The sequence below is a fragment of the Ligilactobacillus aviarius genome (genome assembly GCF_001654615.1).
In the GTDB taxonomy this organism is placed as follows: Bacteria; Bacillota; Bacilli; order Lactobacillales; family Lactobacillaceae; genus Ligilactobacillus; species Ligilactobacillus aviarius_B.
Window position 1 is genome coordinate 1 of record NZ_LWUD01000026.1, and the last position, 57,671, is coordinate 57,671.

Here is a 57,671-nt window from a genome sequence, read left to right on the forward strand (position 1 = left end):
AAAGAAAAAAATAGCGAAATGCAATTTAAAAAATTGGATTTCGCTATTTTTATAACTGAGGCTGTTTATTGAATACTTATGTCACAGTCTCTTTTATTTTTATAAATTGAAAAGACTACCGAATGCCCCAAAAATAACCGCACCGATCGTAAAAATCAACATTAACCATACAACGACCATGGTGACCTTTTGGAAAGTTGATTTTTTCTTTTTCTTTTTTGCCACAATAAATCATCCTTTAATATCAATTACACAAGTTACTATACCGTTGATAATTCGGAGTGTCAAACCACGATTCAATCTAAAATTGAAAATTGTAATCAGAGTTTATATAATTGAATGCAGAGTTCTTTTTAAATGAGGGTATGAAATGATTAAAGAATGGTACGTTCAATTATTGATTTTGATTTTGGTGTGGTTGATTCTCACACTTTTGAAAAAAAGGTTTTTCAGAAAACAGTTAAAAAACTTCAAACGGCTTGATGTGATGAGTTTGTTCTTATTGGTTGCAATTCACTTTCTTTCGCAAGATGTGATGGGGCTGTCAATTATTCCGTTTTTGATCTGCGGATTGTCAGCTTATGGGTTGATCATGACGATTTTGTATGCGTTAATGGAAGGTCAAATCCTATATAAGAAGTTTTTGATTAAATTTTGGCGGGTTGCTGATATTTTATTTCTAGGAACATACTGTGTGTTATTGATTTTTAAAGTAGTATCGTTTTTCAATTAAAGGAGAAAAAGAGGTTGTGACGTAAGTCGCAGCCTTTTTGTTATATCCGCATAATCGTGTTCCAAAACAAACGAGCTGCGACGCGAAGCAAGAGGAAGTTCGAAAACCTCCGAATCTATGCTGCGCGATTCGTTCACTTTGCTGCTTCCACCACGCTCGTTTTTACTGTTTTGTCACACCTTCTTTAGGCGATAAAAGCACTCGTTTTACAATGTTTCAATGTCAAAAAGCGTTGTAATAAAAACTTAATTTTTATTGGGTGGTTTTTGTTCAATACTAAGTGGTTGAAAGTGGGGGAATGTGGTAAGATGTTAAATGAAGGTAATTAGAAGGTGGTGAGGACACGTGTTCATGGGTGAATTTCAACATTCAATCGATTCAAAGGGTCGGTTGATCATTCCGGCAAAATTTCGTGATCAGCTTGGTTCGAAATTTGTAATCACTCGTGGATTGGATGGATGTCTTTTTGGATATCCAATGGATGAATGGCGTGTCCTTGAAGAAAAACTGAAAAAATTACCTCTTAATAAACGCGATGCACGTTCGTTCGTGCGTTTCTTTTATTCAGCAGCAACTGAAAGTGAACTTGATAAGCAAGGACGGATCAATGTTCCGAAGACTTTACGTTCACATGCTGGATTAGAAAAGAAATGTGTGATTGTTGGGGTATCAAACCGCTTTGAAATTTGGTCAGAAGAACGGTGGAACTCATTTACTGATGAAGCCGAAGAAAACTTTGATGAGATTGCGGAAAATATGATTGACTTTGAATTTTAGGAGAGACTATGGCTGAGTTTAAACATGTAACGGTTTTGCTAAATGAAGCAGTTGAAAATTTAAAAATCAAGCCAGACGGGGTTTATGTTGACTGTACTTTAGGCGGTGGCGGTCATACCCGGAAAATTTTATCTCAATTAAATGAAAACGGACGATTATTTTCCTTTGATCAGGATCAAACGGCGATTGGATATAATCAAAAAGCCCTTGACAATCAGCTTCAAAGTGGGAAACTAACATTAGTTAAGGATAATTTTCGGAATATTAAGAAACGTCTTAATGATTTTGGAGTTTCTAAAATTGATGGGGCGGTTTATGATCTTGGAGTTTCATCACCTCAGTTTGATGTTGCTCAACGCGGGTTTAGTTATAAACTTGAAGCTCCGCTGGATATGCGGATGGATCAAGGCCAAGCCTTAACTGCGAAGCAGATCGTCAACGAATGGTCGTTTAACGATCTTGTTCGGATTTTCTCACGTTACGGTGAGGAAAAGTTTGCAAAGTCGATTGCCCGCAAGATTGAAAAACAGCGTCAGCTTCAGCCAATTCAAACCACAACGGAATTGGTTGAAGTCATCAAAGCGGGAATTCCTGCCCGGGCACGCCGGACAGGTGGTCATCCCGCCAAAAGAGTTTTTCAAGCTTTACGAATTGCAGTTAACGATGAGCTTGGAGCCCTTGAAACTTCATTGGAACAAGTCCTTGAAATGTTAAATATTGATGGTCGAGTAAGTGTAATTACCTTCCAATCACTTGAGGATCGACTTGTGAAGAGCATGTTTAAAGAGAAGACCAGTTTACCAGATTTACCACAGGGATTACCGGTTATTCCGCAAGGCATGGAAGTTGATTATCGATTGGTTAATCGCAAGCCGATTTTACCAACTAAAAGCGAAATTGAAACAAATCACCGCGCACATTCTGCGAAGTTGCGCGTTATTGAACGAATAAAATAAGAGAATATGGGGTTGTGAATAGGATGGCTGAAACAGCACGCAAAATTGTAAATCATTCAAATATTAGGAAACAAACGACGGCACAAATTGATCCGCTCGATGTTCAAAAGAAAAAATTTAAACGACGGGAACGGTTAGCCGTATGTGTTTCATTAGGATGGGCAGCATTGCTCGGGTGCGTTACGATTTCATCGTCAATTCACGTTAATACGGCGCAAAGCGATTTACAAGCTGTTACAACGCAAGTAACAAAGCTCAACAGTAAGAATTCAAATATTCGCCAAGAAATTAGTGAACTTTCAAGTCGTTCGCGTTTAATGGGAATCGCTAAAAAAGATGGCCTTTCATTGAATGAACAAAATACAAGGAATGTAACTAAATAATGAATAATCAAAATAAGCGCAAGATAGAAGAAAATACAGAAGATAGCAAGCAATTTGGAAAACTGATCTTTTTCATAGTTCTCAGTGTTTTTGTATTGATTATCTTCCGCTTTTTTTATGTCGGCATTTTTCATCGTGCTGACGGCGTTAATTTGCGTCAAAAAGTGGAACAGTTGTATGCAAAACGAACTGAAATCAAGGCTAAACGTGGAACGATTTATGATGCGAATGATCAGGTAATTGCTGAAGATACAACCACATATTCCGTATACGTTGTCCTTTCAAAGGAAGCCCGGACATTTGACGGGAAGCCAGCTTACTTAAAAGCTTCAGAAAAGGATAAGGCAGCAAAAGTTTTAAGCGAAAATCTTGGAGCATCGTATTCAAAAATCAAGAAGATTTTGTCACCCAAAGATCCAGATGTTTATCAAGTTGAACTTGGATCAGCTGGGAAGAACATCTCGCTTGAAACTAAAAAACGGATCCAAGCAGCGCATATTACCGGGATCGACTTCACGCCATCCGAAGCCCGGTTATATCCGAATGGAACGTTTGCTTCGCATTTGATTGGATTAGCTGAAAATGAAAATGGCAAACTGCTCGGAATTATGGGAATTGAAAAGAACTATAATTCTGAATTAGCAGGACAAAACGGGGTCAAAAGTGAACAGACCGATATTGAGGGAACCAAATTACCGTGGACAAAGGCCGTTGCCCGACCGGTTAAAAACGGGGATAACGTTTATACGACCCTTGATGGACATTTGCAAAACTATTTGGAAACCTTGATGACCAAGGCTGAAGAAGCATATCATCCAAAGAATATGGATGCCGTTTTGATGAATGCTAAAACGGGTGAAATTATTGCGGCAACTCAGCGCCCAACGTTTAATGCTCAAACACGGGTGGGGTTAAACAATTCATGGACGAATACGTTGACTGAATCGGTATATGAACCGGGTTCATGTATGAAGATTTTCTCAATGGCAGCTGCAATTAACAGTGGAATCTATAATCCAAATGTAACCTTTATGTCGGGAAGATATGACATTGACGGAGCATATGTTTATGATTGGGACCGCAATGGTTGGGGACCAATTACATACCGGCAAGCATTCATTCGGTCATCAAACGTTGTAATGGCCCACTTGGAACAACAATTGGGTGCTAAACGCTGGTTGCGTTATTTGAAATCATTTGGTTTCTTAAAAGCCGTAAATGGTCCAGGATTAGGAACTGAAGCAAGCGGTGCAATTGGTTACAAGTATCCAATCGATCAAGCCAATACAGCCTATGGTCAAAGTATTGATGTAACGGTCATGCAAATGATGCAAGGCTTTTCAATGCTGGCCAATAATGGTGAAATGGTTCAACCACGATTAATTAAGAAGATCGTTAATCCGAATACTGGAAAGACCGTATACCGCTCAAAACGAAAAGTGGTTGGTCATCCGGTAACGGCATCAACCGTTAAACAGGTTTTAGGAATGATGCAAGATGTTATTACTGATCCAAATGGGACAGGTCAAGCATACAAAATCAACGGTTATAATGTCGGGGTTAAAACTGGGACAGCTCAAATTGCCAATCCAAAGGGTGGCGGATACCTTACAGGTGATATGAATTGCATCTTCTCCGTTGCTGGGGTTGCCCCGTTGAATGATCCGAAGTATGTATTGTATATTACAATGCAACAACCACAAACGTTTGGCAATGAAGGGGCTGCAACTAAGGCCCTTGCGACGGTCTTCAATCCAATGATGAAACAGGCATTGCAAGATGACAGTTCAAACGGTTCAAATCAAAACAATAAGGTTCCAAACGTTAAGGGATTAAGTATTGCAACTGCTAAACAAGAATTAGAAAAGACCGGCGCAAACGTAATTGTCTGTGGTAACGGGGTAAAAATCAACCAGCAATCCGTTGCTGCAGGTCAAACGATTATGAAGGGTTCAAAGGTCATTCTTGTTACAAATGGTGCAAAGACGATCCCAGATATGACGGGATGGTCACGGAATGATGTAAGCAACCTTGCAAACATGTTAGGAATCAAGGTTCATTTTGATGGAACTGGATTTGTAAAGTCTCAAAGTGTTTCACCAAATACGGTTGTAACGAAGAATCAGCAAGTTAACATTGCATTGCAATAAAACAAGGAGAAATAGAGATGACGTTCATTAAATTATTATTTCCATTTTGCATGAGTTTAATTTTAACGGCGGTCTTTTTACCGGCGTTTATCAATTATGCCCATCGAAAAAAGCAGGGCCAAATGATTCGTGAAGAAGGACCAAAGTGGCATGAGAAAAAGTCAGGGACCCCCACAATGGGGGGCTTCGTCTTTAACTTTGTAATTTTGATAACGGGCATTATTGTCCCACTTGTTTACAAATGCTTAAACCCAAGTGTTTTAGTCCTTGATTTTATCTTGATCCTGTATGGTTTTCTTGGGTTCTGGGACGATTCAATCAAGTTATGGAAGAAACAAAACGAAGGATTAAAGCCATGGCAAAAGCTTGCCGGCCAGATTCTCGGCGGAATTATTTTTCTGGCAGTTTACTATTTTGAAGGCTTTCCGTTTTCAATTAGTTTCTTTGGTCACGAAATTCATTTAGGATTTCTTTATGCCTTATTCGTCATGTTCTGGTTAGTCGGATTTTCAAATGCGGTTAACTTGACGGATGGCATTGACGGGTTAGTTGCCGGCCAATCAATTATTGCCTTTGGTGCATATGCAGTTATTGCGTGGGCCCAAGATCAATTTGGCGTTTTGATTTTCTGTGTTGCTGTAATGGGAGCATTAGTTGCATTCCTGTTCTTTAACCACAAACCAGCAAAAATCTTTATGGGTGATATGGGTTCACTTGCCCTTGGGGGTGCGCTTGCAGCCGTTTCAATTTTAGTTCACCATGAGCTGTCGTTGCTTGTCATCGGAATTATTTTTGTAATTGAAACTGCAAGTGTAATTCTTCAGGTAACGTCTTTCCGGTTGACTGGAAAACGAATTTTTAAAATGAGTCCAATTCACCATCACTTCGAAATGTGTGGCTGGAATGAATGGCAAATTGATATTGTTTTTTGGATCGTCGGCTTAATTGCCGCTGTGATTTCAGTGATGGTAATTTTATAAAGTATTAGGAAGAAGTTAGTTGTCATGAAAAACATTAGTTCTTATCAAAATAAACAAGTTCTTGTAATCGGAATGGGGAAAAGTGGCGTAAATTCAGCTAAACTTTTAGTTAAGCTGGGAGCGCAGGTAATTGTCAACGATAAGACGAATCAGCCCAATCAATCCCAAGTTGATGAACTTAAAAAAATTGGGGTGAAGGTTGTAACTGGGAGCCACCCGCTTGAATTACTGGATGGAATAGCGACGGTTGTTAAAAATCCCGTTGTTCCGTACGACAACCCGTTAGTTGCGAAGGCAATTGAAGAAAAAATCCCAGTCATTACTGAACCGGAACTTGCATATCAAGTTTTAGAGGCAACGATGATCGGGATTACCGGAACTAATGGAAAAACAACGACAACAACAATGATCACGGAAATGTTGAACCGAAACCGGTCAAAAGGCAAGGCTTACGCAGCTGGAAATATCGGAATTCCGACAACTCAAATTGCACAGCAAGCGACTGCCGATGACGTGATGGTAACTGAATTATCGAGTTTCCAATTGATGGGAATTAAAACGTTACATCCGCACATTGCAGTTTTGACTAATATTTATGAAGCTCATACAGATTGGCACGGATCACACGCAAATTATGTGAATGCCAAAATGCGGATCTTAATGAATCAGACGGCAGATGATTATTTTGTTGTTAATTGGGATAATGAAGAGGCACGGCAATTTAGTAAGCACACCCAAGCCACCGTTGTTCCGTTTTCACGCGAGGATCAAACCGAAGCGGGAGCATATGAAAAAGACGGCGTGCTTTACTTTAAGGGTGAAGAAATCATTGAAGCTGATCAAATCGGGGTTCCCGGATCACACAATGTTGAAAATGCCCTTGCTGCAATTGCTGCTGCCAAGTTGATGGGCCAATCAGCTGAAAACATCAAAGAAGTTCTACAACAATTCACAGGTGTACGCCACCGGATGCAATACGTTACAACCTTTAATGAACGCAAGTTTTATAACGATTCGAAAGCAACGGATATCGAAGCGACCCAAAAAGCATTGGATGGATTCGATCAACCGGTTGTCTTATTGGCAGGTGGACTTGATCGCGGCTTTAAGTTTGACCGTTTGGTTCCTTATTTTAAGAAGCATGTGCGGGCATTAGTTGTCTTTGGCGAAACCGCAGATCTAATGGCTGATGCCGGAAAGCAAGCGGGGATTAAGGAAATTGTCAAAACCGAAAATGCGGTTACGGCGGTTCCAGAGGCATACCGTTTAAGTCAACCAGGTGATGTGATTTTACTTTCACCAGCATGTGCAAGCTGGGATCAATGGCCAACGTTTGAAGTCCGCGGTGATCAGTACATTAAAGCAGTTGAAGATTTGATCAAGAAAATGGAGGAAGCAAAATGAGGATATTAGTTTCTGGCGGTGGAACTGGAGGACACATTTATCCAGCCCTTGCATTGATCGATGAGGCTAAGAAAAAAGATCCAACAACGAAGGTCTTATATGTTGGGACCAATCGCGGCCTTGAAAGCCGAATCGTTCCGGATGCGGGAATTGATTTTAAAACAATTGAGATTCAAGGGTTTAAACGCTCACTTTCACTTGAAAACTTTAAGACGGTTTATTTATTCTTGAAGAGTATTCATGAATCTAAAAAGATCATTAAAGAATTTAAACCGGATATTGTTGTTGGAACCGGTGGCTATGTTTGTGGATCAGTCGTTTTTGCGGCATCAAAGATGCATATTCCGACCGTTATTCATGAACAAAACAGCGTTGCCGGAGTAACCAACAAGTTTTTAAGTCATTTTGTTGATAAAGTTGCGATTTGTTTTGACGATGTTCGTTCAAATTTCCCTGAAAACAAAATTGTATTTACCGGGAATCCACGGGCACAACAAGTTGCGCATATGGAAAATAAAAATCGGTTAAAGGAATACGGATTAAAGGATAATTATCCAACCGTTTTGATTTTTGGTGGATCACGCGGAGCAGAAGGCATTAATCAGGCTGCTTTGGATGCGGCTTCAAAGTTTAAGGACCAGCCTTACCAAGTTCTTTTTGTAACGGGGCAGGTTCATTATGATGAAATCAAAAAGCAGGCCGCCCAAAAGGATATTCCATCAAATATGATAATTCAGCCATATATCAGTAATATGCCTGAAATTCTTCCGGAAATCGATTTGATCGTTGGCCGGGCAGGGGCAACGAGTTTAGCTGAAATTACGGCATTGGGAATTCCTTCAATTTTAATTCCAAGTCCGTATGTAACAGCTGATCATCAAACTAAAAATGCGATGAGTTTGGTAAACAAAAATGCTGCCAAAATGATTACCGAAAAGGAATTAACAGGAGCTAAGCTGGCTGATGCCGTTGACCAGTTAATGAATGATTCAGCTCAACGAAGTGAAATGGCAAAGAATGCTTCAGATGCAGGAGTGCGGGATGCAGCCGATCGGTTGTATAATGTATTAAAAGATTTGGTTAATCAAAAATAAGTCTGAGGGATAATGATATCAAGATGAAAAAGCTCAAAAAATCGAATGCCGAGTTAACTCCGTGGGAAAAGGCACAAAAGAAACGCAAACAAGCAAAGAAGCATCACCGCCCAACGACGGCTCGTTCTTTTGTAAAAAAGCTTCCGCGAACAAACAGTTTACGGAAACAACGGTTAGCCAAGGGAACGATTGCATTGATTGCGGTTTTTGGAATTACGTTTGCAGTATCGTTATTTTTCATTCTTCCGTTTAGCAGAATCCTTTCACTTCAAGTAAATACGAATGATGATGCAACCCGTACGGCGGTTGTTAAGGCTAGTAACTTGCATTACTACGAATCATTGTTTGGAGTGTGGCCTGAAACCGCGAAGATTGAAAACCAAATTCACGAAAAAGTTCCTTCTGTAAAAAAGGCAACGATTCAATATCAAGGAACGCATGTGAAAATCAACGTTGAGGAGTATCCAACGATTGGGTATGTCGTAAGAAACAATAAATACTACAAATTGACGTCTTCAGGAATGATCGATAAATATGGATCGAATAATCCGAAGGGAAATTACCCGATTTTTTATAATTTTAAAAATAAGGATCGCCTTCTTGAGATGACTAAGCAATTTGATAAGTTACCAGCCAAAGTCAAAAAGGGAATTGCGGAAGTTCACCTTGAACCGACAAAGGCGGATCCGGGAAAAATCAAATTATATATGAATGACGGTAATCAAGTAATTGCTTCAATTGATACGTTTGCAGAGAAAATGCAGTACTATCCAAGCATTGTTTCGAAGATGAATTATACAGGGGTTGTTGACCTTGAAGTCGGGGCGTACTCATATCCTTATGGTAAAAATTAATATTTTCGAAAAAAACACGGAAACCCTTGATTAAAGGTAGTAAATTGGTTTATTTGTATGGTAAAATTTAAATTAAGATACTTTTCTTGAAACTAATTAAAGAAAACTGGATTGGAGGATCAAAGGTGGAAAATTCCGGAATTTATGTAGGATTGGACATCGGAACAACTTCGATCAAAGTCGTAATTGCAGAATTTATGAAAGGCCAATTAAATATTATTGGCTATGGCAGTTCACATTCCGCTGGCTTGTCACGTGGTGTAATTGTAGACATTGACCAAGTTGTTGCTACAATTAAGGAAACAATTAAACAAGCAGAACAAAAAGCAAACATTGAAATTGAAAATGTAACGGTTGGCGTTCCGGCAAATATGTTACAAATTCAACGGTGCAAGGGCATGATCGCAGTTGGCGGTCAAGACGGCAATTCTGCTGAAATTACAGATGAGGATGTTCACGAAGTTACTCGGGCAGCGTTAGTTCAAAACTTGCCGCCAGAACGCGATGTGATCGATATCGTTCCAGACGAGTTCTTTGTTGATGATATTGATAATATCAAAGATCCGCGTGGAATGATGGGCGTTCGGTTGGAGATGCAAGGGGTAATGTATACGGGCCCAAAGACGATTTTACATAATATTCGTAAATGTGTTCAACGAGCAGGCTTAAAGATTCAAGATATCGTGGTTGCTCCGATTGCACTTTCTGAATATGCATTAAGTGATGCTGAACAGGATTTTGGGGCCGTTTTAATTGACCTTGGTGGAGGCCAAACGACAGCCGCTGTTGTTCATGATCACAAAGTAAAGTATACTTATGTTGATCAGGAAGGTGGCGACTACGTAACTCGCGATATTTCAATTGTTTTGAATACGTCATTTGAAAATGCCGAAACATTGAAGCGAAATTATGGGTATGCCCTTGCTGAAATGGCTTCATCCGAGGATTCGATTCCGGTTGAAGTTGTTGGTCAACAAGAGGATGAAATGGTTACCGAAGAATACCTTTCAGAAATTATTGAAGCCCGGATGCGGCAAATTTTTGAAAAAATCAAACAATCTCTTGGAAGTATCAATGCTTTTCAACTTCCAGGCGGAGTTGTGTTAACAGGTGGAATGGCTGCATTACAAGGGGTAACCGAATTAGCTCAAGAAATTTTTGAAGTTCCGGTAAAGATTTTCTATCCTCAAGAAATGAATTTACGTTCACCACAATTCTCACAAGTTATTGGTTTAATTGAAGATACAACACATCAAAATGAAATCAATATGGTTGTTAAGAGCACGTTGAATAATATTGATGCGGTTGTCAATCAAGGACCAGTGCAAACTCCATCAATGAAGGCCGTTAAGAAGGCTAACATGAAGAGTGTGAAGACAAAACCACGGAAAGCGGCTAAACCAGTTGAGAAACAAGCTAAACAAAATAAGTCAGCCGAAAAGAAACATCATTCAATTTCAGGTTTGAAAGATTGGTTTGGCAGTTTCTTTGATTAATTAGTTTAAGAAACAGATTGGATAACGGAGGAGAACTAAATGGACTACGAAGTAGATGAAAACAACAAGGCGAACATCAAAGTAATCGGTGTCGGCGGTGCTGGTGGTAACGCGGTTAACCGAATGATTGCCGAAGACGTTAAAGGTGTTGAATTTATTGCTGCAAACACAGATGTTCAAGCATTAAAGAACTCAAATGCGGAAACAAAAATTCAATTAGGACCGAAATTGACAAAGGGTCTTGGTGCAGGTGCTAACCCTGATATCGGTGAAAAAGCTGCTGAAGAAAGTGAAGAACAAATTTCTGAAGCTTTACAAGGCGCTAACATGATCTTTGTTACTGCCGGAATGGGTGGCGGTACTGGTACCGGTGCAGCTCCAGTGATTGCAAAGGTTGCAAAGGAAATGGGAGCATTGACTGTTGGGGTCGTAACCCGTCCATTCTCATTTGAAGGCCCAAAGCGTGCACGGTTTGCTGCTGAAGGTGTTCAAAAGATGAAGGAACACGTTGATACTTTGATTATCATTGCAAATAACCGTTTATTAGAAATCGTTGATAAAAAGACGCCAATGCTTCAAGCATTCCAAGAAGCAGATAACGTTTTACGTCAAGGTGTTCAAGGGATTACTGATTTGATCACATCACCAGGTTACGTTAACTTGGACTTCGCTGACGTTACAACTGTTATGAAAGACAAGGGTTCAGCTTTGATGGGAATTGGTTCTGCAAACGGCGAAAACCGAATTGAAGAAGCAACAAAGAAAGCTATTTCATCACCACTGTTGGAAGTTTCAATTGATGGGGCTGAACAAGTTCTGTTGAACATTACTGGTGGTCCAGATTTGAGCTTGTTTGAAGCCCAAACAGCTTCAGAAATTGTAACGGATGCCGCTTCAAGCGATGTCAATATTATCTTTGGGACATCAATCAACGAAAACCTCGAAGATGAAGTAGTCGTGACTGTAATCGCAACTGGAATTGACAAAAAGCGCAATGCGCGTAAAACAGTTAAGAAGCCAGCATCAAACGGAATTTTAAACAATAACCGGAATGCTGCTTCAAACCAACCAGCATCAAATTCACGGAGTAATGATCCGCTTGCTGATTGGGATATTACAACTGAGATGAACGGTAATTCACATGCAGCAAACCAACGGGATAATTTCCAAGACGTTGAAAAGAAAGACTTTAACGTATTTGGTTCAGATTCATCAAATAATAACTTTGATCAAGATGATGACGATAATATGCCACCATTCTTGCGTCATCGTCGGAAATAATGAAGGAGGCTTGAGGTCATGTCATTAACTGATCGGATTAGTCATTTTTTTAATGGATACGACGATGAAACGGAATATGATAATTATGATAATGGTTCATCACAGGTAAGAACAGAAAGTGAAGGACCTCAGGGCAATCAGAAAAATCGAATTATGTCAATTGTAGGTAAAAGTGATCATTCGCAAAAAAAGATCATGTTGTTTGAGCCCCGGGTGTTTTCAGATGCTAAGCAAATCGCATCACGCCTTTTAAACGGGCAAGCAGCAATTATCAATTTTGAACGGATGGACAACCAACAATCGCGCCGAATCGTTGATTTCTTATCAGGGGTGACGTATGCCATTGATGGAGATATCAAACGAATTGGTGAACAAATTTTTCTATGCACTCCGTCTGAATTTTCAGTTGAAGGAATGCTTAATGAAGCCGTTAAGCTTCAAGACTTTTAGTAAGGAGTCGGAAAGTGTTAGTAGGAATTATTAATGGCCTATTTCAACTTTATACGTTGGCAATTGTTGTGTACTGTTTGATGTCATGGTTCCCGGGTGCTTTACAGACGAAGTTCGGAATGTTTTTAGATCGGATCGTGAGTCCGTTCTTAAATCTTTTCCATTTTATTCCCCCGATTTTTAACATTGATTTTTCACCGATCATTGCGTTAATCGTATTGGAATTAGTTGAAAAAGGACTCTTCTTCCTTTTACGGATCCTAATTGGATAATTGAGGTTAATTTCAAATGAATGATGGAATTTACCAGCATTTTCGAAAGGAAGAGCGGCCAATAATCGATCAGGTTGCATCGTTTATTTCGGAAGCGGAGTTAAATTACGCACCGGTGTTGACTGATTTTTTAAATCCCCGGGAACGTTTTATTGCCCGGGCGTTGATTGGAAAAAATACGACGATTCAAATGGCAACGCAGGGCGGGTATCAGAAGGCTGATCGAAAACGGGTATTATTTTACCCACAGTATTTTGAACCCCAAACTGAGGATTTTGAAATTCAAGTTCTTGAAGTTGATTATCCGGTTAAGTTTGCGTCATTGCACCACGGACAGATTCTGGGTGCGCTTGTTCATTCTGGAATTACGCGGGATGTGCTCGGAGATATTATAACCGATGGAACACGGTGGCAATTGATTGTTGAAAAAAAGATTGCGCCATATCTGGTTAGTCAGCTTGATCGAATTGGTCGGACGAAGGTGAAGCTTAATCCGAAAGAATTATCGGAGTTGTTAACACCGGAAAGTGCATGGCAAGAAGCTCATTTGCTAATCAGTTCGCAGCGAATTGATAGGATCATCGCTAGCAGCTACCATTTGTCACGTGGAAAGGCCAAGGAACTGATTGAAAATGCCAAAGTTCAAGTAAATTGGATGGAAGTTGATCGTCCAGATTACGTGATTAACATTCGCGATATTATTTCAGTGCGCGGCTACGGACGCATTCGCTTCGATGCAATTTTAGGAACGACCCATAAGGGAAAGTTAAAAGTTGAAATGGCGATTATTCGGAAATAGTCCATTTAGACAATAGCGTGTCAATTGTTTTAATGATAAAATGACTTATAGTGGAGGTGATAGGGATGGCTTTGACCCCCTTGGATATTCATAATAAAGAATTTCACGTAAAATTACGTGGTTATGATCAAGATGAAGTTAACGAATTCTTAGACCAAATTATCAAAGATTATGAAGCTTTGTTAAAGGAAAATGATTCACTTCGTGACAGCTTAGATCAAAATAAAGAAAAATTAAAATACTTCAATGATTTGAAGGATTCTTTGAATCAGTCAATTATTGTTGCTCAAGAAGCAGCTGATAAGGTTAAGGCAAACTCACAACGTGAAGCTGAAATTATTAACCGTGAAGCTCAAAAGCAAGGTCAAGATATTATTGACCAAGCAAATGAAAAGGCACGGAATATCATTGATGAAGCTTCAAAGAAAGCTAAGAAACTTGCAATTGAAACTGATGATTTGCGGAAGCAAGCCCGGATTTTCCGGCAAAAACTTCAAGTAATGATGGAATCTCAATTAGAAGTTGTTAAGGGCAGCGAATGGGACGAAATCTTGAAGCAAGGTAAGACAAGCAGCTATGAAGAAATTCAAGATGCAATTCGTCAAGACGAAACGTTGGACAAAGAAACTGCACGTGAAATTAAGCCAGTCCAAGATGATGAAGAGTTTAACTTCCAACCAGTTGATCCAAATCCTCCTGAAATCAATCCTGCTGATGATGGTCAAGCAGAAACAGTTGTTGTTTTCCCTGATAACAATGATTCAACAACAGAGACTGAACCAACTCCACAAAGTGAACCTGAAGATTCAAACAATGGCCTTCAAGGACAACACTTTGCTGACACAGATGATTTAAACTAATTTGAAACACGACTTATTTTAAATACTTCAAAGCGAGTCAACGATGGTGAGAGGTTGATAGTCACTTTAAGGTAAGCCATCATTCAATGATTGAAATGCTGAATTCAAAGTAAGCATTTTCGGTTCACACCGTTATTTGTGATTAAAGTAGATTTAATAATCTAAAATTTGGGTGGTACCACGATAATCTCGTCCCTTGCGGATGGGATTATTTTTTTTGAAAGGAGAAAACGATGCGAATTAAGAAAACCTTGAATATGGGTAGAACTAAATTCCCAATGCGTGGAAATCTTCCAGTTAAAGAAGCTGAAAGACAAAAGGTATGGGAAGAAAACAAAGTTTATGAAAAACGGCAAAAATTAAATGAAGGCAAACCGTCATTTGTTTTGCACGATGGCCCTCCATATGCAAACGGAAACATTCACATGGGACATGCCATGAACAAGATTTCAAAGGACTTTATCGTTCGTTCAAAGTCAATGATGGGCTTCCGGGCACCATATGTTCCTGGATGGGACACTCATGGATTGCCAATTGAACAACAACTGAAGAAGCAAGGGGTTGATCGGAAGGCCCTTTCAATTGCTGATTTCCGTGAAAAGTGCCGGGAATATGCTTTACAACAAGTTGATAAGCAACGCCAAGACTTTAAGCGGTTAGGAATTTCTGCTGAATGGGATAACCCATATGTAACCCTTGATCCTAAATTTGAAGCTCAAGAAGTTCGCGTCTTTGGTAAGATGGCTGAAAAAGGCTTGATTTATAAGGGCCGGAAGCCAGTTTACTGGTCATGGTCATCTGAATCAGCCTTAGCCGAAGCCGAAGTTGAATATCATGACGTAACTTCACCATCAGCCTTTTACGGTGAAAAGGTTATTGATGGTAAGGGCGTCTTAGATGATGATACATACATGGTTGTCTGGACAACAACGCCATGGACAATTCCTGGCTCAGAAGGGATCACAATTTCTGCGAAGTACGAATATTCAGTTGTTCAACATGACGATGATCCGCGGAAATTTGTGATCGCAACTGAATTGCTCGCAAAGGACGCAGAATTATTTGGATGGAAAGATGTTAAGACATTGAAGACGGTCAAGGGTGCTGATATGGAAAACATCCTTGCACAACATCCATTTGATCCGGAACGGAAATTAGTTGTAATGCTTGGTGACTTCGTTACGCTTGATGCCGGAACTGGTTTAGTGCACACAGCTCCTGGATTTGGGGAAGACGACTACAATGTCGGAATGAAGTATGGCTTGGATGTTTTTGCTCCAGTTGATGCCAAAGGATACTTGACGGATGAAGCCGGCGAAGACTTTGCGGGCGTCTTTTATGAAGATGCTAACCAGATCTCATTGGATAAATTAAAAGCTTCAAATGCATTGATCAAGCAAATGGATTATGAACACAGTTATCCATTTGACTGGCGGACCAAGAAACCGATCATTTTCCGGGCAACGCCGCAATGGTTCGCATCGGTTGATAAGATTCGGGATGATATTCTTGATGCCATTGACAGCGTGAAGTTTATGCCAGAATGGGGTCAAAAACGGCTTCATAATATGATCCGCGACCGTGGCGATTGGGTAATCTCACGGCAACGGGTATGGGGAGTTCCATTGCCAATCTTCTATGCCGAAGACGGCGAAGCAATCATGACTCCGGAAACGATCGAACATGTTGCTCAATTGATTGAAAAGCGTGGTTCAAATATTTGGTTTGAAAAGGATGCTAAGGATCTTTTGCCTGAAGGATTCACCAGTGAACATTCGCCAAACGGCAAGTTTACGAAAGAAACCGACATCATGGATGTTTGGTTCGATTCCGGTTCATCTCACCAAGGCGTGCTTGCTTCACGGGATTACCTGACATATCCGGCTGATTTAGTTCTTGAAGGTTCAGATCAATACCGTGGATGGTTCAATTCAAGCATGATCACCAGTGTTGCCGTTTCAGGAAAAGCACCGTATAAACAGGTTATTTCACAAGGATTTACCCTTGACGGAAAGGGCCACAAGATGAGCAAATCACTTGGAAACACAATTGTTCCAAATGACGTGATCAAGCAAATGGGTGCTGAAATTATCCGGTTATGGGTATTGAGTGCTGACACATCAGCAGACGTTCGCGTTTCAATGGGAAGCTTCCAACAAATTGCGGAAAGTTACCGGAAGATTCGGAACACCTTCAGATTCTTGCTTTCAAACGTTGCAGACTTTGATCCGGAAAAGAATCAAGTGGCATTTGATGATCTTGAAGCCATTGATCGTTACATGCAAATTCAAGCAAATGAATTTACAAAGGAAATTTTAGATGACTATGCAACGTATGACTTTATGGATATCTACAAGAAGGTCATTAAGTTCATCACCACGGACTTATCAGCATTTTACCTTGATATTGCAAAGGATGTTATCTACATTGAAGAGGCTGACGGTCACAAGCGGCGTTCAATGCAAACTGTTTTGTATGACATCGTTGTTCGGTTAGCAAAACTGTTAACTCCAATTTTGCCACACACAACTGAAGAAGTTTGGGAATACTTGCATGAACCAGAAGAATTTGCTCAATTATCAGAAATGCCGGCAGTGAACTATTATGATGGCCAAAAGAAGCTTCTTGAAAACTGGAGCCGCTTCATGAAAGTCCGGTCAAATGTTTACAAGTCACTTGAAATTGCCCGGGATGATAAGATGATTGGAAAGTCATTTGAAGCGCATGTCAAGTTGTACGTCACTGATGGAATCAAACAGGAATTGGATAGTTTAGATGCTGATATTCGTCAAGCAATGATCGTTTCAGCATTAGATATCCTTCCAATTGATGAAGCTCCTGCCGATGCAGATGATTATGATGAAGTAAAGGTTAAGATTGAAAAGGCAACGGGTGAGGTTTGCCCACGGTGCCGGATGATCAAGACCGATGTGGGTGCAGATCAAGAATTACCACAAGTTTGTGCTCACTGTGCGGAAATTATTCGGCATGACTTCCCTGAAGCAGTTGAAGAAGGGTTAGAAGATTAACAATGAATAAAAAGAAGGTGTGACAAAACAGTAAAAACGAGCGTGGTGGAAGCAGAAAAGCGAACGAATCGCGGAGCATAGATTCGGAGGTTTTCGAACTTCCAAGTAGCTCGTTTGTTTTGGAACCCGATTATGCAAATATAGCAAAGAGACTGCGACTATTGTCACAGTCTTTTTTAGCGTTTAATGAACTATATTTTTTAGAATATCTCTGCTATCATTAGAGTTAAAGTGAGATAAAATGAGGAATGCAAAATGGATTTTAAAGAAAAGACCTTATCAACTGAAAATATCTATAATGGGAAAGTTGTTCATTTAGATAAAGAAGTCGTTAAACTTCCCAATGGTAAGGAAGCAGTTCGCGAAGTTATCCGGCATCAAGGAGCTGTTGGGGTGATTGCCATTACCGATTCGAATAAAATTGTAATGATTCGTCAATGGCGTGAGCCTTTAAAGAAGGTTACCCTTGAAATTCCAGCTGGAAAAATTGAACCCAGTGAACATGATGATCCGGAAAAAACGGCGCGGCGGGAATTAAATGAAGAAACCCGGTTTGCCGCTGACCAGTTTGAATTAGTTACGAAGTTTTACACTTCACCAGGATTTGCTGATGAATTGATGTATTTATACCATGCGGTCGGATTAAAGGCTGTTAAGGACGAATTACCGCAGGATGACGATGAATTTCTTGAATTGGTCGAATTATCGCCGAAAGAAGTTCAGGAGGCAATCAGTCGCGGTGAGATTTGTGATGCGAAAACAATGATGGCGGTTATGTTTTGGCAAATGATGGGGTAGGTCAATGAGTTGGGATAACGAAGGACGCCACTTTTATGATCAGGAAAATGATAATTCAAATGAACCGTTAAGAAGAAGCAAGACTCCAAGTTTTACGGATGAACCTGATGACAAAAGGCTTCGGCGGCATCAAGCAATCGATGAAAGTGAAAATTCTTTTCTGACCCGTTTTCGTAAGGCTGACCATTCTGAAAAGACTAACACGAATGATGATGGGATTCTCTCCCGGGCAGAACAAAAGAAACGGGATCAGGATGAGGAAAATGAACGGAAAGCCCGGTTATTAGGAAAAAAATTAAATAAAGTAATTTGGATTTTAATCGGATTGATCATTATTACGTATTTGATTATGCGATTTGTTAATTTTTAGGAGGAAACAATGAAATACGGTATTATTTGTGCAATGGAAGAAGAAATTAAAACGTTGGTTGAAAAGTTAGCAGATAAGCAAGAACAATCAATTGCTGACATGAAATACTATACCGGAACGATTAATGGGCATGAAGTTGTGCTTGTTCAATCAGGAATCGGTAAAGTCCAAGCAGCAGTCAACACTGCATTTTTGGCAAATAATTTCCACGTTGACTGCATTATTAACTCTGGTTCTGCTGGGGGAATTGGTGATGGAATGCACGTTGGCGATGTTGTTCTTTCAACCGGGACAGCATATCATGATGCGGATTCAACGGCGTTTGGGTATAAAATGGGTCAAATGCCGGGACAACCGCAAATTTTTGAAGCGGATGCTCACCTTCGTGAAGCAGTCAAGAAAGCGGCTGAAGAAAACGGATTACCAGTTCGGGAAGGCTTGATCGTTACGGGTGATCAATTTATCAATTCAACTGCCAAGATCAATCAAATCAAGAGCATTTTCCCGGATGCCCTTTGCAGCGAAATGGAAGGGGCTGCTGTTGGTCAAGTTGCCCATGAATTCAACATTCCATATTTAGTTATTCGGGCAATGTCAGATGTTGGTGATGAAGAAGCAAGCCAATCATTTGATGAATTTGTAATTGATGCAGGAAAACGGTCTGCAAAAATGATTTTAACTTTATTATCAGAAGAGGCATAAAAATGGAAAGGATTTATTTAGATAATGCGGCAACCACCCCGATGGATCCGGCGGTTGTCAAGGTTATTGCGGATGCAATGCAAAATAATTTCGGCAATGCGTCAGCGGTCAATTCATGGGGAAGAGAAGCCCGGTCAATTTTGGACCGGAGCCGCCATGTAATTGCTCAGTCGATCAACGCACGGCTTGATAATGAAATTATCTTTACAAGCGGCGGTACAGAAAGTGATAACACCGCAATTATTCAAACGGCGATGAAGCGGCAAAATGAAGGCCGGCATATTATTACGACTGCGGTTGAACATGAAGCAGTTTTGAAGCCGATGCAGTATCTTGAAACACAGGGATTTGAGGTTACGTATTTGCCAGTTGATCAAAATGGTGAGATCAGTCTGGATGATTTGAAGAAGGAATTACGCGATGATACGATTTTAGTTTCAGTGATGACTGGAAATAACGAAGTCGGGAGCAAAATGCCGATTCATGAGATCGGTGAAATTGTTGCGGATTCAAATGCATGGTTCCACACGGATGCCGTTCAAGCATACGGCCTGTTGGACATTGATGTCCAGGCTGATCACATTGATTTGCTGTCAACGTCCGCTCATAAACTGAATGGACCAAAGTTTCTTGGATTTTTGTATCAACGAGACGGAATCAAATTCGATTCGTATATCAAGGGCGGCGATCAGGAACTTACGCGGCGCGCTGGAACCGAAAATGTTCCGGCAATTGCCGGCTTTGCTAAAGCAGTCGAAATTGATAATTCCGAAGAAAAGCAACGGCGGCGTGACCGGTATTATGGCTTTAAAAAACAATTGACTGACGGATTGAAAGCCAACCACATTGATTTTGAAATTAATGGTAAAATGAATGCAGGCGAATTACCGCATGTTTTGAACATTTGGTTTAAGGGAATTCCGAATGATGCCTTCATTACAAATTTGGACCTGAATGGAATCGCGGTTGCCGCAGGATCAGCATGTACGGCTGGTTCGCTTGAACCATCCCATGTTTTAAAAGCAATGTATGGTTCAGATTCACCTCGAATTCGTGAATCAATTCGGTTCAGCTTTGGGATGGAAAATACCGCTGAGGAAATCGATCGGACCGTTGACCAAATCGTCAAAATCATCAATCGGTTTTTAAAGAAATAGGAGGAAGTTCGATGGCTTTTACAGAAGTAAATCAAATCAAGGGTGATAATCAAAAATACCGGTTGTCACCGGAAATTAAAAAATATTCATTGCGGGATGTTGGGTTTATGGAAACCAAGACCGGTAAATTCGAATTAGAACGGTCATTGGATCCAAATTCACCGTATAATCAAGGATTTAAATTTAAAATGACCGTTGAAGCTGATTTGAAGAAATTTAAGATGGCAACGTTAACGGCTAACGGAATGCGTGAAGTTGATGTTCACAAGGGGAGAGACGTTGATACTCACTTGGAACAATTAAACTTCATTCTTGATAATTTAATTGAACGGCAAATTATTGAAAAAGCATAATTTGCTTATCAAAAGTAAGAAAGCCTCCTTGCAATGGGAGGCTTTTCGCGTTTATAATTAACATTACTGGACAAAACGACCTTCAAATCGTTGATGATTCAGAATCTAAATGAAATGATGGTGAGTTTATGAAAGATAACAGCAAGACACGTGTCGTTGTTGGAATGAGCGGCGGCGTTGATTCATCAGTTTCAGCGTACTTGCTTAAGCAACAAGGCTACGATGTTGTCGGCGTTTTTATGAAAAATTGGGATGAAAAAAACGACAGTGGCGTCTGCACGGTAACCGAAGATTATCAAGATGTTGCCAAGGTTGCTGCTGAAATTGGCATTCCATACTATTCAGTCAATTTTGAAAAGGAATATTGGGACAATGTTTTCTCATATTTCCTTGATGAATATAAACGTGGGCGGACTCCTAATCCTGACGTTTTGTGTAATAAGGAAGTTAAGTTCAAAGCATTTTTAGACTATGCAATGGAACTTGATGCTGATTACATTGCAATGGGGCACTACGCTCAAATTCGGCGGGATGAAGACGGGACCGTGCATATGCTTCGCGGTGCAGATCCGAATAAAGACCAGACCTACTTCTTAAGCCAGTTGACCCAAAAGCATTTGCAAAAGGCAATGTTTCCGATTGGCGGGATGCAAAAATCCGAAGTTCGGCGAATCGCTGAAGAAGCCGGATTGGCAACTGCTCACAAAAAGGATTCAACCGGGGTTTGTTTCATTGGGGAACGAAATTTCAGTAAGTTCTTAGGTGAATTCTTACCAGCTCAACCAGGAGTAATGAAGACCTTTGAAGGCGAAGTTAAGGGGCAACATTACGGATTAATGAATTACACAATTGGCCAGCGGCGCGGATTAGGAATCGGCGGTGATGGCAAGAGTAACGAACCATGGTTTGTGGTTGGCAAGGATATTAAGACCAATACCTTATACGTTGGTCAGGGATATCACAACGAACACTTATACGCAACCAGTCTGGATGCAAGCCAGTTGAGTTTCGTTGCACCAATCGATCGTTACGGAAATGATTTTCACTGTACGGCTAAATTCCGTTATCGGCAAAAAGACTGCGGCGTCACCGTTCATTTAAATGATGATCATACAGCAATGACCGTTGAATTTGATGATCCGGCACGGGCAGTTACCCCAGGGCAAGAAGTTGTCTTGTATGATGGTGAAGAATGCCTTGGAAGCGGAACGATCGATCATGCATATCAAGAAGGCAAACTTTTACAATATGTTTAATTAAAATCAGATTACGACTAGAGGCGTGGGTGAGCTCACAGCCTCTATTTTTTGATGTATAATTAAACTAAATATGTTAAAGAGGAAATTGAAATGACGACTTTTTATTTTGTAAGACATGGAAAAACAGAATGGAATTTGGAAGGGCGCTACCAAGGATCACATGGTGATTCACCGCTTCTTCCAGAAAGTTATGAAGAGATCAAGCAATTAGCTGCGTATTTTAATAGTGAGAAGATTCGGTTTGCGAAGATTTACTGCAGTCCCCTGAAGCGGACGATGACAACGGCGCAAGAAATTAACAAAAATCTTGATCAACCTGGATTAAAAATTGAAGCCGATCCGGCATTTATGGAATTTAATTTGGGAAAAATGGAAAAAATGAAGTTTGTGGATGCTGAAAAGCAGTATCCCGAAATGGTTGAAAATTTTCGTTACCATCCTGATAAATATGATCCAACTGCAATTGATGGGGAATCATATGAAGAATTATTTAAGCGAATGACGCCGAAGATTCAAGCAATTTATCAGCGTTATCCGGAAGATAATATTTTGGTTGTCAGCCATGGAGCCGCATTGGGAGCGGAAACCCGGCATTTATTGGGCGTTCCGTTGGCTAAAATTCGTGAACGTGGCGGCTTGGCTAACACGAGTACAACCATTTTGAAAACAACGGACGGCGAGCATTTTAAATGCATTGCATGGAATAAGACCGACTATTTAAAGCGGAAATTAGACCCGACGGATATTATTTAAGGAATGAGAAGATGGCAGAAGAAGATAAAAAGACGCAAGAAGCTGAAAAAGCAACCCATAAGTTAGTTCAAGCAATTGATCAGGATCCTTATAATGTGGATAATTATTATCAACTGGGAACGATTTTAACTGAAATGCAAAGTTTTCCCCAGGCAGAAGAACTTTTTAAGCGGGCAATCAACATTTTCAACGATCAACCAGCTAAAGTTGACCTCTTAACTTACGGTCTTGGAAATGTTTTTTATTCAGCAGGACTATACGATGAAGCGATTCAAGCGTTTCAAAAGGTTACGGATCACAAACTAAAGGTGGAAGCGTACTTAATGATCGGTCAAGCAAATTATGCTCAGCAAAAGTACCAGCAAGCAATGGTTTTTGCATTAACGGCGAGTGATGAAATGCCGCAAAATAAGGAACCGAAACGATTATTAGCAGATTGCTTTTTAGCGTTAGGAAAGTTTGATCAGGCAGAAGACTTTTACCAACAAGTGCTAGAGATGGATGATACTGATTTACGTGCTCTCTTTCAACTGGGAGTGATCAAGTTTACTCAGGAAAGTCCGGAAGCGGCAGATGAGTATTTTAACAAGGTCAAGCAACTCGATCAGGATTATTATGACCGGATGCAAGAACGATTAAGCGACGTTCAACGTGCAATTAAGTCAAAGGATCAAGATGATGAATAACACCCAGCAAGAGTTAATTCAAAATGAACAGCAGTTTGTAAAGGGCCGGGTCAAAAGTGTCTTTTTCCAAAGTAATGATAGTTTCTACAAGGTAATTTTAATTAGTGTGAAGGAAACGAACTTTGACTGGAAAGAGCACACGATCACGGTGACGGGTGATTTTGCAAATTTGCAGGAAGAAAATGAGTACCGGTTTATCGGTCATGTCGTTGATCATCCGCGTTACGGCAAACAATTCAAGGCGGAAACGTACGAAGTTGATGTTCCGGATACGACGGAAGGCCTCGTTCATTATTTTTCAAGTGATAAATTCCCAGGAATTGGGAAAAAATCAGCTGAACGAATTGTTAAAATTTTAGGCGATGATGCCTTGAACTTATTGATTCAGGACCCTGAACGCGCACAGGGACTTGGTTTAAGCTCCCGGCAAGCACAAACCCTGATTGAAGGGATTAAGGATAATAACCAAACCGATACCATCATCATTGGGTTGAATAATTACGGCTTTTCAAACAAAATTTCAGCTAAGATTTTTGCCAAGTATCATGAAAAGTCATTGACGGTGATCAATGAAAATCCGTATCAACTATCAATTGATATTGATGGAATTGGGTTCGTGAAGGCTGATCAAATTGCAATGCAAATTGGGATCAAGGATGATTCAGCGGTCCGAATTCGCGGGGCGATTTTTCAGGTTTTAAATGATCTTTGCTATGAAAGCGGCAATACGTATGCAACGAGTCGGCAGGTGATTGAAAATGCGATCACGTTGCTTGAAAAGGGCCGGCAAACGGCAATCGATCCGGAAATGGTTGCTGATCAGATTATCGAACTTGAGAAGAAACACCGAATCGTTGCGGATCAACAGCATATTTATGTTCGCCGGCTTTATCATGAAGAACATGGAATTGCCAATAAATTATATACGATTGTGACGAATCAGGATCAAAAAAATTATGACGAAAAGAAGCTTGCCAAAATTTTACGACGAATTGAACGTCATCTTGGAATTCAGTATGATGATGTCCAACAGGATGCAATTTTTACGGCGCTTAATTCGCGGTGTTTTTTGTTAACTGGAGGACCTGGAACAGGGAAAACGACCATTATTAATGGAATCGTGGCAATGTTCGCGGAGTTAAATGGAATTGATCTTGAACGGATCCAACAGCAAAAAGACGACTCGCATCTTCCAATTTTATTGGCTGCTCCGACCGGCCGGGCCGCTAAACGGATGACGGAAACAACCGGTTTGCCAGCAAGAACGATTCACCGGTTACTTGGAATCAACGGGCATGATGAGGAGTTGTCAGAAAGTAAGGTGGATGAGCTTTCAGGCGACCTATTGATCATTGATGAAACGTCAATGGTTGATACGGAGTTAATGGATGTTTTGTTAGGCGCAATTCCATATAACATGCAGGTGATTTTTGTCGGCGATAAGGATCAGTTACCATCAGTTGGTCCGGGACAGGTTTTTGCGGATTTACTTGAAAGTGATGAACTACCGAAGAAAGAACTAACGCGAATTTATCGCCAATCGGATGATTCATCGATCGTTGAATTGTCACACAGTATTCAGCAGGGGCAGTTGCCACCGGATTTTACGCAACAACATGCCGATCGTTCATTTATCGCATGCAATGCGTTTCAAGTTCCGGATGTGCTTGAACAGGTTGTTCAATTGTGGCTGAGTAAAGGAAATTCAATTGATGATCTGCAAGTGCTTGCTCCAATGTATAAGGGAGTGGCCGGAATTGATAATTTAAATAATCGGATGCAGGCCATTGTTAACCCCGCAAAACGCGGGCGAAAGGAAGTTCAGGTCAATCAACAGGTTTTTCGAATCGGGGATCGCGTTTTGCAACTTGTGAATGATCCAGAACACAATATCTTCAATGGCGATATTGGAAAGGTAATTGGAATCGATCTTAAAAGTGCCAAAAATCATATTCCAGCAGATAAAATAATCGTTGATTTTGACGGAAATGAAGTTGGTTATGAGAAACGTAATTGGAACCAGCTGACCCTTGCGTACTGCATGTCGATTCATAAATCGCAGGGGGGCGAATTCCCGCTGATCATCTTACCAATGGTTCGTCAATTTTCACGAATGTTTGCGCGAAATTTACTTTATACGGCAGTTAGCCGGGCAAAGCAAAAACTGGTTTTATTAGGTGAAGTCGAGGCATTTAAAAAGTCAGTTTCAATCGTTTCATCAAACCGGCAAACGGGATTGAAAGAAATGCTTTGGGAAGCGTTTGGCGACCACGAAAAGGTAAGCCTAATCGAGGATCCTGTCAGTGAAGATGAAAGTGAGACAGCGGAGTCGGATGATCAAGAATTAAATCAAAATTCAAATTTGCTAACGAATTCAATGATTGAAAGTGGAAAAATTGATCCGCTGATTGGAATGAACGGGATTCAGCCAAAAGATTTTATGGAAACAAAAACCCAAGGTGTGACAAAACGTTAAAAACGAGTGTGGTGGAAGCAGAAAAGCGAACGAATCGCGCCAGCATAGATTCGGCGGTTTTCGAACTTCCACATAGCTCGTTTGTTTTGGAACCCGATTATGCGAAGATAGCAAAGAGACTGCGACTTATGTCACAGCCTCTTATTTTTGCCGGCGTTCCTCCAACGAAACGCTGTCAGCATTGATCCAAAACGGATAATTGATCAGTTTTAAATAAAGATCGTTATATTTACCACCCAACTCACGACAATCGACTTGGGTTTGTTCAAGCGAGTTAACAGTAATGTGAAGATTATCAGTCCGCCAATGGTGAACAAATGGCAATTTAGTCGGGTCACCGAATTTTCGGGTCGCAACAAAAATCAAAAATAAGAAAATGTTGACCCGATCAACGATGGTGATCTCAATTGGTTGATCATTGTTTGAAAAGTCACTTTCTTGTGTTCGATTTTGAAGGTTAACGATAAATGCCCGTTTGTAAAATTTATACTTATGGCCGATTCGCAAGGTTGCACTAAAAGCATCGGCACTATTGTAATATGCTTTGCAAATATCAATGACGTTTGCAAGCCACCGACAGTGCGTCCGCAACCAGTGGTGATGTTCGCGGGAACGAAGATTGGCAAGGTTGGCTGCCATTCCAATCGAATAGTTATCTAAAAAATAACCGGTTTCTTCATGATTAGATTCATAGTATTGAATCAATGAATATTGAACCGCTTCGGTTGCATTTAAAATTTGTTTAAGGGCAACGAGGGGATTAGGCGCAATCCCAAGCTGATCAGCAAATTGATGATGGTTGCTGGTGCAGATAAAGGCAAGCGGTAAATCATGCACATCGGCTTCTTTAATTCCCGTTAACACCTCATTTAAAGTTCCATTGCCACCAATCACGAGGACGACGTATTTTTCATAGTCCGCGTAATCAAGATTTTTAAGGAAAGCTTGAATATCGGCTTGCGCGTCGCCGGCAACGCTTGTTTCGGTTGCACGGTAATCCACGGCATGTTCATCTAGATATTTTTGAATTTGTTCCCAGTCTTTTTGGGATTTGCCTAAATTCGCGTGTGGATTTGCAATCACGTAAAATGATTTCATTTTTTCCGCTCCCTTATTGATCTTATCTAGAATAATTATCTCATGTTACAAAAAAATTACAAGCCAAATTATTTAGTCAAATCAACAAAAAAGATTGCGCCGAATAGCGCAATCTTTTTACTCGATTTAAATTGTTACAAGCATTGGTAAAATCATTGGATGCCGTTCTGTTTGTTCATAAAGGAATAATTGCAAATCAGAAATAATGGCATCTTTGATCATTGCTTCAGTAATTTTTTTATTGTTTTTAAGAACCCGGTTGATTGTTCGAGCAATCCGCCGTTTGCCTTTACTGATCAATTCTCCAGATTCACGCATGTAGATGAATCCCCGTGAGAGAAAATCAGGTCCGGCAATGATCTTATGTTTCTTCATATCGATCGTTGCGACAACGACAACTAATCCTTCTTCTGAAAGGGCCCGCCGATCACGTAAGACAATGTTGCCGATATCGCCGATTCCGGAACCGTCAACGTAAACATCACTTGCATTGAAGTGACCAGCAACCCGGGCAGAATCTGCCGTTAATGCCAAAACATCACCGTTTTCAAGGATAAATGAACGGTCTTGCGGAATATCACATTCTTCAGCTAATTCAGTATGGATCTTTAACATCCGGTATTCACCGTGAATCGGCATGAAGAATTTTGGTTTGATCAGCCGTAACATTAATTTCTGTTCTTCTTGGCCACCGTGACCGGAAGCGTGAATGTTATTGACCTTTCCGTGGATTACATTGGCGCCGGCTTCTTCAAGTTCATTGATTACCCGGTTAACACTGGTTGTGTTTCCTGGAATTGGTGAACTTGAGAAGACGACCGTATCACCAGGTTGAATTGACACTTGCCGGTGGGTTCCATTTGCAATTCGACTTAACGCTGCCATTGGTTCACCTTGTGATCCCGTACATAAAATCATGACTTGATTTGCAGGAAGATTATTAATATCCCGCGCATCGACGATTGCATCTTCTGGGATGTCAAGGTATCCTAACTCGCGTCCGTTTACGATTGCAGCTTCCATACTTCTTCCGAAGACAGCAATCTTCCGTCCGCGTTTAATAGCGGCATCAGCTGCTTGCTGAATTCGTGAAATGTTTGAAGCAAAGGTAGCAAAGATGATCCGGCCATCAACCTTTTCAAAAATGTGACGAATTGAATGGCCAACCCATTTTTCAGATTTCGTGAAGTTTGGAATTTCAGCATTCGTACTATCTGAAAGAAGACACAAAACACCATCTGAACCTAATTTAGCCATCTTTTGCAGGTTCGGTGGCTGGTGGGTGATCGGTGTCAGATCAAACTTGTAGTCTCCAGTTTCAACGATCGTGCCGGATGGGGTTTTAACCGCAACTCCTAAAGTATCCGGAATCGAGTGGGTCGTTCTGAAAAATGAAACACTTGTTTTTCTGAATTTAAGAACAGTGTCTTCATTAATTTCATGTAACTCGGCTGTCCGAAGTAATCCATGTTCTTCAAGTTTGCTCTTGATCAATGCAAGGGGAAGGGGTCCGGCATAAATCGGGACATTGATTTCCTTAAGTAAATATGGAATTCCCCCAATGTGGTCTTCGTGACCGTGAGTAATTACAAGGGCTTTAACTTTCTGTTTGTTAGCGACGAGGTATTGGAAATTCGGAATGACGTAGTCGATTCCAAGTAAATCATCTTCAGGAAACTTGATTCCCGCATCGATCACGATGATTTCATCTTGAAATTGGACCCCGTACATGTTCTTCCCAATTTCGCCAAGACCGCCGATCGCAAAGACAGCCGTCTCATTATTTTTTACTTTAAGCTGTTTCATAGGCTAAAACTCCGTTAACTTAAAGTTCTCGCTTTGCTTTTCATATTCTAAAGTCTTGTCATCGAGGCCTTCGATAAATTCAACGTTGTATTCTGTATTTTCTTCAACGAGTAACCGGGCTTCAACTTCTGACTTGGCTTCAAGATATAAAGTTTCGGTGTTTTCACGCCGCGGATTGATCCGTTTGGTTGGTTGATAATATACTTTAAAAATCATACTAAAATCTCCTTTAATAATGTATTGTTTTAAAATTACCGAACAAGGATTGCTTACACAATAATTATTTCTATTTTAGCATATTGAAGAAATTAAGTATAGAAAGCAAATCAATTCGGAAATAAATGTTCTAATTTAGTGAATCAAAGCAACGTGTTTTATAATAAAGGCGGTAGGTGATTAAAATGCTAAAGTGGATTTTGATAATCATGGTTATTTTGGTTGCTGGGGTCACAATTTTAGTTTGGAAAAATCAAAAGAAAAAGAAGGCTTTACTTTTAGTTCAAAAAGAAAGTCAGAAGATCACGGATGAAGCTTTTACAGCGGCAATTCAGCAAATTTCGTTGATTAGTTTTGATCAACCGGTTAAATTACATTCGGAATTTGTTTCAAATATTTGGGGAAGTAAAGTGACGGCATTTGAATATTCAATTGAGGTTCCTCAAGTTGAAACCCAGGATCTTGCTAAAATTAAGAACGAATTAACCGAAAAATTGCAAGCGTACGCAAATGAAAAACATCTTGCTGCGTATAAAGATCATCCAGTATTTGTTGTATCGGATATTTGGATTTTTGCAGGGGTCTTACACGTCGATGTTTCGCACATTACGAATGCTGAAACGTGGTCGTATGTTGAAGATGTTGCCAAATCAGATCGAACAAATTAAAAAGAAGGTGTGACAAAACGTTAAAAACGAGCGTGGTGGAAGCAGAAAAGCGAACGAATCGCGGAGCATAGATTCGGAGGTTTTCGAATTAGCTTCGCGTCACCACACAGCTCGTTTGTTTTGGAACCCGATTATGCGGATATAACAAAGAGGTTGTGACTTATATCACAACCTCTTTATTTCAATCAATTATTCTAAAATCAAAGTTCCCTCAGGAGCACTGAATGGATTATCCTTATTGATATGGTCAAAGAATAAAATTCCATTTAAGTGATCAATTTCATGTTGAACAACGATTGCAGGATAATCTTTTAATCGTTGAACATGTTCATTGCCGTCAAGATCAAACCAGCGAAGTTTGATTCGATCAGCCCGCGGCACATACCCTGGAACATCGCGGTCAACTGAAAGACAGCCTTCACCTTCTGCTAACGCAGCTTTTTGAACTGATTCACTGACGATCGTTGGATTAACGAGAACATGTTTAAAAATCGGTTCTTCACCTTCAGCTCCCGGAACAAGGACCGCTGTCATCCGAATTGAACGGTCAACTTGCGGGGCGGCTAATCCGACACCTGCGCGTAAATGATACTTTTCAGCAATTTTTTCATCTTGACTATTTTCAAGAAATTCCATTAAATCATGGGCAAGTTTTTGATCTTCTTCTGATAAGGGGAAGGTTAATTTTTCAGCCCGCTTGCGCAGTGTTGGATGACCTTCACGGATAATGTTATCCATTGTAATCATGTAAATTTCCTCCTTATTACGATTAATGCTTTACCATTAATCATACCACAAAGTATAATGATTTTAGAGTTATATCTTAAATCTAAAAAGGGTGATTGGTGGACATGAAAGAAAATTATGAATATCCGTTGATGCCGGAATGGTCCAAGGATGAGATCATCACAATGGTTGAGTTTTATGCTCAGGTTGAAGATGCTTATACGACAGGCGTTGCAAAGAATGAGTTCATGAAAATGGTCCGGAAGTTTAAGACGATTGAACCATCGATTGCAGCTCAAAAGCAACTTGACCGTAAATTCAAGGAATTATCAGGATACAGTATTTATCAAGCAATTAAAACGGTAAGCAATTCATCTAAAGAACATGTAAAGGTGGAAAAATAATGGAATGGCAAGTAATTGACGAAAAAATTAAACGGTGGATGTTTGAAGCACGCGAGATGATTCTTGCAAGCTTTGATACGAAATTGGATATCAACACGAAATCAAACCGTAATGACTTGGTAACTAATATGGATAAAAAAATCGAAAAGTTTTATATTGATCACATTCATGAAAGCTTTCCGGATGCGAAAATCATGGGTGAGGAAAGCGAAAAGGATGCCTTGCAAGATGCTGACGGGCTCTTTTTCGTGATCGACCCGATTGATGGCACGATGAATTTTGTCAAGCAACAGGATAACTTTGCTAGCATGATTGCGGTTTATCAAAATCATCAACCGATTTTGGGCTACATTCTGGATATCCAAAATAATAAACTTTATTGGGGCGGGAAATCGATCGGCGTTTACTGTAACTTTAAACGGTTAAAGGCGCCGCAAGATTTAACGCTGCGTGACGGTCTTTTAGGAGCAGGCTTACCGATGATTTTAAATGATGAATATCATTTTCAGGAAATTGCGCGTGAAGCTTCCGGAGTTCGTATGTATGGCAGTGCAGGAATTGAATTTATTAATGTTTTAACGGGGAAAACATTGGGGTACGTTTCACGGTTGCATGCCTGGGATTATGCGGCCGGAAAGATTCTTACTGAAGAACTTGGTTTAGTTGTTCAGGCGATTGACGGAACGGATATTGATGTGCTATCATCAAAAGTTGTATTAGTATCGACAAGAAGCGCAAACGAGAAAATTAATCAAATTATCAATGCCTAATATTAACTGTGGCGGTGGTCACAGTTTTTTTATGACACTGCTTGAAAATCAGCAGATGATTTTCAAAAAGAATGAAAATGCACTTTTAAGGTCGAAAAAAGAAAATGAAGGGAAGATAAACATTGAAAAGACGCGAAGACATCCGCAATGTTGCTATTATTGCGCACGTTGACCACGGTAAAACAACATTAGTTAACGAAATGTTAAAACAATCTGATACGCTTGATTCACACACTGAAATTAGCGATCGTGCAATGGACTCAAATGATATTGAAAAGGAACGTGGAATTACGATCCTTTCAAAGAACACAGCCGTTAAATATGGCGATAAGCAAATTAATATCCTTGATACCCCAGGACACGCCGATTTTGGTGGCGAAGTTGAACGAATCATGAAAATGGTTGACGGGGTTCTTTTGGTCGTTGATGCTTTTGAAGGAACAATGCCGCAAACGCGTTTTGTTTTGAAGAAAGCCTTAGAACAGCACTTGACACCAATCGTTGTTATTAACAAGATCGACCGTCAGGGGGCACGTCCAGAAGAAGTTGTTGACGAAGTTCTTGATCTGTTTATCGAACTTGGTGCTGACGAAGATCAACTTGATTTCCCTGTAATTTATGCATCAGCGGTTAACGGAACAACCTCAATGAATCCAGATCCCTCAACTCAGGAACACACAATGGATCCGATCTTTAAGACGATTTTAGATACGATTCCTGCTCCAATTGATAACTCTGACGAACCGTTACAATTCCAAGTTGCAATGCTTGATTATAATGACTTCGTTGGCCGGATCGGAATTGGTCGTGTATTCCGTGGAAAGATCAAGGTTGGTGACCAAGTTACAGTTATGAAACTTGACGGTTCACAACAAAACTTCCGGGTTACAAAATTATTCGGGTTCATGGGACTTAACCAAGTTGAAATTCAAGAAGCCAAGGCCGGCGATTTAATTGCCGTTTCAGGAATGGAAGAAATCAACGTTGGGGAAACTGTATGTCCGGTTGACCATCCTGAAGCATTGCCATTGTTACGGATCGATCCACCGACATTGCAGATGACATTCATGCAAAGTGATTCACCATTTGTTGGTAAGGACGGCGATAAGGTTACTGCCCGCAAGATTGAAGACCGTTTAAGAAAGCAACTTCACACTGACGTTTCATTGAAGGTTGAAGATACTGATTCACCAGATGCATGGACCGTTTCAGGACGTGGTGAATTGCACCTTTCAATTTTAATTGAAGAATTACGGCGCGAAGGCTTTGAATTAGCTGTTTCACGGCCAAAGGTTATTTACCGTGAAATTGACGGCAAGCTTTCAGAACCGTTTGAAGCCGTTACAATTGATACACCTGATGAATACACTGGCTCAATCATTGACTCATTGGCACAACGCAAAGGTGAAATGAAGAACATGGAACCAAACGGCAATGGTCAAACACGGTTGGAATTCTCAGTTCCAACCCGGGGATTGATCGGTTACGATTCACAATTCTTATCAATGACACGTGGATACGGAATTTTGAACCACACATTCGATGAATACAAACCAGTTATTCGGAACTGGGAACCTGGACGCCGGAATGGTGCTTTGGTATCAATCAACCAAGGCAAGGCAACAACGTATGCTATCATGGGGGTTGAAGGTCGGGGAACGATCTTCGTTGATCCAGGAACAGAAGTTTACGAAGGAATGATCGTTGGGAAGTCATCCCGTGAACGTGACATTTCAGTAAACGTTACAAAAGGAAAGAACTTAACTAACGTTCGGGCAGCTGCAAAGGACCAAACAGCAACGATTAAGACTCCAGAACACCTTACATTGGAAGAAAGTATGGAATTCTTAAACGAAGACGAATTGCTCGAAGTTACACCAAATCACTTACGGTTGCGGAAACGGATCTTAAATACAAATGCCCGTGAAAAGGCAGCTAAACGTGATAAGCGTGCTAAGCAATAATAATTAATGGAAAAGGGTCGCTGCTGCGACTCTTTTTTAGTTAGCGTTTTGTAAATTTATTGCGAATCATTTTATGGTATAATTTTACAGAATGTTTCAAAATATTTAGAAGGGTGGTTAAGCATTAGGTTATTAATCACTTCTGGACCTAATAAAGATATGAAAAAGATTAGAGAGAAATTGAAATATTTTGATTGGATGCTGTTTATTCCATATGCGATCCTGTGTGTGATTGGAATTGTAATGGTTTACTCGGCAAGTTCGATCAATTTATCATACGTTGGATTGAACTCGGCATCGTATATGATCAAACAGGCAATTTACGTTGTCATTGGGATGATTTTAATGTTCTTGCTGGCCCACTTTAAGACAAAGTGGTGGGTCAATTCAAAATTCTTAATGGTTGGATTTTTCGTCATGGTCTTTCTGTTGATAATTGCACGTTTTTTCACAAATGCAATTAATGGTGCAAACGGATGGATTTCATTAGGCTTTATCAGTATTCAACCATCAGAATTTGCTAAGTTGTTTAATATCCTCTTCTGTGCCTATACCTTTTCGAATTGGGCTGATCGGCGTGAACAAGGATTAGGTCATGGAAATGGTCCTTACTTTTTTATTGGGATTATTTTAGGATTGATTTTGATTGAACCTGATGTTGGGGGATTCATGATCAACTTCGCAATTATCATGATCATGTACCTTACTTACCGGGATCCTGAAACAAGTAAATGGTATCGAATCAACAATCAAACCTTCTTGATTGGATTGATTATTCTCTTCGTTATTATGTTACAGGTTCCACGGCTTAAATTTATTCAAGATTTAAGCTCGCACTTTTATCAAATTCAACGGTTTACGGCGTTTTATCACCCGTTTAAATATTCAGCAAGTGTTGGGCGTCAGTTAGTTAACTCATACTATGCGATTAGCAATGGGGGCTTCTTTGGCCTTGGCCTTGGAAACAGTATCGAAAAGCGAGGATATCTACCTGAACCATATACTGACTTTATTTTGTCCGTTACAACTGAAGAGCTCGGATTTATTGGGGCGGCTGTGCTGATCATCCTTTTATTATTCATTATTTTACGGGTTTACTTGATTGGAATTCGGTCAAATAATCTATACAACCGGCTTTTCTGTTTTGGAGTCGGAACGTTTATGTTCGTTGAATCATTCTTTAACATTGGGGCAGTCATTGGCCTTTTACCAATCACTGGGGTTACGTTCCCGTTTGTTTCATACGGGGGATCCAGCATGCTGGTTCTTTCGGCGGCCCTTGGAATGGTAATGAATATTTCAGCTAATCAGAAACGGCATACTGAAATTGACCCGTTTGAATATTACAAGAAATAGAGTGAATTGAGATGACAGAATTTGAAGAGAATCCACGTCAGGGTGTGATCGTTTATCTGTATCGATTACGAAATAGCAGACAATTACGCAAGTTTGGTCAAATTCAATATATTTCAAAGAAAATGAAATACGTTGTCCTTTACATGGATCAAGCTGATGTGGAAGGTAACATTGAACGTTTGAAAAAATTAAAATTTGTTAAACACGTTGAACCTTCAGTCCGGCCATTTCTCCGGGTTGAATATTCCGGCTCGGAAGACGGGCAACATTATGAGATGACTGAAGAAGATCGTGAAAAATTTAAGAAAATGAAGAGTGAAGCCAAATGAGAATTATTGCAGGAAAGTTTGGGGGCCGAAGATTAAAGGCGGTTCCGGGAATGAAGACCCGTCCGACAACGGATAAGGTCAAGGAATCAATGTTTAATATTATCGGTCCATACTTTGATGGCGGCAATGTCCTTGATTTATTTGCTGGAAGCGGGGGCTTAAGCATTGAAGCCGTTTCGCGGGGAGCAGATCAAGCCTATTTAATTGATCGGCAGTATCAGGCAATTAAAACGATTAAGGAAAATGTGGCGGTAACGAAGGCGGAAGACCAATTTCAAATCTTTAAAACTGATGCTCGCAAGGCGCTGACGAAGCTGGCTGAAAAGCAAATTAAGTTTGATTTGGTATTTCTTGACCCACCATATAAACAGCAAAAAATCGTTGATGATTTACTGAAAATGAAAACGTTGGGATTATTAAATCCCAATGCAACGATCATGTGTGAGACTGATCAAAATGCAGGACTTCCTCAAAAAATTGACGGGTTTGAATTTTTAAAAACCGTGACGTATGGAATCACGGTACTCACAATTTATCATTATGTAGGTGATTAAAATGAAAGCGATGTTTCCAGGAAGCTTTGACCCAATTACAAACGGTCATTTGGACGTGATTGCACGCGGAAGTCGGATGTTTGATGAATTAGTTGTCGCAATCATGACGAATTCAAGCAAGCATGCGTTATTTTCAATTGAGGAGAAAATGACGATGGTAACGGACGCTGTTCGACCATATTCAAATGTAAAGGTAATTGCAATGGCGGATGAACTAACCGTTAAGACGGCTGATAAATTAGGTGTAAATGTTATTTTACGGGGAGTTCGCAACGTTGACGACTTTCAATTTGAACAGCAAATTGCAACAATGAATCGGGAATTAGACTCGAAGATCGAAACTCTCTTGTTGCCAACCTCTCCGGAAGTTGCATCGATTTCATCTTCGATCGTTAAGGAAATCGGCCGGTTTCATGGAGATACAGCTAAATTTTTGCCGGCAAAAGCGCAGGCAATGCTCGAGGTAAAGTTCAATGAAAAAGAAAAGTAAGAAATTAATTATTACGGTGATCCTGGCGGTGGTGCTGGTGTTAGCCGTCTTTTTGCCAATCCCGTATTATATTGAAGTTCCTGGATCAGCCCAGAATATTTCGCAATATATTCAAGTTGACAACCAGACGAAAAAGGCTGCTAACCAGGATGGAACGTTGATGCTGGTTTATATTCGTGAAATGCACGCAACGCCATTATCATATGCAATGAGTTTTTTGAACCCGTTTGCTGATCGTGACAGCGCGGCTGACCTGTATCAGGGATCAAACGAAAAGGATTATCAAACTGTTCAACAGTACTACATGCAAGATGCAATCAACGAAGCAAAGTATGTTGCCTTTAAAGCAGCCCATAAAAAGGTTGAACGTAAGTATTTAGGCTTATACGTCATGTCAGTAATGCCAAATTCGAGTTTCAAGGGTAAACTCCATGTTGGTGATACCGTTGAATCTGTGAACGGAAAGCATTTTGGCGATTCGCAAGCGTATATTAACTACATCAAAGGTTTGCCTCGTGGTTCAAAAATCAAGATCGGGGTTTTAAGCGGATCAAAGCATAAAACGTTGACGGGAATCACGAAACGATTGGGTGACACGCAACAGTATGGGATTGGAATCACCCTTGCAGATCGAACGGAAGTTAAAACGCCGATCAAGGTTCAAGCTAATATGGATGGAATTGAAGGTCCGTCGGCAGGGTTGATGATGTCATTGCAAATTTATGATGATTTGACCCATCAAAACCTTCTTCATGGACGGAAGGTTGCGGGAACAGGAACGATTAACGCTCAGGGACAAGTCGGTGATATTGGCGGCGCTGATAAAAAGGTAGTTGCCGCATCACGGGCTGGGGCATCGATTTTCTTTGTTCCGGATAATCCGATTCCACCGGTGATCAAAAAAGCTTACCCTGATTTACAAACCAATTATCAAGAAGCGAAAAAGGCTGCAAAGAAGATTCATACAAAGATGAAGATCGTTCCGGTCCGGACCTTTAATCAAGCACTTGAATACTTGGAAAAAACAAAATAAAGAAGTTAAAGAAAGACGATTTGATTTTATCAAATCGCCTTTCTTTTTTCGTAGCTAATAATAGGCAAGCTTCAAGGAGGAAATAAAATGTTGATTGAGTCTTTTCAAGAATTCTGGGAAAAGTACCGGGTTCAGATAATTATTGGTGGATTAGTGGTTGGAATTTTGACTGTTTTATTTTTACCTGGCATCGGCGGGCGGTCGAATGAGCAGCAACCGATGACGGATATTCGGCCGACGTCGATCAGTCAAAACTCAAAAAAGAGTCAGGCTGGAGAAATGAAATCCCTCGCAACTTCAACTGGAGATGTTTATGTTGATATTAAAGGGGCTGTTCATCATCCCGGAGCGTATCAAATGGCAACTCAGCAGCGGGTCGGGGACGCGGTTCAAAAGGCGGGCGGTTATACGCCGGAAGCAGACCCTAATCAGGTCAACCTTGCACAAAAAATCACTGACCAGATGGTAATTTATATCCCGCGAAAGGGCGAAAAAATTCCAATTGTCAATTCGACTTCGACCATGAATCCCGGAACAGCTCCAAGTCCAACAGCCACTGAATCAAATTCGAATGGAAAGGTTAATTTAAATACGGCAACTCTTGAACAACTGAAAGGATTAACCGGCGTTGGCGAGAAGAAGGCTCAGAAAATTCTTGAATACCGGCAACAGCATGGACAGTTTAAATCGGTTGAGGAATTAAAAAACGTAAACGGCTTTGGTGAAAAAAGTTTGGCAACTTTGGCAGAACAAATTTGTGTATAAACTTCTTGGTATATAATAATTAATATCAACGGAGGTGTTTTTATGAAAAATCAACGGATTCCTTGGAATCAGTATTTTATGTGTCAGGCTATTTTACTGTCAATGCGCGGAACATGCAAACGGCTTTCAGTGGGAGCAATTTTGGTGCGTGATGACCGGATTATTGCTGGCGGTTATAATGGTTCAGTTTCTGGGGATGTGCACTGTATTGATGAAGGTTGTTATTTAGTTGACGGCCATTGTTTGCGCACGATTCATGCTGAGATGAATGCTATTTTACAATGTGCGAAATTTGGAATTCCGACAAGCGGGGCAGAAATCTACGTGACGGATTTCCCATGTTTGCAATGTACAAAGAGTCTTTTGCAAGCGGGAATCAAAAAAATTCACTATTTAAGAAATTATCATAACGATCCATATGCTGTTTCATTACTTAAAAAGAAAAATATCGAGGTTGAACAGGTAAAAATTAATCCTAAATATCTCGAATCAGTTGTTCAAGTTGCTGACGAAAACGCGGAATAATTTTTCGAAAGTATTTTTTATTATTTTATGCCCTTGAAGCGCTTGCGCTTAACTACTGGATTGTTTCCAAAAGTTGGCTGGCATGTTTGCTGTTGGTTCTTGTGGTTATTCGAATTGGGATAACGCGATGGCGGTCGTTGATTATTGGTGGGATAATTTTTGGAGGCCTGTGGAGCCTGTTGATGATTCCTACAATTCGAAACCTGACCCGCCATTTTGAAAGCTATCGGGTCGAAAATCATGTTTATCAGACATATGCTGATCAGTTAAAGATTTCTGATGAGATGGTTTCATTTGAGGCGATTGACCGGACTCAAAATAAACATGTTAAGGCAACTTATTTTTTTAAGAATAACCAGGAACGCGAAATGTTAAATCGTCAAAAAGGATGCTTACTATTTAACGTTGATGCCGATGTGAAACTTCCAGATCAGCCGCCTAATGAAAATCAATTTGATTACCGGCGCTTTCTTCAAAGCCGAAATATTAATCAAATCGTTCAAATTGCTAAAATTAACCGGATTGATTCTAGTCATTTGAATTTGGGAAATGATTTTGGTCATCGGATTCGAATGCGGATGCTTCAGAATCTTAATCGGCTACCATCTGCGTTAAAAGATTACGCAAAGGCGTTAATTTTAGGCATTATTGATGATGATTTTCAGGTTACGGTTGAGCAAATTCGGAAACTGGGATTGCTTTATCTATTTTGCCTTTCGGGAATGCATGTCTTTTTTATTCGCAAGTATTTAATGATGATTGGAACATTCTTTAAAGTCCCAATCGAAGGAATTGATTTGATTTTACTGCTAGGATTTCCATTTTATTTGATCATTGGCGGTGGAAGTTTAAGTCTTTCACGCGCAATTTGGATGGCGTGGCTTGCAACTTTATCCCGTTTTATATTGAAACGGGGATTAAGCGGAATTGAATGTTGGAGTATTGTGTTGATCGTGAGTTTATTCAGATTTCCCTTAATGTTCTTTTCGCTTGGAGCGTTATTGAGTTATTTGATGACGTTTATCCTTTTACTTGCAAGTAGCAAGTCTGCATTTAAAATGAATTTTAAACTGAATAATTTTAGTATCCCGTTGATTTTAAACAGCACGTATCAGTGGAATATTTTAACTTCAGGGCTCGCATTTGCTGTTGGGTGGATTTTTGAAAAAATAATCTTTCCAATTACACTTTTGGGAAGCATAGTTCCGGGAATTCGAAACATTTGCAATCAGCTTTTATTACTGGTGAATCAAGGATTTGCTTCTTTAGCTGCAATTCCAACGACAATTACTTTTGGAAAGCTTCCGGGCACGGTGGGCGTTTTAATTATCTTGATGATGTTTCTCATTGAAAATCACCGGCATCGGTTTGCAAAATGGGTAATTATTGGAATGCTTTATCTGGGAAGTTGGCTTTGGATCGCCTTTCCGCTTAAGTCGAAAGTAATTTATTTTGATATCGGTCAGGGGGATGCAACCTTGATTCAAAAGGCTTTTCAGCATCGCGTGGTTTTGATCGATACTGGTGGTAAATTGAATTATGGAAGAAAACGACCATCGAACCGCCCAACTGCTGGCCAGCGAATTATTGCTAATTATCTTTTAAGTAAAGGATTAACGGTGGTCGACGGCTTGTATTTAACTCATCAGGATACGGATCATATTGGATATATGGCAAGTATTGGAAAGCAAATCAGGTATAATAAGATTTATGTTCCTGCTGGAATGGAAAAGTTAGAATCTTTTCAGCAAAAATTGAACCAGTTAAAGCAACCGCCCAAAAAGATCATCCCGGTGACTGATCAGGTTTCGGATAAAGATTTTAAAATTTTGCACCCGTTTGAAGAGGGAAAAGGAACCAATCAGGATTCAATGGTTTTGTATCAAAAAATTGGGAATTATCGGTTTTTATTTACCGGCGATCTTGATCGAGCCGGCGAATTAAAAGTAATTGACCGCTATCCGGATCTAAAAGTTGATGTGTTAAAGGCGGGCCATCACGGAAGTAAAACATCATCTAATCCAGAGTTTATTGATCAAATTGCGCCCAAGTTGGCAATTATTTCAGCAGGAAGAAATAATCGCTATCATCATCCCAACCAAGAAACCCTCCAAACGTTTAATGAACGGGCCATTCCTTTTTTAAATACTGCTAAAAGTGGAATGATTCAGGTTGAGATCAGTGATTCAAAAATTAACGTAACTGAGGGGTTAAAGAGGTAAACAAAGTGAATGTAAATGAATTGATTTCAAATTTAAAGGAACGGAAAGTGAATCCAGTAAATGTAATTCTCGGCGAAGAACAATACCAAATTCAACGTATCCGGCAAGCATATCTTGATTTAATTCCAGATGAAGAACGGGAGTTTAATGTTGGACAATATGATATGGAGACCGTTCCGTTAAGTACGGCATTAGATGATGCCATGTCCGTTCCATTTTTCGGTGAATACCGGCTTGTGATGATCACTAATCCGTATTTTTTAACGGGGGAAAATAAAAAAAGCAAGCTTGAGCATGATGTGAACGGGCTGATGAATTATATTCAAAACCCGCAACCGACAACGATTTTGGTAATCATTGCTCCTTATCCGAAACTTGATGAGCGTAAGAAAATTGTCAAACTTTTAAAGCAAAATGGGAATGTGGTTGATAACCACTTAATGACCGAAAGAGAAGTTCAAGCAGAATTAGCTCACGTATTAAAGCAGAAAAAGGTCGAAATTGAACCGCAAGCGATGCAATTATTACTTGAAAAAACAGGTTCTAAAATTGAAATAGCAATCAATGAATTACAAAAGTTGATGATTGCTGCCGGACAAGAACGTTTGATTACTGTTGAATACGTTGAGCAGCTTGTTTCAGCTTCGTTAGAACAAAATGTATTTGACTTAATTGATCTGGTAATGCAGCATAACGGGGCAGCCGCTTTGAAAATGTATCATGAATTACTTGATCAACAAGAAGAACCGTTAAAAATCAATGCAATTCTTTTGGGAAACTTCCGGTTACTGCTTCAGGTCAAGGTCTTGCACAAACATGGATATGCTCAGGGAAACATTGCAGGAACGTTAAAAGTTCATCCGTATCGGGTAAAGTTGGCTTTAAGAAAAATCAAGCGGTTTTCGCTGGGTGATTTAAGAAAAGCATATTTAGGATTACTTGAAAACGAAGAAAAAATGAAGTCGACATCTCAGGATCCGGAACTTTTATTTCAAATGTTTCTATTAAAATTTAATCAAAATAAAAAAGCTGGAAATTAATCCAGCTTTTTTATTTTATTAATTAATAAAATTATTTGTTTAAACGAGCTGCCATCCGTGACTTGTCACGAGCTGCTTTGTTAGCCTTAATTAAGCCCTTTGAAGCTGCCTTATCAACTGCAGAAACAGCTGCTTGATAAAGTTCTTCAATGTTATCTGCACCAGCAGTAACTGCTTTTTCAAATTTCTTAACAGCAGTCCGCATCTTGCTTAATTGTGAAGAATTCCGACTGTTAGCTTTTTCGCTTGTCTTTACGCGTTTGATCGCTGATTTGATGATTGGCATGATTTCACCTCCAAAATTATGAATTCCGTTACCGGTCATCACTAAACTTTAACATAGACAATTATACAAGAGCAATTCCGACAATGCAATAAAAAAATCAAAGTTTGTCAAGGTATTTCGCTTGACAGTAAAGGAAGCTTGATTTTATTTTGCAATTCATATAAAATGTTAATCGTGCTTAAAGCACAGACCTTTTACTGAGTGAGATTCGATTCACCGACGTTTTACTCGGTATTGGGCGACATTTAAATGAAAGGGTGGAAGTCATAATGGCTATTACACAAGAAAAGAAAAACGAAATCATGAAGAAGTATGCTCGTCACGAAGGCGACACAGGTTCAGCAGAAGTTCAAATTGCTGTTTTAACTGCTGATATCAACGAATTAAACGATCACGTTAAGGAACACAAGAAAGACTTTGCTGCACAACGTGGTTTGATGAAGAAAATTGGTCACCGTCGTAACTTACTTGCATACTTACGGAACACAGATATTCAACGTTACCGTGAATTAATCAAGAGTTTAGGTTTACGTCGTTAATCCGATTAAGAAAGTGCTTGGAAATCCAAGCACTTTTTTTATAACTAAAATTTCTTGAATTAAATCAAATGATTAAACTGTGGTATACTTAATATTAATTGATTTGAACGGTTAGAATTTAAGAACTTTTAGGAGTGAAATTATGTGCGATATTAAGTTAGATATCCTCAGCGGTGTCCGTGAAAACGGAAAAAATATGTATGCCGTTGAGGTTGATGATCAGATTTTTATTTTAGATTGTGGATTAATGTACCCGGAAAATGAACTTTTGGGAATTGATATTGTAATTCCAAATTTAGAATATTTGGAAGAAAATGCGGATCGAATCGCCGGCATTTTCCTGACACATGGTCATGCAGATGCAATCGGAGCGCTTCCGTATTTTGTTGAAAATCATCCGGTTCCGGTTTTTGGTTCCGAATTGACAGTTGCATTAGCTAAAATTGCGTGTGAAAATGTTCCGCAAGCGAAGAAGTTCAATGATTTTCACATTGTTGATGATCAAACCGAAATCGATTTTGACAACGTAACGGTTTCGTTCTTCAAGACAACCCACTCAGTTCCAGAATCTCTTGGAATTGTAATCGAAACCGACCAGGGAAATATTGTTTATACTGGGGACTTTAAGTTTGATCAAACGGCAACGGATGGTTATCAAACTGACTTTGGGCGGATTGCTGAAATTGGACGTCAAGGTGTACTTGCGGTTTTGAGCGATTCAACCAATGCTGAAAATCCAATCGAAATTGAAAACGAAAAAGATGTAATGGATTATATTATGGACACGTTTGAGTACCATAATGGCCGGATCATTGTGTCAGCCCACTCATCAAATTTGGCGCGGATCCAACAAGTATTGAATGCTGCACATCAAAATGATCGGAAAGTTGCAATGATTGGACACGATGTTGAAAAGATCGTGCGGACCGCTCTCAAGCTTGATAAGCTTCACTTGCCAGCCGATGATATTTTTGTTGATGTAAAGGAAATCAATGACTTAAAGGATGATCAGATCGTAATTTTGCAAACCGGACGTTCAGGGGAACCATTGAAGTCATTACAAAAGATGGCTCTTGGCCGTCACCGGTCAGTTAAATTACATCAAGGAGATTTGGTGTTGATCACTTCAACGCCGTCACCAGCCCGTGAAACGAATGTTGCTCGGACACGGGATATGATTTTCCGTTCAGGGGCAACGGTCAAGACGGTTGCAGATGATCTTAACCTGTCAGGGCATGCTAGTCGAAATGACCTTCAATTGATGTTTAATCTTTTGAAACCGAAATATGTTATTCCGGTTCAAGGTGAATATCGTCAATTAGATGCCACGAAGGAATGCGCCTTGGAAACTGGGATTGACAGTGATCATATTTTAATGGTCAATAAGGGCGACGTCCTTCAATATGCGCATGGAAAATTCCAACCAGCTCCAGCAATCGATGCAAGTAACACGTTAATTGATGGAATTGGGGTTGGGGATATCGGAAATATCGTTCTTCGGGATCGGAAATTGCTTGCTGAAGATGGAATCTTTATCGCAGTTGTAACGATCGATCGGAAGAAACGGAAAATTGTTGATACGCCCAAATTAACTTCACGGGGGTTCGTGTACGTAAAAACAAGTCGTGATTTAATGACCGAAGCACGAAAGATCGTTACGAAAGTTGTTCAAAGTAATCTAGATAACAAAGAGTTTGATTGGACCCATCTTAAACAGGATATCCGTGATCAACTGAATCACTTCCTGTACGAACAAACGAAGCGTCATCCAGTGATTATGCCGGTAATAATGGAAATTAATCAAACATTTCCAAAAAAGAATTATAAGAAATCAAAATCACATAAAGGATAAGATAAAAAGGTCGCATCGCGGCCTTTTATTTGTAAGAGGAGAGGAGTCAATGAACGAAGAATTGATTGAAAAGGCCCAACAAGCTTATGATAACGGACATTATGATCAAGCGGTCTCCTTGATGGAGAAAGCCTATTTAAAAAATAAAAACTTCCATAATAACTATTATTTATTTAAATTTTTAAAAAAAGATCAAAAATGGGTCCAAGCAGTTACGGTTGCGAGTGAATATCTCAATGAGTACATTCAAAATGATGATTATTTTTATCAGTATTTTGATTGTCGGCTTCATGCCGGGGATGTTTTAGGATGCTTTGAACTGTTAAACCAATTAGATCCATATTTAAATTCAGCTGAAAGGCAAACCTTAGCGCAAAAGGTTAAATTATACCCAAGTTATTTGAGTAAAGAGCAACAGGAACTAAAGCAGGAAGTGTTAAGAAAATTAAAATATTTAGGTGGCTTTTCAATTCATGAACAACGCGAAATTTTAAACAATATTAATCTTTTAAATCCCCAAGAATTATTTTTAAATTGCAGATCAGTATTTCTTGATCAAGATGTTTCGTGTGTTGTGCGAATGTCGTTATTGAACACATTACGTAAAGTTTCGAATAACCAAGTTGAGGTTTTGAATTTATTCAATGAAGTCATTCAGGTTGATTTATCAAAGCTTGCGCCAATTGAAGAATTGCCGGTATATGTGAAGATCAAGCGGCGGATTTTTGATTCAAAAAAGATTGCGGAGCCATTAAAACTCAGAATGTTTAGCGAAGCAAAGATGAAGCTTTTTGTCGTTTACCCGGAAATTGAGCAAATCGATCAGAATGACCTGGTAAAAATTGCCTTGTTGCAAACGGAAAAGCTTTCTCCAAAGGGGACAATTTTAAATCAACAAATTAATCGTGAGATCGATAAAATTAACGATTTTAAAATTTAATTGTTTTTTTATTTACAAACTTCAAGGACACTTATATAATGAATCAAGGATTCTTCTTTTAGAACAAAATCATTTTATTACTTGGTTTTATTTAAAAGAAGTAGTATAATACATACCAAGGATTATCAACATCTAATTTTGATATCTTTGGAAAAATATAGGAGGTTCGTATTAATGCCAAAAGAACATTACGAAAGAACAAAGCCACACGTTAACATTGGTACAATCGGCCACGTTGACCACGGTAAAACAACTTTAACAGCAGCTATTACAAAAGTTTTAGCTGAAAAAGGTTTAGCACAAGCTGAAGACTACGCTTCAATCGATGCTGCTCCAGAAGAACGTGAACGTGGTATCACAATCAACACAGCTCACGTTGAATATGAAACAGAAAAGCGTCACTATGCTCACATCGATGCTCCAGGACACGCTGACTATGTTAAGAACATGATCACAGGTGCTGCTCAAATGGATGGTGCTATCTTAGTTGTAGCTGCAACAGATGGTCCTATGCCACAAACACGTGAACACATCTTGCTTGCTCGTCAAGTTGGTGTTAAGTACATCGTTGTCTTCTTAAACAAGACAGACTTAGTTGACGATGACGAATTGTTAGACTTAGTTGAAATGGAAGTTCGTGACTTATTAAGCGAATACGACTTCCCTGGCGATGACATTCCAGTTATCCGTGGTTCAGCTTTGAAGGCTCTTGAAGGCGACAAAGAACAAGAAGCTAACATCATGAAGTTAATGGATACAATCGACGAATACATCCCAACACCAGAACGTCCTACAGACAAGCCATTCTTAATGCCTGTTGAAGACGTATTTACAATCACTGGTCGTGGTACTGTTGCTTCAGGTCGTATCGACCGTGGTACAGTTAAGGTCGGCGACGAAGTTGAAATTGTTGGTTTGAAGGATGAAGTTCTTAAGACAACAATCACAGGTGTTGAAATGTTCCGGAAGACCCTTGACTTAGGTGAAGCCGGCGATAACATCGGTGCATTACTTCGTGGTATCAACCGTGACCAAGTAGAACGTGGTCAAGTTTTAGCTAAGCCAGGCTCAATCCAAACTCACAAGAAGTTCAAGGGTGAAGTGTATGTCTTAACTAAAGAAGAAGGTGGACGTCACACACCATTCTTCTCAAACTACCGTCCACAATTCTACTTCCACACAACAGACGTTACAGGTGTTATTGAATTGCCAGAAGGCGTAGAAATGGTAATGCCTGGCGATAACGTTACATTTACAGTAGAATTAATCGCACCAGTTGCTATTGAAAAAGGTCTTAAGTTCACAGTTCGTGAAGGTGGCCGTACAGTTGGTGCCGGTGTCGTATCAGACATCCTTGACTAATTTGAAACCAATTAAAAGTCTGGGTTTATCCCAGGCTTTTTTTGTTACCTCAACAATTTTTGAGATTTCGTTTACATTTTGCGATTTCTAAGGTAAAATTAGTTAATATACAGATACTGTTTATCGTATAAAATTTAGAGTACGGAGGGAATAAAATGTCTGTTAAATGGGAAAAAAAAGAAGGTACAAATGACGGAAAGTTAACCTTCGAAATCCAACCAGATAAAATTAAGGAAGGCTTGGACATCGCATTCAACAAAGTGAAGAAATCACTTAACGTGCCTGGTTTCCGTAAGGGCCGGGTACCACGTCAAATCTTCAATAAGATGTACGGCGAAGAAGCATTATACCAAGATGCTTTAAATGCTCTTTTACCAGAAGCATATGCAAATGCGGTATCAGAATCAAAGATCAAGCCTGTTTCACAACCTGAAATCAACGTTGAATCAATGGAAAAGGATTCAGCTTGGGTTCTTTCAGCTAAAGTAACGGTTGAACCTGAAGTTGAATTAGGTGAATACAAGGGCCTTGAAGTTATGAAGCACTCAACTGATGTTTCAGACAAAGAAGTTGCAGATGAATTAGAACGTCGTCGTCAACAACAAGCTGAACTTGTATTAAAGGAAGACGAACCAGCTGCAGAAGGCGACACAGTTGTAATCGACTTTGAAGGTAAAGTTGACGGTAAGCCATTCGATGGTGGCAAGGCTGAAAACTACTCCCTTGAATTAGGTTCAAAGACATTCATTCCGGGCTTTGAAGATCAATTAGTTGGTCACAAGGCTGGCGATGAAGTTGAAGTTAAGGTTACATTCCCAGATGACTACCAAGCAAAGGACTTGCAAGGTAAAGATGCTGTCTTTGAAGTTAAGATTCATGAAGTTAAGCAAAAAGAACTTCCAGAATTAGATGATGACTTTGCTAAGGATATCGATGATGATGTTGATACATTAGAAGAATTAAAGGCAAAGGTTAAAGACGAAATCAAGGAACAAAAGGAAGCAGCTGCTAAGAATGCCGTTCAAGAAGAAGCAATCTCAAAGGCAGTTGAAAATGCTAAAATCGGTGACATTCCAGAAGCAATGATCGAAGATGATGTTCAACGTCAAATGGATCAATACTTCAGTGGAATGCAACAACAAGGAATTAACCCAGACATGTACTTCAAGTTAACGGGAACTTCAGAAGAAGACTTACGGAAGCAATTCCGTGAAGGGTCAGAAGAACGGGTTAAGACAAACCTTGTCCTTGAAGCAATCGTTGAAAAGGAAAATATTGAAATTTCAGAAGATGAAATCAATGATGAAATCAAAGATTTAGCAACTCAATATGGAATGGATGAAAAGGCTGTTCGTTCTGCCTTATCAGATGACATGTTGAAACATGATATTTCAATCCGGAAAGTCGTTCAAGAAATGACAGATTCAGCAAAGCAAGACTTGCCTGAAAAGAAAGAAGAAAAATAATTTTCTTTGATCAAAAAACAGCTCTCGAAAGAGGGCTGTTTTTTTACTCATTTTCATGATTAACGGTCGCAAGCTGATCTTCAAATGGAATTGAATTATCAAATCCTAAAAGTTCATGTGGACTTAAATAGCGGGTTTTAATAATAATTTCGGAAATTTTTTGCGGCGGTTCGGGATTAGCTTTCGTCAACCATAATTTAATTACGCTGATCAACTCTGAAATCACTACTTCATGGGCGTAATCTTCTGGAATATAGTTTTTAACGTTGATATTTCCTTTAATAAGTTCAATATCTGAATTTAAAATATTCCGTAAAAGTTCTTTGATTTTCTCTTCGAAATACGGATCCCCGTTTGGCCCAATTAAAGCTTTCGCTAATTCAAGTTCGTCATAGATATATTCAATAATTTTATTGATTTTTGAATAAAGTTGAAGCTGCATTTCCTCAATGCTTTGTTCAGAAATTTGGCTAGTGTCCTCAACCTTCAACATTTTATTTACATGTTCAAAAAATTGTTTTTCATAGTGGTCGACCAAATGCGGCTTGTCAATAAAATGTTTGTAAAATGTACTGCGGTTAATATTGGCAGCTTCGGTAATGTCTTTAACCGTGATATGACTTAATCCCTTCTCATTTACCAGGTAAATGAATGCGGCTTTGATTTTTCGTTCGGCCGTCGCAATTTTCTGATGCACACTCATAAAAATTCTCCTTTTATATTTCTGATATTTATTATAAGAGCTTTAGCTAAAAAAATACAATACCAAATCAACAAGGTGTTGCTTTTAATTTTGCCATTTTAGCTTAAAATTTGGTTAAAAGCAACACCTTGTCGGATTTCGATGATTGATATTCCCGTTAAATTAATATATATTTGTATGGTAAAAACAACACTGTGTCTATTTAAAAGAGAAAAGAGGAAATTTAATGGAACAAAAGGACGGCTCAAAGAAGCGATACATTGTTCAAGCAATTATTTGGGTCATTTTGTTGATTGCTTCTTTGATTACGTTACCAAATATCAATCAATTAGTCCGTGAAAAAGGACAAATCAAGCTGCCAAGCGACTTGACCAGTCAGGTAGCTGATAATATTCAAAATCACTGGGGAAGACATGAGGATAACACGCGGCAAGTCGTTGTTGTCTTCAACAATGGCGATCGAAAATTATCCGCCAACCAGCAGGATAATATCGATGCTACGATTAATTCCTTTAAACATCAGGAGAAGAAGTATCATATCAAATCAATGACTGCGCCGAACGAAAACAAGTATACACGTGCGCAATTGATTTCCAAGGATAAAACAACTGAAATTCTTCAATTGAATGTTGATAAGAATATTACGGTTGCGAAAACGCGTGAATTGATCACAAAGGGTGCTAAAACTCCGGGAGTGAAGACTTACGTTACTGGAAGTGACATCTTAAATGATGACTTCATTAGTGAAACGCAAGAAGGAATCAAGAAGACCGAAACGATTACGATCGTCTTTATCTTTATTGTTTTGGCTTTGATTTTCCGTTCACCGTTGACGCCAATTTTCTCATTGCTGTCAGTTGGAATTTCAATGCTGATTTCATTAAGTGTTGTAATGAACTTAGCAAAACATTTTAATTTCCCATTATCAAACTTTACTCAAGTTTTCATGGTTGTTGTTTTATTCGGGATTGGGACTGACTATAACATTTTGATGTTTGATCAGTTTAAAGAAGAACTTAGTAAAGGGCTATCGCCGCTGCAGGCTACCCGCCGGTCACTCCGGATTGCTGGAAAGACGATTCTTTTTAGTGGGTCTTCTGTTTTAATTGGATTCTCAACGTTAGGTTTAGCGAAATTTAGTATTTATCGTTCAGCCGTGGGGGTTGCGGTTTCAGTTGCCATTTTACTGTTGGCATTGCTGACCCTTAACCCATTCTTTATGGCAATGCTTGGAAAGAAAATTTTCTGGCCAAGTAAGAAATTTAATGGTTCATCAACCAACAAAATGTGGCATAACATTTCAAAGACAATGGTCAAGATGCCGTTTATTGGATTGATCGTTACTGCGTTATGTGCCTTGCCATTCCTTTTGTCAAAGGGAAGTCCGTTAAATTATGATACGTTGGTTGAATTGAATGACTCTGTTCCAGCTAAGCAAGGGTTTAAGGTTGTTCAAAAGCACTTCTCAAAGGGAACGGCAGAGCCAACGACTCTTTACATTAAGACCGATCATCCGGTTGATAACGAAAAGGATCTCAAGGAAATCGATGAACTTGCACGGCAAATTCAAGCTGTGAAGGGCGTTAAAACTGTTGCAACGGTTACTGAGCCGGGCGGATCAAAATTAAAAGAATTATATGTAAATGATCAATTGAAGACCGTTACAAACGGAACAAAGGATGCCCGGAAAGGCTTAAGCCAAATTAGTAACGGATTGGATGGGGCTAACTCGCAATTGAAGGGGGCCAACATTCAAGCCGGCGTCGATGGTGCTAAGAAGTTGTACGATGGAAGTCAACAGCTTCAAGCTGGGGCAAACACATTGGCAAATGGCGCGTCAACATTAGGCAATGGGATGATCACCTATGCAAATGGGGTTTACACCTTAAATAATGGAATGAGCCAGCTTGCCGCTGCAACAAGCGGATTGGGCTCAGGCGTGGATGCTTTGTATAACGGTGCCAATGCATTGAATAGCGGGCTTGCAACGTTGAACAGCAAGACGGGTGCTTTAAGTTCAGGCGTGAATGCATTATTTAACGGCGCAAGTGCTTTAAATGGTGGCTTGTCAATGTTAAATGGCAAGACGGGCGCTTTAAGCTCAGGTGTGAATGCACTATTTAACGGGGCCAATGCTTTAAATGGCGGTTTGTCAACGCTGAATAGTAAGACGGGTGCTTTAAGCACAGGCGTTAACAAGTTAACTGATGGAAGCAATCAACTTGTAAATGGTTCAAACGAACTTGCAAACAAGTTGAATGCGGCCAAAAACAATCAACAATTGGCTCAATTAGGACCAAAAGTTAAGGAACTTCAAGCCGGTGCAAATCAAGTTGCCGATGGCTTGAAACAGGTTCAAAATCAATTGAATTCTTCTCAAATGCAGCAACTTAAAGGCCAACTGGGCAACTTAACGAATGCATTGAGTCAGTTGCAGAATGCTGCAACGCCAGATATCAGCGGAATTCAAAAGACAGCCCAAGCACTTTCATCAAATAGCGATAAGGCGAAAACGGATGCTGGCAACTTGCAAAATGCTTTGAACCAATTGAAACAGGCTGCAGGCTCAGCTTCATCAGGAAGTGCTGGTTTATCAAGTCAAGATATTAATAATATTGTTAACTCGGTTCAAGGATTAAACGATTCACAAAAGCAACAGCTTCAGGAAGCATTGCAGAGTGCGTCAAATCAAATTGCACAAAAGCAACAGCAAATGATGAGCGGTTTGAGCGACAGCATCAACAGTGCAACCAATAGTGCGCAAGCATTGCAAAATGATATGCAATCTGTTTCATCAAGTGGTTCTGATTTATCAAACCAATTGAATCAATTGCAATCAACGGCGGAACAGTTAAGTAAGTTAAAGACGATGGCTTCTCAATCTCAAACTCAAGAAGCGGTCAATAACTTGAATAATGCCGTTAGCCAATTGCAAGGAGCAATCAATAAGTTAGTTCCAGGATCAAGTCAAGTTGCCGATGGGGTTGGTCAATTAAGTCAAGCAACCGGTCAAATTCAAGACATGGTTAACCAGGCAGCAGCCGGGGCAACCCAAATTAGTAATGGTGCAAATGCATTGAACGGCGGCTTGAATCAATTAGGTTCACAAGTTCCAGCATTGACTGGCGGAATTGCCCAACTTGCAAATGGTTCAAATCAATTAGCAGGCGGCATTGGATCAATGAAAGGTCAATTACCAGCATTGACTGGCGGAATTGCCCAACTTGCAAATGGTTCAAATCAATTAGCAGGCGGCATTGGATCAATGAAGGGTCAATTACCGGCATTGACTGGCGGAATTGCCCAACTTGCAAATGGCTCAAGCCAATTAGCAGGCGGTATCGGTTCAATGAGAAGTCAAATGCCAACGATGCTTGGTGCAATCTCAGCATTGTCAGCCGGAACTGGTCAATTGGCAGCCAATGCCCCAGCATTAGTTTCAGGCGCTGGTCAAGTTTCATCAGGGGCAGCATTGCTTGCTCAAAACCAAGGAACGTTAACTAATGGTCTTGGTCAGATGTACAGTCAAATCAGCGGCATGGCTGGACAAGTCAACGAACTGGAAAACGGATTGACAACGGCAAGCAACGGAGCCAAGAAGATCAACCAAGGACTTGGAACTGCAAATAACTACCTTACAGGTCTTAAAGATTCAGCCGCTGCGGATACGTACTACGTTCCAAAAGATGTTTTGAAGAGTAAAGAATATCAAAAGGCTGAAGATAGTTATCTTTCACAAAACAAGCATGCGGTTAAATTTACGATCGTCTTAAACGAAAACCCAAGCTCATTGAGTGCGATGAAGACGGTTGAAAATATTCAAAGTCTTGTGAATAAGTCAATTAAGGGAACTTCCCTTTCAGGAGCAAAAGTTGCGTTAGGTGGTCAAACGGCATACATCAATGATACGCGGAATGTTGCTTCGAAGGACTTCATTCGGACGGCAATCATCATGTTGACCGGAATCTTGTTGGCATTGATGCTGATCACGCGGTCAATCTTACAACCGTTCTACATTTTGGGAACATTATTATTGGCATACATCATGTCATTGGATATTACGCATTTGATTAGTAAGGCATTCTTAGGCCAGAGCATGTTGACGTGGAATACACCATTCTTTAGCTTCATCATGCTGATCGCCCTAGGGGTTGACTACAGTATCTTCTTGATGATGAAGTATCAAGAATACGATGGTTTCCTTGCAACGCCGGGAGCACGGATCGTGAAGGCTGCAACTGAAATCGGAGCGGTGGTTGTTTCAGCTGCTTTGATTTTGAGCGGAACCTTTGCTGCTTTGATGCCATCCGGAGTCTTGACGTTGATTCAAGTTGCGTTAGTTGTAATTATCGGATTAACGATTCTGGTATTTGCAATTCCAACAATCATTCCAAGTCTTTTGAGCCTGACATATCCGATTAAGGATAAGATGGATAAGACGACGAAAAAGAAGCATTAATCGAAAAAAAAAATTGCAGGTTTCACCTGCAATTTTTTTATTGGCGTGAAAGTGTTTAGTTAGAATAAATAATTAAAATTTGGTAAGATAGAGTTAATGATTTTTTGATGATAGGGTGAGAATGATGCACGATAATAAGGAAACACAGGAAGAAATCCGCTGTTCATTTTGCGGAAAATCGGAATCACAGGTTAACAATATGATTTCGGGACCTGGAGTTTATATCTGTGATGAATGCGTTGAAGTTGCAGATTCAATTATCAAACAGGAACAACGCGCACAACTAGCAAATGACTTTTCACGGATTCCAACACCGCAAGAGATCGTGAAGACCTTGGACCAGTATGTGATCGGTCAAAAACAAGCCAAGAAGGTATTGGCAGTTGCGGTCTACAACCACTACAAGCGAATTTCATCATCGCTCAACAGTGATGATGATACCGAATTACAGAAAAGCAATATTTGCTTAGTCGGTCCAACTGGTTCAGGGAAGACTTACCTTGCTCAAAATTTGGCGCGGGTTTTAAATGTTCCGTTTGCGATTGCCGACGCAACCACGTTAACGGAAGCCGGTTATGTTGGGGAAGACGTTGAAAACATTCTGTTGAAATTGATTCAAAATGCAGATTACGATATTGAACGCGCCCAACGCGGGATTATCTATATTGATGAAATTGATAAAATCGCAAAGAAAGCCGAGAACGTTTCGATCACCCGGGATGTTTCCGGTGAAGGGGTTCAACAAGCATTATTGAAGATCCTTGAAGGAACGGTTGCAAGTGTTCCGCCACAGGGAGGACGGAAACACCCGCAACAAGAACTCATTCAAATTGATACAACCAATATCTTATTTATTGTCGGCGGAGCGTTTGATGGCATTGAAAACATCGTTAAAAACCGTCTCGGTGATAAGACGATCGGCTTTGGAACCAATTCAAGTTCATCATTTGATGAAAGCAAGAGTTTGATGCAGCAGATCATTCCAGAAGATTTGATGAAGTTCGGATTAATTCCAGAATTTATCGGTCGGCTTCCAATTTTGACTTCACTTGAGAAACTCAATGAACATGATTTGGTTCGAATCTTAACGGAACCGAAGAATGCGTTAGTTAAACAGTATAAGAAGCTAATGGCGTTGGATGATGTTGAGCTTGAATTTACCGATGAAGCCTTAAGCGAAATGGCTCAGTTAGCTATTCGGCGGAATACCGGTGCGCGGGGATTACGTTCAATTGTTGAACATACGATGATGGATGTAATGTATGAAACTCCAAGTAATGATCAAATCAAGAAGGTCATTATTACGGGAGATGCCGTTAAGGGTACTGGGAAACCGGAAGTTATCATGGCAAATGAAAAATAGACTTTCAGGACCATTCTTTTTTTGCTAGAATAGTTTTGAGATTAGTAGTGGGAGGCTTTAAAATGGAAAAAGCACAGATCGGTGTTATTGGAATGGCTGTCATGGGGAAGAACCTTGCGTTGAACATTGAACGGCAAGGTTATCGCGTTGCGGTATACGATTGGGATTCAACGTATACTAAGCAAGCAATGAAAGATCATGGCGACAAGAATTTTGTTGCAAGTTACGAAATGAAGGATTTCGTTGAATCAATTGAGAAACCGCGGCGGATCTTAATGATGGTTAAGGCCGGCGCTCCAACCGATTCAACCATTCAAAACGTTTTACCTTACCTTGATAAGGGTGATGTTTTGATCGATGGCGGGAATACCTTCTTTAAGGATACAATGCGGCGGAATAAGGAGCTTGAAAATTCCGGAATTAATTTCATCGGAATGGGAACTTCAGGCGGACAAAAGGGTGCATTGAACGGTCCTTCATTGATGCCCGGCGGTCAAAAAGAAGCTTACGATCTGGTTGCTCCAATTTTAAAGCAAATTGCGGCCAAGGCACCTGAAGATGGTGAACCATGTGTTGCTTACATTGGGCCAAATGGTGCCGGACACTATGTTAAGATGGTTCACAATGGAATTGAATACGGCGATATGGAATTGATCGCTGAAAGTTATGATTTGATGAAGCGTGTCCTTCATATGTCAAATGCTGAAATTGCAGCAACGTTTGACGAATGGCGGCATACTGAATTAAACAGTTACCTGATCGATATTACAGCTGAAATTTTGACGCGGAAAGACGATCTTGGAACTGGAAAAGACATCATTGATGTGATCCTTGACCGGGCCGGAAATAAGGGAACTGGAAAATGGAGTTCACAAAGTGCACTCGATCTTGGAATGCCGCAAACATTGATCACTGAAGCGGTGTATGCTCGCTACATTTCAGCTATGAAGAAGGAACGGGTTCAAGCAAGTAAGGTTTTGCCGCAACCTGAAAATCAAGTTCCAGAAGTCGACAAGCAAGCAACGATTGAAAAAATTCGGAAGGCCCTTTACTTCAGTAAGATCATGAGTTACGCTCAAGGATTTGAACAGATTAAGGTGGCTTCGGACAATTATCAATGGAACATTCACCTTGGAGAACTTGCAAAGATTTGGCGTGCAGGATGCATTATTCGGGCTCAATTCTTACAAAAGATTACCGATGCATACGATCGTGATCCAGAATTGGATAACCTTTTGCTTGATGATTACTTTAAAGAAGTTGTTACTAAATATCAAAGTGATGTTCGCGATGTTGTTGCGTTAGCTGTTCGGGCTGGGATTCCATGCCCATGCTTTACATCGGCAGTGACATACTATGATCAATACCGGTCAGCTGATCTTCCAGCAAATATGATTCAGGCCCAACGTGATTACTTTGGGGCTCACACATTTGAACGGACTGACCGTGAAGGCAACTTCCACTATGAATGGTATCCTGAAGAGTGATTAGCAAATAAAAATCAAGAAAACGCCACGAGATAGTTTTCGTGACGTTTTTGATTATTTAACATTGGAGTGAGAAATTAATGAGCAGAATATTGATTGTTGAAGATGAAGAAAATTTAGCACGATTTGTTGAATTAGAGTTAAAACATGAAGGATATGAAACTCAGGTCAGTTATGATGGCCGGGAAGCTCTTGAATTGGCCTTGAATGAAGACTGGAATGCCATTCTTTTGGATTTAATGCTTCCAGGATTGAACGGACTTGAAGTTTGTCGCCGGATTCGCCAGGTGAAAACGACCCCGATTATTATGATGACGGCTCGCGATTCAGTTATCGACCGGGTTTCAGGATTGGATCACGGGGCTGACGACTACATCGTCAAACCGTTTGCTATTGAGGAATTATTGGCGCGTTTACGGGCCGTTCTTCGGCGGGTTGATTTAGAAGATGAGGGGCGCGCCGGCAAGGCAACGACGGTCACATATAAAGATTTGACGATTGAAAAGGAAAATCGGATCGTCCGGCGCGGTGATGAAGTCATTGAATTAACGAAACGGGAATATGAATTGCTGTTAACGTTAATGGAAAATGTCAACGTGGTTCTTGCCCGGGAAGACCTTTTGAAAAAGGTTTGGGGCTATGAAAGTAAAATTGAAACTAACGTGGTCGATGTTTATATTCGGTACTTGCGGAACAAGATCGACCGTCCCGGTGAAGACAGTTATATTCAAACGGTTCGCGGAACTGGATATGTAATGCGGTCGTAAACCAATGAACAAGGAAGTTATTAACGGCGAAAAAATGCAAGAAAGTACAAAGCGGCCAACTTCATTAAAGGTTAAGTGGTCGCTTGGAACAGCCCTGGGAACGACGATTATTTTTGCAATTTTCGCAGTGCTGCTTTTTCAGTGCTTTTCAAGCATGTTGCTGAAACAGGATCAAAACAATGTGCGTAGTGCATTAAACGCGACGGAACAAAAGTTGAATAACTGCCATCATAATTTAACGATTGAAGATATTCAACGGTCATTTAATATTGATTATTCGCCGCAACGCCCGGCAAAGGATAGTCCGTATAAGGATTCGTTTATTCAATCAGCATCGCATGAAGGGTTGACGGTGAGTGTTTATGACTGTTCCGGCCGTGAATTATATACAACGAAGCATGATACGATC

At 40.0% G+C, this 57,671-nt stretch carries 55 protein-coding genes and 1 other annotated feature (1 of these 56 running past the window's edge); of the genes, 48 read left to right on the plus strand and 7 right to left on the minus strand.

The annotated features are described in order from the left end of the window. Positions 1-99: 99 nt before the first annotated feature. Positions 100-228 carry a DUF4044 domain-containing protein gene (locus A3O17_RS07875; RefSeq protein WP_086427353.1) on the minus strand — a complete coding sequence of 43 codons (129 nt, stop codon included), beginning with the start codon at positions 226-228 and terminating at the stop codon, positions 100-102. A gap of 142 nt (positions 229-370) precedes the next feature. Here A3O17_RS07875 and A3O17_RS04820 point away from each other — a divergent pair, with 142 nt between their 5' ends. The 25 genes from A3O17_RS04820 to recD2 all read left to right on the plus strand — a co-directional run bounded on the left by A3O17_RS04820 (position 371) and on the right by recD2 (position 26,072). Continuing rightward, positions 371-733, plus strand: coding sequence for a DUF3397 domain-containing protein (locus A3O17_RS04820; RefSeq protein ID WP_081255501.1), 363 nt, complete (start codon positions 371-373; stop codon positions 731-733). Between the two features lie 345 nt (positions 734-1,078). Beyond that, the gene (gene mraZ, locus A3O17_RS04825; RefSeq protein WP_057827717.1) at positions 1,079-1,510 is read left to right on the plus strand and encodes a division/cell wall cluster transcriptional repressor MraZ; all 432 of its coding nucleotides are present in this window, start codon (positions 1,079-1,081) and stop codon (positions 1,508-1,510) included. 8 nt (positions 1,511-1,518) lie between these two features. Then, positions 1,519-2,466 (plus strand): 16S rRNA (cytosine(1402)-N(4))-methyltransferase RsmH, encoded by a 948-nt coding sequence (gene rsmH, locus A3O17_RS04830; protein WP_064213010.1) that lies wholly within the window; start codon positions 1,519-1,521, stop codon positions 2,464-2,466. A gap of 23 nt (positions 2,467-2,489) precedes the next feature. Next, positions 2,490-2,849 (plus strand): cell division protein FtsL, encoded by a 360-nt coding sequence (gene ftsL / locus A3O17_RS04835; protein WP_064213011.1) that lies wholly within the window; start codon positions 2,490-2,492, stop codon positions 2,847-2,849. After that, positions 2,849-4,999 carry a penicillin-binding protein gene (locus A3O17_RS04840; RefSeq protein ID WP_064213012.1) on the plus strand — a complete coding sequence of 717 codons (2,151 nt, stop codon included), beginning with the start codon at positions 2,849-2,851 and terminating at the stop codon, positions 4,997-4,999. The genes ftsL and A3O17_RS04840 overlap by 1 nt, the downstream gene beginning before the upstream one ends. 17 nt (positions 5,000-5,016) lie before the next feature. Then, positions 5,017-5,979, plus strand: a complete 963-nt coding sequence (gene mraY, locus A3O17_RS04845) for a phospho-N-acetylmuramoyl-pentapeptide-transferase (protein ID WP_064213013.1) — start codon at positions 5,017-5,019, stop codon at positions 5,977-5,979. Between the two features lie 24 nt (positions 5,980-6,003). Further along, positions 6,004-7,383 carry a UDP-N-acetylmuramoyl-L-alanine--D-glutamate ligase gene (gene murD, locus A3O17_RS04850; protein WP_064213014.1) on the plus strand — a complete coding sequence of 460 codons (1,380 nt, stop codon included), beginning with the start codon at positions 6,004-6,006 and terminating at the stop codon, positions 7,381-7,383. After that, on the plus strand, positions 7,380-8,477 hold the full coding sequence (gene murG / locus A3O17_RS04855; RefSeq protein ID WP_064213015.1) for an undecaprenyldiphospho-muramoylpentapeptide beta-N-acetylglucosaminyltransferase: 1,098 nt from the start codon (positions 7,380-7,382) through the stop codon (positions 8,475-8,477). Before murD ends, murG begins: the two co-directional genes overlap by 4 nt. Before the next feature lie 23 nt (positions 8,478-8,500). Then, entirely contained in the window at positions 8,501-9,331 is an 831-nt protein-coding gene (locus tag A3O17_RS04860; RefSeq protein WP_064213016.1) for a cell division protein FtsQ/DivIB, read from the plus strand. 125 nt (positions 9,332-9,456) lie between these two features. Further along, positions 9,457-10,827: a cell division protein FtsA gene (gene ftsA, locus A3O17_RS04865; RefSeq protein WP_064207771.1), complete on the plus strand. Its 1,371-nt coding sequence runs from the start codon at positions 9,457-9,459 to the stop codon at positions 10,825-10,827. A 39-nt stretch (positions 10,828-10,866) separates the two neighbouring features. Further along, complete coding sequence (ftsZ, locus tag A3O17_RS04870) at positions 10,867-12,108, plus strand: cell division protein FtsZ (protein WP_064213017.1); 1,242 nt, start codon at positions 10,867-10,869, stop codon at positions 12,106-12,108. An 18-nt stretch (positions 12,109-12,126) separates the two neighbouring features. After that, complete coding sequence (locus A3O17_RS04875; protein WP_064213018.1) at positions 12,127-12,558, plus strand: cell division protein SepF; 432 nt, start codon at positions 12,127-12,129, stop codon at positions 12,556-12,558. A 14-nt stretch (positions 12,559-12,572) separates the two neighbouring features. Beyond that, a complete protein-coding gene (locus A3O17_RS04880; RefSeq protein ID WP_064213019.1) occupies positions 12,573-12,830 on the plus strand; it encodes a YggT family protein in 258 nt (85 codons plus the stop codon). A 16-nt stretch (positions 12,831-12,846) separates the two neighbouring features. Further along, positions 12,847-13,629 (plus strand): YlmH family RNA-binding protein, encoded by a 783-nt coding sequence (locus A3O17_RS04885; RefSeq protein ID WP_064213020.1) that lies wholly within the window; start codon positions 12,847-12,849, stop codon positions 13,627-13,629. Between the two features lie 65 nt (positions 13,630-13,694). Then, entirely contained in the window at positions 13,695-14,489 is a 795-nt protein-coding gene (locus A3O17_RS04890) for a DivIVA domain-containing protein (protein ID WP_064207767.1), read from the plus strand. Continuing rightward, positions 14,477-14,689, plus strand: a binding site (T-box leader). It overlaps the preceding gene by 13 nt. A gap of 33 nt (positions 14,690-14,722) precedes the next feature. Beyond that, positions 14,723-17,518: an isoleucine--tRNA ligase gene (gene ileS / locus A3O17_RS04895; protein WP_064213021.1), complete on the plus strand. Its 2,796-nt coding sequence runs from the start codon at positions 14,723-14,725 to the stop codon at positions 17,516-17,518. A gap of 255 nt (positions 17,519-17,773) precedes the next feature. Further along, positions 17,774-18,316, plus strand: a complete 543-nt coding sequence (locus tag A3O17_RS04900; protein WP_064213022.1) for an NUDIX hydrolase — start codon at positions 17,774-17,776, stop codon at positions 18,314-18,316. A gap of 4 nt (positions 18,317-18,320) precedes the next feature. Continuing rightward, positions 18,321-18,686, plus strand: coding sequence for a hypothetical protein (locus A3O17_RS04905; protein ID WP_064213023.1), 366 nt, complete (start codon positions 18,321-18,323; stop codon positions 18,684-18,686). Between the two features lie 9 nt (positions 18,687-18,695). Further along, complete coding sequence (locus A3O17_RS04910) at positions 18,696-19,388, plus strand: 5'-methylthioadenosine/adenosylhomocysteine nucleosidase (protein ID WP_064207763.1); 693 nt, start codon at positions 18,696-18,698, stop codon at positions 19,386-19,388. Between the two features lie 2 nt (positions 19,389-19,390). Next, on the plus strand, positions 19,391-20,545 hold the full coding sequence (locus A3O17_RS04915; protein WP_057827735.1) for a cysteine desulfurase family protein: 1,155 nt from the start codon (positions 19,391-19,393) through the stop codon (positions 20,543-20,545). Positions 20,546-20,556: 11 nt separating this feature from the next. Next, the gene (locus A3O17_RS04920) at positions 20,557-20,898 is read left to right on the plus strand and encodes a DUF1831 domain-containing protein (RefSeq protein ID WP_064213024.1); all 342 of its coding nucleotides are present in this window, start codon (positions 20,557-20,559) and stop codon (positions 20,896-20,898) included. A 128-nt stretch (positions 20,899-21,026) separates the two neighbouring features. After that, a complete protein-coding gene (gene mnmA / locus A3O17_RS04925) occupies positions 21,027-22,154 on the plus strand; it encodes a tRNA 2-thiouridine(34) synthase MnmA (protein WP_064207760.1) in 1,128 nt (375 codons plus the stop codon). A gap of 93 nt (positions 22,155-22,247) precedes the next feature. Next, positions 22,248-22,910 (plus strand): histidine phosphatase family protein, encoded by a 663-nt coding sequence (locus tag A3O17_RS04930; RefSeq protein ID WP_064207759.1) that lies wholly within the window; start codon positions 22,248-22,250, stop codon positions 22,908-22,910. A gap of 11 nt (positions 22,911-22,921) precedes the next feature. Further along, positions 22,922-23,596 carry a tetratricopeptide repeat protein gene (locus tag A3O17_RS04935; protein ID WP_064213025.1) on the plus strand — a complete coding sequence of 225 codons (675 nt, stop codon included), beginning with the start codon at positions 22,922-22,924 and terminating at the stop codon, positions 23,594-23,596. Then, positions 23,589-26,072, plus strand: coding sequence for an SF1B family DNA helicase RecD2 (gene recD2 / locus A3O17_RS04940; RefSeq protein WP_064213043.1), 2,484 nt, complete (start codon positions 23,589-23,591; stop codon positions 26,070-26,072). The genes A3O17_RS04935 and recD2 overlap by 8 nt, the downstream gene beginning before the upstream one ends. A 141-nt stretch (positions 26,073-26,213) precedes the next feature. Here recD2 and A3O17_RS04945 read toward each other — a convergent pair whose 3' ends face one another. The 3 genes from A3O17_RS04945 to A3O17_RS04955 all read right to left on the minus strand — a co-directional run bounded on the left by A3O17_RS04945 (position 26,214) and on the right by A3O17_RS04955 (position 29,192). Next, positions 26,214-27,170 carry a diacylglycerol/lipid kinase family protein gene (locus A3O17_RS04945; RefSeq protein ID WP_064213026.1) on the minus strand — a complete coding sequence of 319 codons (957 nt, stop codon included), beginning with the start codon at positions 27,168-27,170 and terminating at the stop codon, positions 26,214-26,216. A gap of 126 nt (positions 27,171-27,296) precedes the next feature. Next, the gene (gene rnjA, locus A3O17_RS04950) at positions 27,297-28,976 is read right to left on the minus strand and encodes a ribonuclease J1 (RefSeq protein ID WP_064208148.1); all 1,680 of its coding nucleotides are present in this window, start codon (positions 28,974-28,976) and stop codon (positions 27,297-27,299) included. 3 nt (positions 28,977-28,979) lie between these two features. After that, positions 28,980-29,192 carry a DNA-directed RNA polymerase subunit epsilon gene (locus tag A3O17_RS04955; RefSeq protein ID WP_057827743.1) on the minus strand — a complete coding sequence of 71 codons (213 nt, stop codon included), beginning with the start codon at positions 29,190-29,192 and terminating at the stop codon, positions 28,980-28,982. 185 nt (positions 29,193-29,377) lie between these two features. Between A3O17_RS04955 and A3O17_RS04960 the strand changes: the two genes are divergently transcribed. Beyond that, positions 29,378-29,860, plus strand: coding sequence for a hypothetical protein (locus tag A3O17_RS04960; RefSeq protein ID WP_155728910.1), 483 nt, complete (start codon positions 29,378-29,380; stop codon positions 29,858-29,860). A gap of 189 nt (positions 29,861-30,049) precedes the next feature. On the opposite strand, the gene def is transcribed toward A3O17_RS04960, so the two are convergent. Then, positions 30,050-30,607: a peptide deformylase gene (def, locus tag A3O17_RS04965; protein WP_057827745.1), complete on the minus strand. Its 558-nt coding sequence runs from the start codon at positions 30,605-30,607 to the stop codon at positions 30,050-30,052. A gap of 104 nt (positions 30,608-30,711) precedes the next feature. Between def and A3O17_RS04970 the strand changes: the two genes are divergently transcribed. The 12 genes from A3O17_RS04970 (at position 30,712) to holA (ending at position 42,038) form a co-directional block, all read left to right on the plus strand. Next, the gene (locus tag A3O17_RS04970) at positions 30,712-30,990 is read left to right on the plus strand and encodes a UPF0223 family protein (RefSeq protein ID WP_064213045.1); all 279 of its coding nucleotides are present in this window, start codon (positions 30,712-30,714) and stop codon (positions 30,988-30,990) included. Next, positions 30,987-31,760, plus strand: coding sequence for an inositol monophosphatase family protein (locus A3O17_RS04975; protein WP_191979123.1), 774 nt, complete (start codon positions 30,987-30,989; stop codon positions 31,758-31,760). The genes A3O17_RS04970 and A3O17_RS04975 overlap by 4 nt, the downstream gene beginning before the upstream one ends. A gap of 122 nt (positions 31,761-31,882) precedes the next feature. After that, the gene (typA, locus tag A3O17_RS04980; protein WP_064213028.1) at positions 31,883-33,724 is read left to right on the plus strand and encodes a translational GTPase TypA; all 1,842 of its coding nucleotides are present in this window, start codon (positions 31,883-31,885) and stop codon (positions 33,722-33,724) included. A 159-nt stretch (positions 33,725-33,883) separates the two neighbouring features. Beyond that, on the plus strand, positions 33,884-35,080 hold the full coding sequence (locus tag A3O17_RS04985) for an FtsW/RodA/SpoVE family cell cycle protein (RefSeq protein WP_064213029.1): 1,197 nt from the start codon (positions 33,884-33,886) through the stop codon (positions 35,078-35,080). An 11-nt stretch (positions 35,081-35,091) separates the two neighbouring features. Then, entirely contained in the window at positions 35,092-35,409 is a 318-nt protein-coding gene (locus tag A3O17_RS04990; RefSeq protein WP_064213030.1) for a YlbG family protein, read from the plus strand. Next, the gene (gene rsmD / locus A3O17_RS04995; RefSeq protein ID WP_064213031.1) at positions 35,406-35,963 is read left to right on the plus strand and encodes a 16S rRNA (guanine(966)-N(2))-methyltransferase RsmD; all 558 of its coding nucleotides are present in this window, start codon (positions 35,406-35,408) and stop codon (positions 35,961-35,963) included. The genes A3O17_RS04990 and rsmD overlap by 4 nt, the downstream gene beginning before the upstream one ends. A 1-nt stretch (position 35,964) precedes the next feature. Beyond that, positions 35,965-36,453, plus strand: a complete 489-nt coding sequence (gene coaD, locus A3O17_RS05000; protein WP_318529084.1) for a pantetheine-phosphate adenylyltransferase — start codon at positions 35,965-35,967, stop codon at positions 36,451-36,453. Then, positions 36,437-37,486 (plus strand): SepM family pheromone-processing serine protease, encoded by a 1,050-nt coding sequence (locus A3O17_RS05005; RefSeq protein WP_064213032.1) that lies wholly within the window; start codon positions 36,437-36,439, stop codon positions 37,484-37,486. Before coaD ends, A3O17_RS05005 begins: the two co-directional genes overlap by 17 nt. 87 nt (positions 37,487-37,573) lie before the next feature. Beyond that, positions 37,574-38,251 (plus strand): helix-hairpin-helix domain-containing protein, encoded by a 678-nt coding sequence (locus A3O17_RS05010; protein WP_081255645.1) that lies wholly within the window; start codon positions 37,574-37,576, stop codon positions 38,249-38,251. A gap of 42 nt (positions 38,252-38,293) precedes the next feature. Then, positions 38,294-38,776, plus strand: coding sequence for a ComE operon protein 2 (locus A3O17_RS05015; protein WP_057827754.1), 483 nt, complete (start codon positions 38,294-38,296; stop codon positions 38,774-38,776). A gap of 59 nt (positions 38,777-38,835) precedes the next feature. Next, the gene (locus A3O17_RS05020) at positions 38,836-40,998 is read left to right on the plus strand and encodes a DNA internalization-related competence protein ComEC/Rec2 (RefSeq protein WP_404802691.1); all 2,163 of its coding nucleotides are present in this window, start codon (positions 38,836-38,838) and stop codon (positions 40,996-40,998) included. A 5-nt stretch (positions 40,999-41,003) separates the two neighbouring features. Next, entirely contained in the window at positions 41,004-42,038 is a 1,035-nt protein-coding gene (gene holA / locus A3O17_RS05025) for a DNA polymerase III subunit delta (RefSeq protein ID WP_064213034.1), read from the plus strand. A gap of 31 nt (positions 42,039-42,069) precedes the next feature. On the opposite strand, the gene rpsT is transcribed toward holA, so the two are convergent. Continuing rightward, positions 42,070-42,324, minus strand: coding sequence for a 30S ribosomal protein S20 (gene rpsT / locus A3O17_RS05030; protein ID WP_057906889.1), 255 nt, complete (start codon positions 42,322-42,324; stop codon positions 42,070-42,072). 269 nt (positions 42,325-42,593) lie between these two features. Here rpsT and rpsO point away from each other — a divergent pair, with 269 nt between their 5' ends. The 5 genes from rpsO to tig all read left to right on the plus strand — a co-directional run bounded on the left by rpsO (position 42,594) and on the right by tig (position 48,483). Beyond that, positions 42,594-42,863: a 30S ribosomal protein S15 gene (gene rpsO, locus A3O17_RS05035; RefSeq protein WP_057827758.1), complete on the plus strand. Its 270-nt coding sequence runs from the start codon at positions 42,594-42,596 to the stop codon at positions 42,861-42,863. Between the two features lie 142 nt (positions 42,864-43,005). Beyond that, positions 43,006-44,715: a ribonuclease J gene (locus A3O17_RS05040; protein WP_064213035.1), complete on the plus strand. Its 1,710-nt coding sequence runs from the start codon at positions 43,006-43,008 to the stop codon at positions 44,713-44,715. A gap of 49 nt (positions 44,716-44,764) precedes the next feature. Continuing rightward, on the plus strand, positions 44,765-45,655 hold the full coding sequence (locus A3O17_RS05045) for a hypothetical protein (RefSeq protein WP_064208159.1): 891 nt from the start codon (positions 44,765-44,767) through the stop codon (positions 45,653-45,655). Positions 45,656-45,829: 174 nt separating this feature from the next. Next, positions 45,830-47,017: an elongation factor Tu gene (gene tuf / locus A3O17_RS05050; protein ID WP_064208160.1), complete on the plus strand. Its 1,188-nt coding sequence runs from the start codon at positions 45,830-45,832 to the stop codon at positions 47,015-47,017. A 155-nt stretch (positions 47,018-47,172) separates the two neighbouring features. Continuing rightward, entirely contained in the window at positions 47,173-48,483 is a 1,311-nt protein-coding gene (tig, locus tag A3O17_RS05055) for a trigger factor (RefSeq protein WP_057906893.1), read from the plus strand. A 43-nt stretch (positions 48,484-48,526) separates the two neighbouring features. Here tig and A3O17_RS05060 read toward each other — a convergent pair whose 3' ends face one another. Continuing rightward, positions 48,527-49,186 carry a TetR/AcrR family transcriptional regulator gene (locus tag A3O17_RS05060; protein ID WP_064213036.1) on the minus strand — a complete coding sequence of 220 codons (660 nt, stop codon included), beginning with the start codon at positions 49,184-49,186 and terminating at the stop codon, positions 48,527-48,529. Between the two features lie 226 nt (positions 49,187-49,412). Here A3O17_RS05060 and A3O17_RS05065 point away from each other — a divergent pair, with 226 nt between their 5' ends. The 5 genes from A3O17_RS05065 to A3O17_RS05085 form a co-directional block, all read left to right on the plus strand. After that, positions 49,413-53,645, plus strand: coding sequence for an MMPL family transporter (locus A3O17_RS05065; protein ID WP_064213037.1), 4,233 nt, complete (start codon positions 49,413-49,415; stop codon positions 53,643-53,645). 124 nt (positions 53,646-53,769) lie between these two features. Continuing rightward, the gene (gene clpX, locus A3O17_RS05070; protein WP_057827840.1) at positions 53,770-55,008 is read left to right on the plus strand and encodes an ATP-dependent Clp protease ATP-binding subunit ClpX; all 1,239 of its coding nucleotides are present in this window, start codon (positions 53,770-53,772) and stop codon (positions 55,006-55,008) included. Positions 55,009-55,070: 62 nt separating this feature from the next. Beyond that, entirely contained in the window at positions 55,071-56,495 is a 1,425-nt protein-coding gene (gene gndA / locus A3O17_RS05075; RefSeq protein WP_057827765.1) for an NADP-dependent phosphogluconate dehydrogenase, read from the plus strand. Between the two features lie 80 nt (positions 56,496-56,575). After that, the gene (locus A3O17_RS05080; protein ID WP_057827766.1) at positions 56,576-57,262 is read left to right on the plus strand and encodes a response regulator transcription factor; all 687 of its coding nucleotides are present in this window, start codon (positions 56,576-56,578) and stop codon (positions 57,260-57,262) included. Between the two features lie 34 nt (positions 57,263-57,296). Next, positions 57,297-57,671 carry the beginning of a HAMP domain-containing sensor histidine kinase gene (locus A3O17_RS05085; RefSeq protein ID WP_225354742.1) on the plus strand. The gene runs 1,107 nt beyond the window's last position, so only the first 375 of its 1,482 coding nucleotides appear in the window; the start codon lies at positions 57,297-57,299; its stop codon lies beyond the right edge, outside the window.

Coding starts and splice junctions, on each gene's coding strand:
- A3O17_RS04935 (WP_064213025.1), top strand. CDS start 22,922: ATGGCAGAAGAAGATAAAAAGACGCAAGAAGCTGAAAAAGCAACCCAT.
- A3O17_RS04820 (WP_081255501.1), top strand. CDS start 371: ATGATTAAAGAATGGTACGTTCAATTATTGATTTTGATTTTGGTGTGG.
- A3O17_RS04890 (WP_064207767.1), top strand. CDS start 13,695: ATGGCTTTGACCCCCTTGGATATTCATAATAAAGAATTTCACGTAAAA.
- A3O17_RS04990 (WP_064213030.1), top strand. CDS start 35,092: ATGACAGAATTTGAAGAGAATCCACGTCAGGGTGTGATCGTTTATCTG.
- A3O17_RS05015 (WP_057827754.1), top strand. CDS start 38,294: ATGAAAAATCAACGGATTCCTTGGAATCAGTATTTTATGTGTCAGGCT.
- A3O17_RS04905 (WP_064213023.1), top strand. CDS start 18,321: ATGAGTTGGGATAACGAAGGACGCCACTTTTATGATCAGGAAAATGAT.
- A3O17_RS05065 (WP_064213037.1), top strand. CDS start 49,413: ATGGAACAAAAGGACGGCTCAAAGAAGCGATACATTGTTCAAGCAATT.
- recD2 (WP_064213043.1), top strand. CDS start 23,589: ATGAATAACACCCAGCAAGAGTTAATTCAAAATGAACAGCAGTTTGTA.
- rsmD (WP_064213031.1), top strand. CDS start 35,406: ATGAGAATTATTGCAGGAAAGTTTGGGGGCCGAAGATTAAAGGCGGTT.
- ileS (WP_064213021.1), top strand. CDS start 14,723: ATGCGAATTAAGAAAACCTTGAATATGGGTAGAACTAAATTCCCAATG.
- A3O17_RS05010 (WP_081255645.1), top strand. CDS start 37,574: ATGTTGATTGAGTCTTTTCAAGAATTCTGGGAAAAGTACCGGGTTCAG.
- A3O17_RS05005 (WP_064213032.1), top strand. CDS start 36,437: ATGAAAAAGAAAAGTAAGAAATTAATTATTACGGTGATCCTGGCGGTG.
- mnmA (WP_064207760.1), top strand. CDS start 21,027: ATGAAAGATAACAGCAAGACACGTGTCGTTGTTGGAATGAGCGGCGGC.
- A3O17_RS04930 (WP_064207759.1), top strand. CDS start 22,248: ATGACGACTTTTTATTTTGTAAGACATGGAAAAACAGAATGGAATTTG.
- A3O17_RS05060 (WP_064213036.1), bottom strand. CDS start 49,186: ATGAGTGTGCATCAGAAAATTGCGACGGCCGAACGAAAAATCAAAGCC.
- murD (WP_064213014.1), top strand. CDS start 6,004: ATGAAAAACATTAGTTCTTATCAAAATAAACAAGTTCTTGTAATCGGA.
- A3O17_RS04970 (WP_064213045.1), top strand. CDS start 30,712: ATGAAAGAAAATTATGAATATCCGTTGATGCCGGAATGGTCCAAGGAT.
- rsmH (WP_064213010.1), top strand. CDS start 1,519: ATGGCTGAGTTTAAACATGTAACGGTTTTGCTAAATGAAGCAGTTGAA.
- A3O17_RS04945 (WP_064213026.1), bottom strand. CDS start 27,170: ATGAAATCATTTTACGTGATTGCAAATCCACACGCGAATTTAGGCAAA.
- tig (WP_057906893.1), top strand. CDS start 47,173: ATGTCTGTTAAATGGGAAAAAAAAGAAGGTACAAATGACGGAAAGTTA.
- A3O17_RS04910 (WP_064207763.1), top strand. CDS start 18,696: ATGAAATACGGTATTATTTGTGCAATGGAAGAAGAAATTAAAACGTTG.
- gndA (WP_057827765.1), top strand. CDS start 55,071: ATGGAAAAAGCACAGATCGGTGTTATTGGAATGGCTGTCATGGGGAAG.
- rpsT (WP_057906889.1), bottom strand. CDS start 42,324: ATGCCAATCATCAAATCAGCGATCAAACGCGTAAAGACAAGCGAAAAA.
- A3O17_RS04955 (WP_057827743.1), bottom strand. CDS start 29,192: ATGATTTTTAAAGTATATTATCAACCAACCAAACGGATCAATCCGCGG.
- murG (WP_064213015.1), top strand. CDS start 7,380: ATGAGGATATTAGTTTCTGGCGGTGGAACTGGAGGACACATTTATCCA.
- mraY (WP_064213013.1), top strand. CDS start 5,017: ATGACGTTCATTAAATTATTATTTCCATTTTGCATGAGTTTAATTTTA.
- rpsO (WP_057827758.1), top strand. CDS start 42,594: ATGGCTATTACACAAGAAAAGAAAAACGAAATCATGAAGAAGTATGCT.
- A3O17_RS04915 (WP_057827735.1), top strand. CDS start 19,391: ATGGAAAGGATTTATTTAGATAATGCGGCAACCACCCCGATGGATCCG.
- A3O17_RS05040 (WP_064213035.1), top strand. CDS start 43,006: ATGTGCGATATTAAGTTAGATATCCTCAGCGGTGTCCGTGAAAACGGA.
- A3O17_RS04985 (WP_064213029.1), top strand. CDS start 33,884: ATGAAAAAGATTAGAGAGAAATTGAAATATTTTGATTGGATGCTGTTT.
- A3O17_RS04960 (WP_155728910.1), top strand. CDS start 29,378: ATGCTAAAGTGGATTTTGATAATCATGGTTATTTTGGTTGCTGGGGTC.
- A3O17_RS04900 (WP_064213022.1), top strand. CDS start 17,774: ATGGATTTTAAAGAAAAGACCTTATCAACTGAAAATATCTATAATGGG.
- ftsZ (WP_064213017.1), top strand. CDS start 10,867: ATGGACTACGAAGTAGATGAAAACAACAAGGCGAACATCAAAGTAATC.
- A3O17_RS04920 (WP_064213024.1), top strand. CDS start 20,557: ATGGCTTTTACAGAAGTAAATCAAATCAAGGGTGATAATCAAAAATAC.
- A3O17_RS05045 (WP_064208159.1), top strand. CDS start 44,765: ATGAACGAAGAATTGATTGAAAAGGCCCAACAAGCTTATGATAACGGA.
- A3O17_RS05080 (WP_057827766.1), top strand. CDS start 56,576: ATGAGCAGAATATTGATTGTTGAAGATGAAGAAAATTTAGCACGATTT.
- A3O17_RS04885 (WP_064213020.1), top strand. CDS start 12,847: ATGAATGATGGAATTTACCAGCATTTTCGAAAGGAAGAGCGGCCAATA.
- A3O17_RS04840 (WP_064213012.1), top strand. CDS start 2,849: ATGAATAATCAAAATAAGCGCAAGATAGAAGAAAATACAGAAGATAGC.
- A3O17_RS04875 (WP_064213018.1), top strand. CDS start 12,127: ATGTCATTAACTGATCGGATTAGTCATTTTTTTAATGGATACGACGAT.
- rnjA (WP_064208148.1), bottom strand. CDS start 28,976: ATGAAACAGCTTAAAGTAAAAAATAATGAGACGGCTGTCTTTGCGATC.
- coaD (WP_318529084.1), top strand. CDS start 35,965: ATGAAAGCGATGTTTCCAGGAAGCTTTGACCCAATTACAAACGGTCAT.
- def (WP_057827745.1), bottom strand. CDS start 30,607: ATGATTACAATGGATAACATTATCCGTGAAGGTCATCCAACACTGCGC.
- ftsL (WP_064213011.1), top strand. CDS start 2,490: ATGGCTGAAACAGCACGCAAAATTGTAAATCATTCAAATATTAGGAAA.
- A3O17_RS04860 (WP_064213016.1), top strand. CDS start 8,501: ATGAAAAAGCTCAAAAAATCGAATGCCGAGTTAACTCCGTGGGAAAAG.
- clpX (WP_057827840.1), top strand. CDS start 53,770: ATGCACGATAATAAGGAAACACAGGAAGAAATCCGCTGTTCATTTTGC.
- tuf (WP_064208160.1), top strand. CDS start 45,830: ATGCCAAAAGAACATTACGAAAGAACAAAGCCACACGTTAACATTGGT.